Here is a 55,975-nt window from a genome sequence, read left to right as displayed (position 1 = left end):
ATCGGCACGGGTGGCGCTGGTCTTCAGTTCGGTGACAGCCGAGCCCGCATCGGGTTCGGTCATGCCGACCGAAATCAGGCCTTCGCCGGCCAGCAGCGCGGTCAGGTACTTCTGCTTTTGCAGTGCGCTGCCGTATTCAGCCAGCACCCGGATAGCGCCGAAGTTGCCCGCCTGCACCACGTCGGCGCTGCGCGGGCACACGGATGCCACGGTTTCGATGGCGATGACGGCGTCCATCAGCGAACCGCCGACGCCGCCGTCCTGTTCCGCCACGGTGATGCCCAGCAAGCCCTGCCCGGCCATGTTGCGGGCCACATCCCAGGGGTAGTCGTCGGAGTGGGCGCGTTCGACGGCGCCGTCGCGCAATTCGCGTTCGGCGAAGCGGCGCACCGCGGTCTGGAAATCCTGTTGTTCCGGAGTCAGCTTGAAGTCCATCTAGGTAGTTCCTGATGCAAGAGTGAAAAAATGGGCAAGGGTCAGGCCACGCGAACCAGGCCGTCGACGGCGACCACGCCATCGGCGCGGACAAACAAGGGGTTGATTTCGGCTTCCTCCACCTGCACGCCGGCCAGGCAAGCCAGCCTGGAAAACGCCGCGATGGTGCGGGCCAAACTTTCGCAATCGCCTTCGGGCAAGCCGCGAAAGCCCCGGACGAGCCGGGTCTGGCGGACCTCCACGATCATGCGGCGGGCTTCATCTACGGACACGGGCGCCAGGCGCAGCGCAAAGTCCGGCGACAGCTCGGCGGCGATGCCGCCTGCACCCAGCAGCACGGTGGGGCCCACCAGCGGATCGTGGCGATAGCCCAGGATCAATTCGATCAATCGGCTTTCCATGGGCTGGACCAGGATGCCGTCGATACGTGCCTGGGGCGCCTGGCGGCGCACGGCATCCAGCATCTGGCCCGCCGCAAGCGCCAGCGCCTGCCCATCCGCGATGCCGACACGGACAGCGCCCAATTCGGTCTTGTGGGCCAGATCCGGCGAGCAGACCTTGGCCACCAGCGGATACGGCACGCTGTGATGCAGCGCGTCCGGCGTCAGCAGTTGGCCGGCCGAGACCGGCACGCCCAGGCTGCGGAACAGCGCGCCCGACTCGTGTTCACTGAGCATGCCCCGTTGCGGCAGGCCGTCCGGCCACGCCACGGGCGTGCCTGCCACCGGCGGCTGGCCGGCATCGGCGAAGAACACGGAAAGCGCGTCGGCGCAGGCCTCAGGCGTGCGAAAGGCCGCGATCCCGCCCGCACGCAGCAAGGCCAGCGATTCCGGGGCCTCGGGCGCCAGGAAGACCGCAAGGGGTTTGCCGTCCGGCTTGTCCGCCTCCAACAGCGGCTTGACCGCCAGGCCGGGATGGAACTGCGCCGAGGATCCCACCACGCTCAGGACGGCATCGCACCAATCGGCGCGCAGCAGGTGTTCAAGCAACATCTTGTATTGCGCGCTGCTGGCTGCCAGTGTCAGGTCGATGACGGGCGTTTCCCGAATGTTCAGGCCGGATTGGGCGATCATCCGCACGAAATCCGCGGGCGGCGCCACGGCGGCCAGGCCGTGCAGCCCGAGGTTGTCGACCACCGTGGCAGCGCCACCGCCCGTGGTGGTGATCACCGCGACTCGGGCGGCAGCGCCCTCGGCCACGGCAGCGGCAGCACGGCTCGGCCGACGATAACGCGACGCCAGCGGCGCGATCTCGAACAAGGTCTCCAGATGCCGCACCCGCATGACCCCATGCGTGATCAAGAAGGCGTCGACTGCCGCGTCGTTGCCGGCCATGGCCCCCGTATGCGACTGCGCCAGCGCGTCGCCTTGTTCGGACCGGCCCAGTTTGTAGGCGACCACCGGCTTGCCCTGGACCCGGGCACGGGTCAGCGCCCGGGCCAGCGTCGGCGCGTCGCGCAAGGTTTCCAGGAACATCAGGATGACTTTGGTGTGCGCGTCGTCGACCAGCGCATCGACCACCTCGCCGACGGAGATATCGCTTTCGTTGCCCACCGACACCGACTTGGCGAACCCGAAGCCGCGGGCCGCGGCGCGCGACAGCAAGGACCCCATCATCGATCCGCTCTGGGACACCATGCTGATGTCGCCGGGCAACAGGGTGTCGGCCTCGAACGCGGCGTTCACGGACAGGATCCCGCCGGTGTGCAGGTCGGCCAGGCCGATGCTGTTCGGTCCCAACAGGCGCAGGCCCAGCCCGCGCGCCTGCGCCACCAGTGCGGCCTGGCGCGCCTGGCCGTCCGGCCCGGTTTCACCGAACCCGTCGGAATAGACCGTCACGACCCGCGCGCCGGCTTCGGCACAAGCCGGCAGCAGCGCCGCTACTTCAATGCCAGGAATCATCACGAAAACGTGGTCGACCGGCCCGGGCAGGCCCGCCAGCGATGGATACGCCCGTTCGCCCAGGATCTCGGCCCGGGCGGCGTTGATGGGGTAGATGGCCCCGCTATAGCCATGCTTGCGCATGAACCGCAAAGGGCGCGCGGTGTTCTTGCGCGCGTCGCCCGAGGCGCCCACCAGGGCGACCGCGCGGGGGGACAGCAATGCGTCGGCGAAGGAAGAGGAGGAAGAAAAAGAGGACATGGATGCGGTGGATGTCATGGGTTCCAAAGGGATCGGGAATCAAAGTCGGGGCATGTCGGCGGCCAGGCGCAGTGCGCGCACCGGCATCGTGTCCAGGCGCCACACGTTCTCGCGCAAGGCGCGGGCGCGCGCCCGGCCCAGGACAGGACCGGCCAGTTCGTCGAATTTGTCGGCAAGGTCCGCATCCGACAACGGCGACTCGGGGTCACCCTTGCGAAACGGGGAATGGTGTTCAAGCACCTGCCCGGCGGTGGTCGTGACCGTCAGCCGCGCGGCGCGCATGCGGGGAAAGCCCGCTGTAAACGCAGGGTCTGCCCGCAACTCCAGCCGTTGCATCAGCTGGCGTACCTGCGGGTCGCGCAGACGGTCGGGGCCGAAAGCGTCCAGTCGTACCGAACCATGGACGAGCGCGTGCGCCACCACGTACGGCAGGCTGAACTTGGCCTCGAAGGCGGTGTTGGGCGAAAAATTGCCCGTGACGTCCAGGGACGTCTGATAGGCGTCCACCCGTAGCGCCGCGACGTCGTCCGCACACAGCCCCTGCTGGCGCAACGCCAGCGCGGCGTCGATGGCGGCGAAGGTATGGCCGCAGCAGCCGTGGTTCTTCTGCGTGATCGACAGGATGTTGTAGCGTTGGCCCAGGCCGTCGACGGCCACGGCCCAGTCGGGATCTTCTGCCAAGGCCGCCCCGAAGCCGACCTTGCCTTCCAGGATGTCCGGTACGCCGGTAATGCCGTGCGCCGCGCCCTGCCCGGCCCGCACGCCGACTTCGGCGGCATGGCCGGCGTGCAGCGCCTTGCTCATCGCGTCGGACCGGAAGGCCTGCTGCAGGCCGCTGGCCAACGTGCCGGCGGTGGCCAGCGCATGCAGCATCGCCTGCACGTCGCCCGGGGCGCACAAGGCCGCTGCGGCGGCGGCGCTGCCGAAGCAGCCCACGGTGCCGGTGGTATGGAAGTAGCGGTAATGCGACGGTTGCACGGCAGCGCCGATGCGGGTCGATATCTCGTAACCCACCACGATGGCGTTCAGCAAGGCCTGGCCGCTGGCGTCGCCCTCCTCGGCCAGCGCCAGGGCGGCGGCGATGGTCGGGCAGCCGGGGTGATAGATCGCGTCGCGGAAGATGTCGTCGAATTCCACGGCGTGCGACACGCTGCCGTTGATCCACGCCGCCGTGGCCGCAAAGGCGGTGGTGGCGCAGCCCGGCAAGCTGGAAGCGCCAGAACCCAATTCGGCGCCGTGCGCGCCCAGCAGTTGCAGGCAAGGCGCCGTGCGCGTGCCGGGATACAGCGCCGACAACCAATCCAGGAACGCGCGCTTGGCGTGGTGGATGACCTCGTCCGGCAACCTGGCCAGCGTGTCCTGCGCGCCATACGCGGCGATCGTGTCCAGCAGCATGCTTGTCTCTCCTCTTGTTATTGCAGCGCGGCAACCGCGTCGCTGATATCTGCCGTCCACTCTAGGCGGCCTGCCCCCGGCCAGGATTGATAAAAAGGAAAACGAGCGTTCTTGTTCCAGGGGGGACGGATTTAGAGATAGTTGCTTTGCCAATTTTTCATACCAGCCGGCGGGGGCCTTCCGTAAGCTGCATGGCAATAGCAAGAAAAACAGTCGCCATACCAAGGAGGAAGTAATGAGTGAGACAAAGACCCCGCTGGGTTTCATCGGCCTGGGCGTGATGGGCGAACCCATGTGCGCCAATCTCGTCCGCAAATCCGGGCACCCGGTTTATGTGGCCGATATCAGTCCCGAGCCGGTGGCCCGCATCGGCGCATTGGGCGGCCACGCCTGCGCGTCGATCATCGAAGTGGCGCAGACCGCCGAAATCGTGTTCCTGTCGCTACCCAGCATCGTGCAGGTGGAACAGGTGTGCACCGGACCGGGCGGTCTGGTGGAGGCCGCCGGGCGCGTCCGCATCGTGGTCGACATGAGCACCAGCGACGTCGGCCGCACCCGCCGCCTGGCCGAGGTGTTGCGCGGCCACGGCATCCTGCTGATCGACGCGCCGGTGGCGCGCATGCGCGAAGCCGCCCGGCTGGGCACGCTGATGATCACGGTAGGCGCCACCCGCGAGGACTACGAGACGGTCCTGCCCTACCTGTCGTGCATGGGCACGGACGTGCTGCTGTGCGGCGGCGTCGGCAATGGGCAGGTCGTGAAGATCATGAACAACATGGTCGTGTTCATGACGGTGCATGCGCTGGCGGAAGCCATCACGATCGGCCGTAGCGCGGGCGTTGACGGCACGCTGCTGCTGGATGCACTCAGCAAGGGCTCGGCCGACAGCTTCGTACTGCGCAATCCGGGCCAGAAGGCGCTCGCCGCGGAATCGTTCCCGGAAAAGACCTTTCCCACCGAGTACGCGATCAAGGACATCCTGCTGGCGCTTGAACTGGCGAACCAGGGCGATGTCGACGCCCGCGCCGCCAAGTTGACGCACGACCTGCTGGAGCGCACGCGCGCCGCAGGCTACGTCAAGGAATACTACCCGGTGATGGTCAAGCTGATCGAACGCGGCTACGCCTGAACCCTGTCTTCCTGCCGGCGGCGCCTGATGCGCCGCACCTTTCCCTATTCGAGACAACCATGACCTCCATGCTCTCCAGGTGGGCGCTGCCCGTGCTCGCCGCCGCGTTCGGCTTCAATGCCGCCGCCGCGGATTACCCCGTCAAACCGATCACGCTGGTGATCGGATTCACCGCCGGCGGCCCGACCGACGCCGTCGGACGCTATCTGGCCCGCGGACTGGAAACCGAACTCGGCCAGACCATCGTGGTGGAAAACCGCCCGGGCGCCAACGGCGTCGTGGCGGTGCAAGCCGTCAAGCGCGCCGCCGCCGACGGCTACACGCTGATGCTCGGCAGCAGCGGCACGCTGTCCATCGAACCCGTCTACAAACAGAAGGTCGACTATCAGGTGCTCAAGGACTTCCAGCCCGTCGGGCTGGTGGCCAGCTACCCGTATCTGCTCGTCGTGCCGGCCGATTCGCCGTTCAAGACCGTACAGGAGCTGATCGCCGGCGCGCGGGTCAAGCCCGGCGCATTGACCTTCGCGTCCGCCGGCAGCGGCGCCGTCAACCACCTGGCCGGCGAATGGTTCAAGAGCACCTCCAAGGTGGACATCACCCACATTCCCTACAAGGGCGACTCGGCGGCCATCGCCGACCTGGTGGCCGGCCGGGTGGACATGGCGTTCCTGAGCGCGATCGCCGCCATGCCGCAGGTGCAGGCCGGCAAGATGCGGGCGCTGGGGATCGCAGCCGCCCAGCCCTCGTCCGTGGCGCCGGGCGTGCCGACGGTGGCGGAATCGGCCGGCATCCCCGGGTTCACCGCCGAGCCGTGGAACGGCGTGCTGGCGCCCGCCGGGGTGCCGCCCGCCGTGACGCAACGCCTGAACGCCGCGATCAACAAGGTGATGGGCACCGAAGCCGCGCGCGACGCGCTGTTGAAACTGGGCCAATACCCCATGACCGGTAGCCCCGAAGACTTCGCGCGGCACATCAGCACGCAAACCGACCGCTGGGCGCAAGTCATGCAGACCAGCCACATCGCAAGGGCGGACTAAATGCACTATCCCGAACTGAACCTGCTGATCGGCGGCCGCGCCGTGCCCGCCGGCAACCGCCCGGGCCTGGAAGTGATCGACCCCGCCACTTTGGCCGTGCTGGGGCGCGTGCCGGTTGCGGCGCCGGACGACATCGACGAGGCGCTGGAAGCCGCCCGCCGCAGCTTTCCCGGCTGGCGCGATACGCCGGCGCTGGAACGGGCGGCCATCCTGCGCCGCGCCGCCAGCCTGATGCGCGAACGCACGCCGCTGCTGGCGTGGCTGATCACCCGGGAACTGGGCAAGCCGCTGGCCGAATCCGAGAAGGAAGTGGCGACCGCGGCTGAAATGTTCGAATGGGCCGCTGAAGAGGCCCGGCGCACCTATGGCCGCCTGATCCCAGGGCGTGTTGGCGGCATCCGCCAGATGGCGGTCCCGGAGCCGGTTGGCCCGGTCGCCGCCTTCTCGGGCTGGAATGCGCCGGCCATCACGCCGTCGCGCAAGATCGCGGGCGCGTTGGCGGCCGGCTGCTCCATCGTGATCAAGCCGTCCGAGGAAACGCCTGCGATCGCGCTGGAAATCGGCCGCGCGCTGGCTGATGCCGGCCTGCCCGCCGGCGTGTTGAACATGCTGTTCGGCGACCCCGGCGAAATCTCCAAACGCCTGATCGCCTCGCCCGTGATCCGCATGGTGACTTTCACCGGGTCCACGTCCATCGGTCGCGAACTGGCGGTGATGGCCGCCGCCGGCCTGAAGCGCGCCACGCTGGAGCTGGGCGGACACGCGCCGGTGCTGGTATTCGACGATGCCGACCCGGAAGCCGCCGCCGATGCCCTGCTGGCCGCCAAGTTGCGCAATGCCGGCCAGATCTGCACGTCGCCCACCCGCATGTTCGTGCAGCAAGGCGTCTATGAACGGTTTGTGCAGCGTCTTGCCGAGCGTGCCCGGGGCTGGCGCGTCGGCAACGGGCTGGAAGCCGGCGTGCAAATGGGGCCTTTGGCGAACCCCCGGCGCCTGGCCGCCATGGAAACCATGGTGGCCGACGCGGTCAGGCACGGCGCGCAGCTTGCCGCCGGCGGCACGCGCCTGGACCTGCCCGGCTGGTTCTGGGCGCCGACCGTGCTGCGCGACGTCGGCCCCGACTGCCTGGCCGCCAACACCGAGCCCTTCGGCCCATTGGCGCTGGTGCAGCCCTTTCGTGAGACGGACGAAGCGCTGGCGCTGGCCAACCGCCTGCCGTTCGGCCTGGCCTCGTATGTGTTCACGCGCGACGCCGCGACGGCGCGGCTGGCATCCGAACGCATCGAAAGCGGCGTCGTCTGCATCAACCACTGCCAGGCATCCCTACCCGAGACCCCCTTCGGCGGCTTCAAGGACAGCGGGCTGGGCAAGGAAGGCGGCGTCGAAGGCCTGCAGGAATTCATGCAGATCAAGTACGTCAGCCAACTGTAGCCGCCCCATCCAAAGGAGAAGACCATGAGTAAGAAGATCACCACCGTGCTCGTCCTGGCTGCGGGCGCCGGGCTGGCGCAAGCGCCCACGCACGCCCAGGTGCCGGCAGGCATTTCGGACGGCGTCGTGCGCATCGGCGTGCTGACGGACATGTCGGGCGCCTATTCTGGCAACGTCGGGCCGGGTTCGGTGCTGGCCACCAAACTGGCCATCGAAGACTTCGGCGGCCAGGTGCTGGGCAAGCCGATCGAGATGCTGTCGGCCGATCACCTGAACAAGACCGACGTGGCCGCCGGCCGGGCCCGGGAATGGATGGACCGCGAAAAGGTCGACGTGGTGACCGAACTGGGCAACAGCGCGGTCGCGCTGGCCGTGATGAACATCGCCCGCGAAAAAGGCCGCATGACGATGGTGACCGGTGCGGGCGCCACCCGCATCACGGGCGAAGACTGCTCGCCCAACAACGTCCAGTGGGTCTATGACACCTATGCGCTGGCCAAGGTGGGCACGCTGCCGCTGGTCGAAGCCGGCGCAAAGAAATGGTATTTCGTCACGGCCGACTACGCGTTCGGCCATTCGCTGGAAAGCGACGGTATGCGTTTCGTAAAGGAAGGCGGCGGCACGGTGGCCGGCTCGGTTCGCTACCCCTTCCCGGGGACGGACTTCGCGTCCTTCCTGCTGTCGGCCCAAGCCAGCAAGGCGGATGCGGTGGGCTTCGCCAGCGCGGGCGCCGACTTGCAGAACGAGATCAAGCAGGCCCGCGAATTTGGCCTGGCCGACCGCCAGAAGCTGGTCGCCATGCTGATGAGCATCACGGACGTGCACGGCGTGGGCCTGGAAGCCGCCCAGGGCATGACGTTCGCCGAAACCTTCTACTGGAACATGGACGACGAGACGCGCGCCTTCGCGCAGCGCTTCTTCAAAGCCGCCAACAAGATGCCCACTGCCTTGCAGGCCGGCCAGTATTCCGCCGTGCTGAACTACCTGCGAGCCGTGGAGAAATCGGGTACGGACAATGTGGACACCGTGATGAAGACGCTGCGCAGCATGCCGATCCATGACGCGTTTGCGCGCAACGCCCGGCTGCGCGAAGACGGCAAGCTGATCCACGACACCTATGTGGTCGAGGTGAAGGCGCCCAAGGAATCCCAGGCTGCGTGGGACTACTACAAGATCGTCAAGACGGTGCCGGGCGACCAGGCTTTCATGCCCTTGGCCGAAAGCCAATGCAAGCTGGTCAAGCAATGACCACGGCGCCCGCAGACGGCGCCGCGCTGCCGGTCTACGAGGCGTATGCCATCCGCTACGCCAGCGTGACCCGGCGCGCGGTCGACAACTTCCTGTCTCGCGCCGATGTGCACGACGGGCCCATGCCGCTGGATTTCTATTGCTGGCTGCTGCGCGGCCCGGCCGGCAATGTGCTGGTAGACACCGGTTTCAGCGCATGCTCGGCGCGCGCCCGCGACCGGGCCTTCACGCTGCATCCCGAGGCCGCGCTGGCCCGGCTGGGCCTGGCGCCGGCCGACATCGACCACGTGATCCTGACGCACCTGCACTATGACCACGCCGGCAACGTCGAGGCCTATCCCCGAGCGCAGGTCCATCTGCAAGACACCGAAATGCAGTACGCCACGGGCCGCTACATGTGCTTTGCGGCCATGCGGCATTTCTTTTCGGTGGACGACGTGCAGTCGGTCGTGCGCCAGGTCTATGCGGGGCACGTCCGCTTCCACGACGGCGACGCCGAGCTTGCGCCCGGGCTGGAACTGCATCACATCGGCGGCCATACCCAGGGTTTGCAGGTGGTGCGGGTGCACACCGCGCGCGGCTGGATCGTGCTGGCTTCCGACGCCTTGCACTATGCCCGCAACTTCACCGACGACAACCCGTTTCCCGCTATCTTTCACCTGGGCGACATGCTGGAAGGCTATCGGCGTATTCGCGCGCTGGTGCAATCCGACGCGCATATCGTGCCGGGCCACGATCCCGCCGTCGCTCGGCAATACCCACCCGCCGATGGCGAAGCAGGCATCTACCGGCTGGATACGCCCCCTTTGTGACAAGGAAAACCCGATGCAAGAAGACGACTTCATCCTGAACCGGCTGGCCGACGCCGTGAACGGTCAAGAGCGACTGGTATGGCGGGGCCGCCATCTGAACACGGTGTTCCTGCTGGAGCGCGGCGGGGACGCCTACCTGATCACGGTGGCGGCGGGCCGGATCCAGTCCGTACGGAAAGGCCCCTTCGTGATGCCGCGCTGGCAGTTCGCCTTGCGCGCCTCGGCCGAAGACTGGGCGCAATTCTGGCGTCCCCTGCCCCCGCCAGGCTTCCACGATCTGATGGCGCTGGTGAAGTTCCGGCGCCTGCGTGCCGAAGGCGACCTGTATCCCCTGATGTCCAACCTGCTGTATTTCAAGGACGTGCTGGCCTGCCCGCGCGCCGAAGGAGCGTCCTCGTGAATTCGCAAACCGCCGTCTTCGAACCCATCATCGGGCGCTACCTGCATTTGACGCTAGGCGGCCGTACGCACCGCGTCTATGTCGAGGAAGCCGGCACCGGCATCCCGCTGCTGTGCCTGCACACTGCGGGCGCCGATACCCGGCAGTACCGGGCCGTGATGAACGACCCGAGGATCCTGGCGTCCTTCCGGGTGATCGCGTTCGACCTGCCCTGGCACGGCAAATCGTCACCGCCCGAAGGCTGGCAGCAGGAAACCTACCGACTCACTTCCGAGGATTACGCGCAAGCGATCATCGCGGTTGCCGACGCGCTGGCGCTCGACCGGCCGCTGGTGATGGGGTGCTCCATCGGCGGACGCATCGTGCTGCATCTTGCGCTGGAACACGCGCACCGCTTCGGCGGCGCCATCGGGCTGCAGTCGGGCGCCCACGTGGACCCCTACTATGACCTGGAATGGCTGAACCGGCCCGACGTGCACGGCGGCGAAGTCTGCGCCGGCATCGTGTCCGGCCTGGTGGGCCCCGGCAGCCCCGACAATCACCGATGGGAAACGCTGTGGCACTACATGCAGAGCGGCCCAGGCGTGTTCAAGGGCGATCTGCATTTCTATACGGCCGATGGCGATATCCGGGACCGCGTGGCCCGGATCGATACGCGTCGTTGCCCCTTGTGGCTGCTGACCGGCGAATACGACTATTCGTGCACGCCGCAAGACACCGAGTTCCTGGCCGGACGAATCGCCGGATCGCATTGGCAGATCATGGAAGGCATGGGCCACTTTCCCATGAGCGAAGATCCCGACCGCTTCCTTGCCTATCTGCGGCCGGTGCTGGCCCAGGCGGCCGAAGCGCGCCTGACCGGCTAGACGTCTCGACACGCCGGCGCCGTTACTGCGCCGGCGTGTCGGGTGCCGTCAGCGCCTTCAGCAATTCTTCCACCGGGCGCGCCAGTTGCGCCGTGTCGCGCACGCAGACATAGAACTGGCGTTCCGCCCAGTCATCCCGCAGCCGCAGCAGCACCAGGCCCATCGACGCCAGATAGTGGCGCGCGATGCCTTCCGGCACTACGCCGATGCCCAGGCCTTCGCGGATCATCCGGCACCGCGTCTCAAAGTTGGACACCTGCAGCTTGACGTTGGGCGGCCGCGACAGCGTCTGCCCCGCATACGCCAGGAACTGGTCCAGCGAATGCCGGGGAAAGTAGCCCAGCAGGTCATAGTCCAGCGCGTCTTCCAGGAACAGTTCCGTCCGGTCCGCCAGCGGATGGCCGACCGGCACGACCAGCCCCACGCGATCCCGGCGGAACGGGAACGACGCGACGCCGGGCACGGGATGATCGGCGTGGTAGATGCCGATATCCACCGACGCCTCGGCGACCAGACGCGGAATGTCGTAGCTGTGGCCTTCCAGCAGGTCCACGCTGACGTCGCTGCGGCCCGCCAGGAACCTGCCCATCACGCCGGGCAGGAATTGCAGGATGGTCGACGGGTTGCTGGCCAGCCGGATCTTGGCCTGCCCATTGACGGAGTAGCCGTTGATGGCCTGCTCAGTCAGTTGCACGCTGCGCAGGATGGCTTTCGCGCGCTGGTAGAGCAAGGCGCCGGCAGGCGTGGGCTCGACCCCGCGGCCATGGCGATGTAATAGCGTGCGGTCCAGGTGGCGCTCCAACTCCGCCACCCGTTTACTGGCGGCGGACGTCACCAGGTTTTCCCGTTCGGCCGCTTTCGACAGGCTCTTTTCTTCGACGGCCGCGACGAAGATCTCCAGGGCAGGAATATCCAGCTTTTTCATACCGGCAATATACCGTGCCGCCATGCCGTCAACGTCGCTTCCACCTGTGTGATTTCCGCGTGGCTCATTCCGGCGCGGTCATAGAAGCCGGCACGTTCGGCCACCACCTCCCGCACGCGGTCCAGGATCGACTGCGCCACGGCTTCGGAGCGCAGGCCAAAGCGGCGGTATTCGGTCAGGCAATTCTCGAACGTGCTGTCGCGCCCCGCCGCGCCGATGTGCAGGTAATGCTTCGCCGACCCTTCCTGCGTGACCACATCGAACAAGGGCGACAGCCGATACGTGCCAGCGCCCTCGTCCTTCACGAAGCCCACGTTCTTCAGATGGTCGTCGGTGTTGTGCACGGCGACGTTCAGGATCATGCGGGCATACAGTTCCTTCAGGTCTTGCACCGGGTTCGACGAGACGCGGCGCACCACATCCGCCAGGCGCGCGTACGAATACGTGGCCTTGCCGCGCGCGCCGTCCAGTTCGCGCTTGCCGATTTGCGCCGACGGGCTGATCAGCGACGCGCCGCTCAGGAAATGGCGGCGGGCCACCACGGGTTCGCCGCCGCGCTCGGCCGCAAGCCGCTCCCGGTCGAAGCGGCGGGTCAGCAGCACGGCGCCCAGATGGGTTTGCGTCAAATGGATTTCGGGCACGGTCAGCCCGATCGCCCGGGCCATCTCCAGATTGGCGAACTCGACGCGTTGCCGGTCATAGGAATCGCCTTGGCGCGGAAACTTGGCGATCCACATCTCGCCTTGCTCGTCGCGCACGATGGTCTTGGGGCGCGCCCCGCCGATATCCCACGAACTGCCCAGGATGTCGCGGTACAGGCCTTTCGGCTTCACGCCCTGGTCGATGTCCGTCAGCAAATCCGCCAACGATTCCAACTGGCTGATCTCGGGCAAGCGATAGGTCTTGCGCATATTGGGCGTGAGCCGGCGCGCGCTGAAGAACAGCGCCCCCACGCCCATGCCGCGCCCGCGCAGCAGGACTTCGTCTTCGGTGACTCGGGCGCCCGCCTTGTCCACGCGCATCACGTTGCGGCCCCAGGCATCCGGCGCGGCGTCGAAGATCGCCCCCAGCGTTTCATAGCGGCTTTCCGTGCGGAAGGTCGTCTTGGCGTCGATCAGGGGCAGATTCAAAGGGTTCAGCGCGAAGGCGCGCGGGTCGTTCACATACGACTGCACATAAGTGAACTCGGCAAAAAAGTGATTCTCGTCCGAGTCGTCCAGCGTCAGCACGCCGGCCAGGACCGCTTCGCCGCGGATGTCCACGTAGACAAACAGCTGGCTTTCAACGGATTTGTGTTTGCGGGCGCGCGCCATGCCGAGCCTTGACCCTAGAGTTTGGTGGGGTCGATGCGGTGCGCGGGCGTTGCTGCGCCACCCCGGCTGGGCCGCCGCAACGCGTCCAACCGCTTGCCCACCCCGTCCTGATCGGGATCGGCAAGCGTGAACAGCTGGTCGCCAAACCCGTATTGCAGCAGCGCTTCCACTGCCAGCGCCAGGGATACCCCACCGTCGCCGCGTTCCAGACGGGCGATAGTCGCCCGGGACACGCCCAGGCGGCTGGCCAGCGCGCTTTCCGATTCGGCGCGACGCAGGCGCGCCGTGCGCAGGTTTGCGCCTAGCCGGGCGAGTGCATCGGCCGCATCGAAGCTGGGTTCGATCTTCTTTTTCATGCTTTGATAATAGTGCGGAAACCGCCCTATTGCATGATTAATGAGGCACAGGGTGTTTCAGTTATGACTCATTAATGAGTCATAACTACACTATTTGACTCATTAATAGCTCAAACTCTGAGGAACCCCTCACACCACCACGGCCTGATCCAGCCGCAAAGCGCCGCGGCCCGTGTCCAGCGTTACTCGTGCGCCCAACGGCAGCGTCAGGTTCGGGTCGCCGTGCCCGCTGGGCCAACCGGCCAGCACCGGAATCCCACGCGACCGGAACTGGTCCAGGATCAGTGGATACAGCAGGCCCTGCGCCTGCGCGTCATCCATCTGCACACCCAGGCGGGTGAAATTGCCCACCAGCAGGCCCTTCACGCCATCGAACTTGCCGGCGGCCGCCAACTGGCCCAGCAGCCGGTCGACGCGCGGCACGGCTTCATTGACGTCTTCGATGAACAGGATGGCGTCGCGCGTGTCGATCTCGTTGCGCGTACCGGTCAGCGCGGCGATTAGCGCCAGGTTGCCGCCGATCAGCCGCCCGCTGGCCACGCCCGGCACCAGTTCGGTGGCCAAGGCGTCCTGCGGGGGCGCGATCCATGCGCCGTTGCCCATCTGGCCGGTGACCATCGCCAGCAGGCTGGATTCCGTAGGTTCGCGTTTGCCGGCCAGCAAGTCCTGGCCCAGCATCGGCCCGTGGAACGTCACAAAACCGGCATGACGCTGCAAGGCCAGATGCAGCGCGGTGATGTCGCTGTAGCCGATGAACGGCTTGGCATGCTTGCGCAGCAGCGCGTAATCAAGCTGGTCCAGCAAGCGCCACGACCCGAACCCGCCTTGCAGGCACCACACCGCCCCCACGTCCGAGGCGGCAAACGCGTTGTGCAAATCGGCCAGCCGGTCGGCATCGCTGCCGGCCAGATATTCATAGGGCGTGTCCAGCCGGGTGCGGCTGGCTGGCATGACTTGGGCGATGAAGCCGCGAGCCTCCAGCCATTCTGCCGCCTCGTCGCTGGCGCCAGGCGCCGCGGAGGCCGGCGCCACGATGGCGACCCGTGCGCCGGGACGCAAGGCGGGAACCGGGGCGGCGCCCTTGCCGTGCGCGGCCGGGGGCGTGCTGGCCGCTGTAGCCTGACCGGGGCCCGATGCCCTGCCCGCAGGCGCACGGCTCGCGCAGCCGCTCAGCGCCAGTGCCGTCAGGCACAGCGCGCCGGTCTGCTTCAGGAAGCCGCGGCGGCCCGGATGCTGATGCTGCGGGGGCTCTCCACGCAGGTTCATGGTCTTCGTCGGGGGCATCAATGCGTCGTCAAAACCGTTCATAGTCCAGCCGGTAGCGCCATTGGCCTACGGCCAATCCCGCCATCGGCAAGCGGCCGATGCGGATACGGCGCAAGGCCTGCAGCTGCAAGCCCGCGGTATCGCAAACGTATTCGATGAAACCCGGCAACGGCGTCTTCAACGCAAAGCGCAGATGGGTTTCGTTCTGCCAGCTGACCTTCATGGGGGTGGCCGCCCGCCCTTCGTACGCCAGGCCACGTTGCAGTCGGGCCAGGTCGCCCTCGCTGAGCTGGCCGCTGACCTGCGCTACGTATTCCTGCTCGACGAGCTTGCCCTCTTCCACCAGCTTGCGCGATATCGCGTATTCCTGCGTGTAGACGACCAAGCCGCTGGCCGCGCGTTCCAGCGGCGTGACGAGCTTCAGGCCGTTGAACATGCGCTTCAGATAGCGTTGGCCGGAACGGTCGCCCGGCATCAGGTTCTTGGGCACGATCAGGTCCAGCGCCGAACCCGCTTCGTTGTCGGCGTACATGCCCTCAGGCTTGTGCACCAGCACGGTCACGGGCCGCATGTCTTCCAGCTTCGCGCCAGGCAAAAGGCTGACCGTCTGGCCGGGGGCGACGCGGAATCCGGGTTCTTCCACCGGCTTGCCGTCCACCGCAACCCAACCGCCTTCTATGTAGCGTTCGGCATCGCCGCGGGAGCAGGACTGTTCCGTGGCCAAGCGCTTGGCCAGTCTTACGCTTTCGCTCATCGCGCTACCGCCTTGCATGCGGACGGGGCCGGGGTGGAAAGGGATTCGGGCGTGCTGTCAGCCAGCACAAACGGGTGCATCGTCATTAAGTATTGCCGGGGTGGTGCAAAAAAAGCGGGCGAAGCGCCCGCAGCGTCAGGCAGATGTTACGCCTTTTCGGCAGGCGCTCCGGGCAGCGCGGCGCCCGTTGCTTCCGGAATCTCCAGGGGCTCGACGGGCGGCGGCACCTCTTCGATCCAGGCATTCACCAGCGTCGAGGTCACCGCCAGGATTACCGGCCCGATGAACAGGCCGACGATGCCGAAGGCGAACATGCCGCCCAGCACGCCGGACAGGATCAGCAGCAAAGACAGGTTCACGCCGCGCTTGATCAGCATCGGCCGCAACAGGTTGTCCAGCATGGCCACCAGCACCGCCCAGACCAGCAACAGGATGGCAGCCACTTTCATATCGTTCTGGAACAGCCAGATCACGCCGCCCAGCATCGGCAAGAACGGCCCCAGCTGCGCCAGGCACAGCATCACCATCAAGGCCGTCAGGATACCGGCGGCCGGCACGCCCGCGATCCACAACCCGACGCCACCCAGCACGGACTGCACCACGGCCGTCACCACGATACCCAGCGCCACCGCGCGAACGGCGGCGCCCGCCAGACGCACGGCCGCCACGCCGCGCGGGCCGGCCAACCGGTTCGCAAAGCGCTTGACGAAGTCCGACGCCATCTCGCCCTGGCTATACAGGATCCCCGCGATGACGATAGTGATCAGCATGTGCATGACGAACACGCCGACGATCGCCGCGTGGCTAAGCAGCCAATGCGCCGCGATGGTCAGATAGGGTTCCAGCCGGGCCAGCAGCCCGCCCGCGCCGGCGTCTGACAGCGTCTGCCATTCCTGCGCGATGCGCGGGCCCGCCAGCGGAATGGCGCTTACCCATCCCGGCGGCGCCAGCAGTGCGTACTCGGGCAGGCTTTTTACGGCCGCTGTGATCGCCCCGCCATGCTCGGCCAAGGTGGAAATCACCTGGTAGAGCGGTAGCACGATCACGAACAGCAGGATCAGCAGCATCATCGCCGTCGCCGCCCAGCGGCGGCCGCCGAAACGTTGCTGGATGGCCAGCAGCACCGGCCACGTCGCCACCACGATCGTGGTGGCCCAGATCAGCCCGGGCAGGAACGGACGCAGGATGTAAAGGCTGCCCACCATCAAGGCTGACAGGATCACGATAACAAGCAGGACTCGGGCAAGATCGACTGTAGGACGTGTATTCACCCGCTGCTCCTGGCAAGGCCGGACGCCTTGCGCGATGACGCATCGCGGCCCATGGGCGGCTGCCCGGGGATGCGCGTAGATGCGATTGTGTGGAATTTATCCGAAATCCGCGTGCACTTGTATCTTGCTGTGATGCCTGCTGGGCACGACGCTTGCTCCGCTGGCCGATGCCGCCGGATTCGGATGGCGATGGCGCCGGGCTCTCCGGTTGCCACCTTTCGGACGGCGTCTATCTCTTAAGGAGGTATGCCATGAAGCTCTTGACCACAGCGGGCGTCTTGCTGGCCCTTGCGCTAGCCGGCTGCACCGCGCCCAGTTCATATAGCTCCAGCTCGCCGCGCGCAAGCACCGCCACGAAGGACCAGGCCAACTACCACGCGGACAACTTCGGGGAACCGGACAACACGCCTTTCCAGGGCGTCTACCCCGGGCGTTGAGCCTGTAGTGTGCAGTGGCCACACGTTGCCGGCGCGTCGCCGGCCGGCAACCCTTTCGCCTATCCTGCTCGCGAATCTTCCGGCGAAGCCTCAGCGCCGGGCCTCTCTGATGCCACCGCAGCCGCTTTCTCACTGGCCAGCACCATCAGGTGGCGGGTCAATTCAGCCAGTTGCCCGTCCTTCTGACTCAGTTGCGTCAGCAGCGACGCCGATTGCGCATCCGCGGCATCCAGGCGCGACGCCAACGCCGCCTCGCGCTGACGCGCCGCGGCCAGCGCATCGCTTCCCGCACGGTCCGCGGCAAGCAGCCGTTGCTGCGCGACTGCGATCTCGCCGCGCAACGCCTGAGCGCCCTGCTCGGCCGCACGCTTGCCCTCTTGCGCCTCGGTCAATGCCGTCTGCAATTGGGCAGCTTGCCGTTGGCTGGCGATCAAGGCCTCGTCCAGTCGTACTTGAAGTTTCTTGACCGCGCTGCGTTCGCCGTCCAGTTCGTTCAGCCAACGCCGCTCGTGCGCGGCATGGCGCGTCTCGGTCGCCTCCAGCGCCTGCGCGTGCAGACTGCGCATCGTCTCGGCCTCCGTCAGCAGCGTTTGCACGGCGCTGCGCGCGTCTTCCAATTGCTGCTGGCTCTGTTTGAGCTGGTCGTCGCGCTGGCGCAACTGCTGCTCTGCCGCCCGCAAGCGGTCTTCCGTCGCCGCCAGCTGCGCCGTGGCCACCCTCAAGCCTTCTTGCAGGTCCTGTTCGCGATTGGCCAGTTGGATCTCGCGTTGCTGCAATTGTTCGGCATCTGCGGCCAGCCGTTCCCCTTCTTCCGCCAGTTCCGCCCACCGCCGTCGGTAGGTCTCAGCCTGCTCGGCGCGGGCTTCGGCCAGCGCGGCTTCCCAGAAGTGCGCGGCCGCCTGGGCGATCGGGTCCGGGATGGCCGGCGCGGCGGCAAAGGCGCCCGGGTCCTTGATACGCGCGCCCAAGGCCCGAAACCACGTTTCCAGGTGCGGACTGACCGTGTTGGGCGACCCGCGGCCGATCTTCTGACGCACTCGCTCGATGGTGGGCCGCGCGCCTTCCAGCAACAACGCGTCCGCGGCGGTCCAGACGTCGGTTTCGGTGATTCCTGTGGCCATGTTCCGCTTACTCCGTGATTTGCCGCCGAGTAGATGTTTAATTAGTCACGATAATGGAACCTTATCGTGATCTATTTGATTTTTCTGTAAGATATCGTACAGCATACATATAATTTACGTAATACATAAGAAAAGCTGCGCACAAAAGCCCCAGAAACCAGGACATCGACGCCTAACGCGTCGTCAGACCCACGGGCGCTTGACCTTGACCCGATGGAAGGCAGGAAGCTGCGGGTTCATCTCTACGGACAGGAGCTCATATGAACGACCGCACCCACACCCCGCATGCGTACGCAACCCCGCCCCGGGCCACGGATCCGGGGAACGAGCCCCGATGGGAAATTGAAGACGTCACCGCGCGCGCCGACGTCTCTGAACGCCTGGTGCGCCATTGCGAAGCGCGAGGCCTGCTTGCCGGCGCGGCGCGCGCGGGAGCATCCCGGCGCCGCTACACGCACGACGACATTTCGGTGCTGCGTTTCGTCAGGCGCACGCACGTACTGGGCTTCGGCATGAACGAGACCGCCCAACTGCTGTCGTTGTGGCGAGGCGGCCAGCCACCGGCGCCGGCCCACATCCTCCACCGCCTGGTCCAGGCGCATCCAGACCAGCAACAACCTTCCTGCCCGATACTGGAGGCATTGATGCAGGCTGGCCGTCAGCAACGCTCAAGCCCTGGTCCTTTGCCCTAAAATGAACGCGCCGATGACACGACCCACGCCCCTCCCCCGATGCAGCTGACCCTGCTTGCCTCGCTGCCTTTGCTGGACCCGCATGCGCTGGACACCCAGGCCGATGCCGCGGTCCGCGGCCTGATGCGGGAGGGCAGCTCGGCCAACACCGCGGCCAGCTATCGCGCCGCCATCCGGTACTGGACCGCCTGGTTCGAGCTGCGCTACGGCCAACGCTTCACCCTGCCCTTGCCCGAGGCGGCCGTCATCCAGTTCGTGGTGGACCACGCCCAACGCTCGACCGACCACGGACTGAAATGGGAGTTGCCGCTGGCGCTGGACCAGGAGCTGGTGCGCCTGAAGGCAAAAGGAAAATTGGGTGCGCCCAGCCTGAATACCTTGCTGCAACGCTTGTCCGTGCTCTCCAAGGCGCACGAACTGCTCGGCCACCCCAACCCTTGCCGTGCGGCCCCGGTCCGGGAATTGCTGGCCAAGACCCGCCGCGCCTACGCCCGACGCGGCATGACGCCGGCCAAAAAAGAGGCGCTGACCCGCGAACCCTTGCAGGCCATGCTGGCCACGTGCGACGACACGCTGCGCGGGGTGCGCGACCGGGCCCTGCTGCTGTTCGCGTGGGCAAGCGGCGGTCGGCGCCGTTCGGAAGTGGTGCGCGCAACCGTCGAGAACACGGTGCGTACCAGCGAAGGCTTCCTCTATACCTTGGCGCATTCCAAGACCAATCAATCGGGCGCACAGCGTGCGGACGACCAGAAGCCCATTGTGGGTTCCGCCGCGCAGGCGTTGGACGCATGGCTTGCCGCCAGCGGCATCCGCCAGGGGCCGATCTTTCGCCGCGTGCGCCGAGGCGATGTCATCGGCGAACCCCTGGCCGCCGCCGCCGTGCGGGACATCGTGCAGGAGCGCTGCAAGCTGGCAGGCCTGGAAGGCGACTTCTCGGCGCACAGCCTGCGCTCGGGCTTTGTCACCGAGGCCGGCCGACGCAACGTGCCGCTGGGCGACACAATGGCCATGACCGGCCACGCCAGCGTTGCCACCGTCATGGGCTATTTCCGCGCGGGCGCCGCGGCACGGTCGCCCGCCGCGCGCTTGCTGGACGAGCCGGACGCCGGCGAACTATAGATCGCTGCCTCGGCTGCCGTAATACTTGGCGTGGCGACGCCGCATGATCCTTGTCATGTTTACAATCAGCGGTGCTTGCCCGTGGCGCCGCCTGCCGGCATTGCGCCCCACCCTTACACCAGCGGCCCGGCGCCGCGCCTGCCCTGGCCCCTAGTCCGCCCAGATCCCAATGCGAATCAACTTACGCGGGCTAGTCCTTGCCCTCACCGTATTCAGCGCCCTTGCCGCCACGGCCAATGCCCTCTACGCCAGCTATCGCGTGCAACGCGACCAGCTCATCATCAATACGTTGGAGTCGAACCGCGTGTACGCGGCCAAACTGGCCGAAAGCGCGGGCAACTTCCTGAAGGCGGCACAACAGCAGCTGGCGTACAGCGCCCGCCACCTGGCGGCGCAGGTCGATGCGCCAGACATTCTTGCGGCGGAAGTCACGCGCGTGCAGGAGCAGACCGACAGCTTCAATTCCGTGGGCATCGTCAGCCAAGACGGCGTCATCCTGGCCACCACGCAGAATTTCCGGAATTTCCTGGGCACCCGCGTCGACAGCCCGGGCAGCCGCGCCGCCCTGCAAGCCCGCCAGCCGGTCATCAGCAAGCCCTATGTGTCGATGGCCGGCAACATGCTCATCAACCTGTCGCATCCCATCTATTCCAACGATGGCCGCTACCAGGGCTATATCGCCGGCACGATTTATCTGCGCAACGAAAGCGCGCTGCAGCAGTTGCTGGGCAAGCACCACTATGAGGATGGCTCGTATCTGTTCGTGGTGGATAGCGACGGCCAATTGATCTATCACGTCGACGCCGCCCGCGTGGGCGAAAACGTCATCCGCAACCCGGTGGTGGCAGCCGTCACCCAAGGCCACGCGGGCGCGCAGCGCGTCGTCAACACCAAAGGCGTGGATATGCTGGCCGGTTATGCGGCCGAACCGATCAGCGGCTGGGGTGTCATCGCGCAGCGGCCCGCCGCGGTTACGCTGCAGCCCATACACGGCCTGATCTGGGCGCTGATCGGCTATGCCGCGCCCTTGGCGGTGGCGTTCCTGCTGGCCATCTGGTGGTGCGCCCGGCTGATTTCGCGGCCCTTGTCGGAACTGGCCACCAACGTCGAACATCAGGACGTGGCGGTGGCGATGCAGCGCGTGCAGTCGATCAAGGCCTGGTACTTCGAAGCCGAACGACTAAAGCGCGCGGTGATCTGGAGCTTTACCGCCTTGCAGGAGAAGATCGGCAAGCTGAACCTGGCCAGCATCACCGACCCGTTGACGGGCTTGCGCAACCGGCGCGGCACGCAGGATGCGGTCGAGCACTTGCAGGCCTCGGGTACGCCGTTCGCGGTGGTGGCGCTGGACATCGACCACTTCAAGCGCGTGAACGACACCTACGGCCACACGGCGGGTGATGAGGTGATTCGCGGCATGGCCCAGCTGATGCGCGACTGTTCGCGGCCATCTGACATCCTATGCCGCAACGGCGGCGAGGAATTCCTGATCCTGCTGCCCAACGTCGGCATCAAGGAGGCCGGCCACGTTGCCGAACGGTTGCGCACGCACCTTGCCGAGCGCCAATTGCACGGCGTGAACGGCATTACGGTTTCGGCCGGCGTCGCGCAGTGGCCGACTTGCGGGCCGGATGTGGGGAAGGTGTTCCAGGCTGCGGACGAAGCGCTGTATGCCGCCAAGCAGCAAGGCCGCAACCGCGTTGTGGTCCACGCGACGTGACGGTGCCCTGCGGAAAACGGCACAATTTTGCGATAGTCGTGCAATGCTTTGTATTTGCGTGAAATACTATTTCTTCGCTTGATCGATTTACGCGTGCCCGGACCAAAGCCCACCCTCGCGCAGGGGTAATTACAGTATTCTGCGCTGCTACGGCTTTATGTTTCCCTGGTCCATCAGCATGCTGCGCCGCGCGTTCGCTCCGAAGTCCCTGGAACGGTATTTTTTGCTACTGGCTGTGGGCGTGTTGTTGCTGGTCTCTCTCCTGACCGGCACCGTGCTATTGCAGAACTGGAAGACCTATTCGTCTTCGTCGGAAGCCCGGGACGCGTTCGGCGTGATCCGTGCCACCGTGAAGGTCATGGAACTTGCCTCGGCCGAACGCGGCCCGATGAACGCGGCGCTGGGCGCCGACCTTCCCGTACCCGCATCCACTCTGGCCGCATTGCGCGCGGCCCGCGGCAAGACGGACGCCCAGATTGACCAGCTGCTGGCGCTGTACGCTGCGCCGCTCGATCCTGAAAAAATCGGCGCGCGCGCCGAGATCCAGCGCATCCGCCACGCGCTGTCGCTGGCTCGGATCCAGGCCGACCTCGTGATCACCACGCCGCGCGACCAGTTGACCGGCGACGCCGTCTGGGCGGTCGTCAGCGGCATGGTCCAGCTAATTCCACAATGGCAGGCCAGCATGGGCCGAAAGGTCGGTGTCGCCATGCGCAACGAGGTGGACGCGCCCAGCGTGCTTTCCCTGGCGTTGCTGGCCAGCGAACTGCGGGAACAGGCGGGTTTGCTGGGGTCGATCTTCACGCCCGCGCTGGCCAGGCATCGGACCTTGACCGAGGCGGAACAATTCCGCATCGAGCGCGTGCGAGGCCGCATTGATGAGCTCTGGACCCTGATCAACTCGCGCATCGCGACGCGGCCCGAGCTGACGGCCTCGCCGATCTACGCACAATTGCAGCAGCGCTACTTCGGCGAAGGCCTCCAGTACCTGGAACAGGTGCGGCAGAATGCCACCGTCCCGTCCCAAGGACTCCAGGTCTCTACCGGGGATCTCGCCGCAACCTACGTGCCGTTGATGGGTTCCATCGTGCAGTTCCGCGACGCCCTGCTGGACACCATCGAACAAAGCATCGAAACGCATCGGACAGACGCCTCGCGGCTGCTGCTGGTGACGCTGGCCGCCACGGCCTTGCTGGTGGCGGCGCTGGCCCTGGCGCTGGTGCAGTTCCGGCGGCGAGTGATCCGCCCCTTCGGCCTGGCCACGCGCATTATCAGCGCCATCGCCAATGGCACGCCGCCGGCGCCGATCCCCGTCGGCGCATACCAGGGCGAGGTCGATGAGGTTTTCAGCGCCTTGCGGGTATTGAAAGAGAACTCCGCCATCAAAAAGCGGCTAGAGGCCGAGCGCGACAGGCTGATCATCGACCTGGCCAATCTGGCTGAAACCGACTACCTGACCGGCCTGTTGAACCGGCGCGCCTTCGAGACGCGCTTTGAGATCACCCGCGCCCAATGGCAGGAAGAAGGCCCGGTGCTGGCATTCATCCTGTTCGACATCGACAATTTCAAGAACATCAACGACACCCACGGACACGCCAGCGGAGATATTGCGCTGAAGTCGGTGGCCGCGCTGTGCCGCAAGATATGGCGGCAATCAGATACGGTGGCGCGCGTGGGGGGTGAAGAGTTCGCGGTGCTCTGCCATACCGGCACCGCCGCTGAGGCCGTCGAACTGGCTGAACGCATGCGGCGCGCCATGTCGGCCGAGTCCGTCACGGCCGAAGACGGCGCCGTGTTCACGCTGACGGCCAGTTTCGGCGTCGCGTGCGCGCAGTGGGAACACGCCGCGGACGCCGGCAAGCTGTTCCACGTGGCCGACGAACTGCTTTATCAAGCCAAGCTGAATGGCCGCAACCAGGTGCTGCACCGCCTGCTGGCGTGATCCGCGCTACGCAAGCATGGGCCAGAATGTTGGCGCCAGCCGCAACCACATCTCGGTGCTCATCGCGTCCGGTCTGCGCTTGGGCAAGCCGGTACAGCGCTTGAGCGTGTCTCCCCGGCACGCGAACACGATGCTATTCGCGCAGGCCCCGTCGCTGACCTCGATCACCGACCCGGCAAAGCGTTGTTTGATGCGGCCGACATAGGTGCCGTAATGGGGATGCGAGGCGTGGAAGTTGCACACCATCATTCCACCAGGCGCCAATGCGTTCAAGCAAGCCGCGTAGAACCCATCCGTCGTCAATTGGGCCGGCAGGCCGTTGACGTCGTAGCCGTCGACCAGTACCGCGTCATATTCATCCTGATACTCGCCAATCAATTTGGCGCCATCGCCCTCCCGGACGGAAAATCGATAGTCGTCCTGCGGCACCTGGAAGGAATCCCGCAGCGCGATGACGTGCGGATTGATCTCGAACACGTCGATGCGGGTGGACGGCAGATGCCGGTAGCAGAACTTGGCCAGCGACCCTCCTCCCAGGCCGATCATGGCAATACGCTGCGGCGCCGGCTCGAACAGCAGGAATCCCATCATGATGCGCGTGTATTCCAGGTTGAGCGCTGACGGATCCTTGGTCCACATGCGGCTTTGCACTTCAGCATGCGAGAACATCAGCGACCGCGTGGTCGCCGTGGCATAGATGAAGGGCCTAACCGGTTGAGGGTTCGACGTGTTTTCAGGCATTCCTAATACTCGCTATCTGCAGAACGTGACAGCCCGACGCACACGCCGCGCTTGACCGCGCATCGCGCGCCAGCACTTTGCGCGCAGGCGACGCGCCGCCTGCACGCAAAGTGCAAGCGGCGCGCGCGGCAAATACGGGATAAATCGTCGGGCAAACGGACAAGCTCGAACGGCGCACAAAAAGTGCACAAAAAAGTGCACAAAAAGCACACACAAGGCGCGCCGTTCGGAGCCGGTCGATCAGGATTGAATCAGCCCGCGAATGCGGGCCGAATGACGAGAGTCAGGGGAGAAGATCAGGCGGACAGACGGGGTTTATCGGAGTCTTCCGAGGCATCGGTGTCTGCGGGAGCCGCGTCGATTTCCGATTCCGTATGCGCGTCAGGGGCCTTCCAGTTCAAGGGCGGAACCTCGAAGCGCCACTTTTTACCAACGAGTTGATGCGACATGAACGTTCTCCTGTGCAAGGCGCCAGGCTTCCCCCGCGTGAGCAAGTACCTGCCAAATTCAAGCGTGCCAGGAATGCCGTGTCGGGACGCGGGGGAGGCATTCGGAAATAGGCAGCGCCGGGGTTCGCTTCTTTGCTGTGGTTCTGTGCTGCTTCGGTGTGGATGTGCTGCTTTTGTCGTTGCAGCCACAGCAGTGTTGTTATTGTTTGTGCGAATTAAAAGATATTAGCATAATTTTGACAGAAAAAGCAAGCAGATCATGCCACGAAGCCTGGTTATGGTGTATGCGAATAATTCGATTGACGCCGGAGAATGATCGTTCTACCATTCGTGCACCGTAGTGTAGAACGATCATTCTCCCAAAGCGCTTTCATGACATCGACGACAACCGGCATCCTCCCCGATACGCTAGGCCACACGCAGGAGCGATTGCTGCGCGCCACCGAAAGCCTTATCTATCAAGGCGGCATCCATGCCACCGGGATGGATCTGATCGTGAAGACATCCGGGGTGGCGCGCAAAAGCCTGTACAAGCACTACCCCACCAAGGACGCGCTGGTGGCGGCGGCCTTGCAAGCGCGCGATGAACGCTGGATGCAGTGGTTCATTACGGCCACGACGCAAGCGGCCACGCCCCGCGCGCGTCTGCTGTCCATCTTCGATGCCTTGCGCGAATGGTTTGCGTCGGAAGGGTTTCGTGGTTGCGCGTTCATTAACGCCGCCGGTGAAATCGGCGACCCTGCGAATCCCATCCGCGAGGTATCCCGCCTGCACAAGGCGCGGCTGCTGGCCCATGTGCTGACGCTGGCGCAAGCCGCAGCGCTGCCCGACCCGGACGAAACGGCGCGCCAGCTGTTGGTGCTGATCGATGGCGCCATCGCCGTCGCACTGGTGACGGGCGACCTGTCGATTACCGACAGCGCCGAACGCGCTGCCGCGGCGCTGCTGCCCGCAAGCACCTGAACCCTTCCCCCCCACGCAAGAGGCCCATCCCATGACATCGACCCCTGAAGTCCGCCCGCCGCTTCCCCCCTTCACGCACCAAAGCGCCATGCAGAAGGTCCGGCTGGCCGAAGACGGCTGGAACAGCCGCGACCCCGACAAGGTGGCGCTGGCCTACAGTCTGGACACGCATTGGCGCAATCGCGCCGAATTCGTGAAGAACCGCGATGAAGCCCGCGCCTTCCTGGCGCGCAAGTGGGCCAAAGAGCTGGACTACCGATTGATCAAGGAATTGTGGGCCTATACGGGCAATCGCATCGCGGTCCGCTATGCCTATGAATGGCACGACGATTCAGGCAATTGGTTTCGGTCCTACGGCAACGAGAACTGGGAATTCGGCGAAGACGGCCTGATGGTGAACCGTTACGCCTGCATCAACGACCTGCCCATCAAGGAAGCCGACCGCAAGTTCCGGTGGCCGCTCGGCCGCCGCCCGGACGATCATCCCGGATTGTCTGAACTCGGCTTGTAATCCGCTTGCGATCCTGACGTGCGCCGCCGCCTATTCGTAGGCCTTCAACAACTTGCCGAGCAGGCGGCTCAACTGCTCCTGCTCGGAGGCGCTTAGCGGCGACAACACTTCCGCCTGGTTGCGCAGATGCGCCACCACGGCTTCGTCGATCAGCTTCAGCCCCGGTTGCGTCAACATCACCAAGGTCGCCCGCCCGTCGTCCGGGTTGGGCGTGCGCACCACCAGACCGGCCTTCTCCAGCCGGTCGATGCGGTTGGTCATGCTGCCGGACGAAATCATGGCGTCTTCGTAGAGCGCCGTAGGCGTCAAGGCATAAGGCTTGCCGCTGCGGCGCAGTGTCGCCAGCACATCGAACTCCCCCGGCTGCAGGCCGAACTGCGCAAATAGCGGATTGATCCGGTCGCGCGTGATCACCAGCGCGCATTCGCCCAAGCGGCCCAGCACGCGCATGGTCGACACATCCAGCTCGGGACGTTCGCGGTTCCACTGCTCTACCGCCCGGCTTGCTCTATCCACGGTCACTCCCTCCATTTATCTTGACGTGAAGATAAAATACAAATATCTTGATGCCAAGATAGTTTACCGGAACACGCCGCATGCGGCTGCCTGTTCCGGGTTTGGAGCAACCGTGTCTTTCCCCCGTCTCAACGTCTGGCGCATCGCCACCATCATCCTCGTCGGCCTGAACCTGCGTCCCGTCCTGGCTTCCGTTCCCCCATTGCTGGACTGGATGCAAGCCGCCACCCGCATGTCCGACACCGTCGCCGGCCTGCTGACCGCCCTGCCCGTGTTCGTGATGGGCCTGGGCGCCTTGAGCGTGGCGCCGCTGCGCCGCCTGGTCGGCGAACAACTCGGCGTCGCCCTGGGCCTGGTGCTCGTCACCGCCGCGACCGCGGGCCGCTGGTGGGCCGGGCACACCAGCCTGATGCTGGCCAGCGGCGTCGTTGCCGGCCTGGGCATTGCCGTCACGCAAGCCTTGCTGCCCATCTACATCAAGACCCGTTTCGCGGCGGGCAGCAGCGCGATCATGGGCATCTATTCAACGGCGATCATGGGCGGCGCCGCCGTGGCCAGCGTGGCCTCGCCGGTGCTCGCGCAACGCGCCGGCTGGCTGCAGGCGTTGGCGGTCTGGGCCGTGCCCGCCGCCATCGCGCTGGCCGTCTGGTTGCTGGTGAACCGGGCATCGCCGAACCCGCCAGCCGCCCAGGGCGCGGCCAGTCCCATCCGCACGCCGCGCCCGCGCGTCTGGTTGCTGGCGATGTTCTTCGGCCTGGGCACGGGCGCCTACACGCTGGTGCTGGCATGGCTGCCGCCCTACTACACCGCGCTGGGCTGGACCCCGGTGTCGGCGGGCCAGTTGCTGGGCGCCGTGACCGCGGCGGAAATCGCCGCAGGCCTCTTGGTGTCGCTATGCATCGGCCGCTTGCCTGACCGCCGGCCGGCGCTGTTCGTGGCGATCGGCGCGCTGTTCCTGGGTTTGATCGGCCTGATCGCGGCGCCCGCCGCCCTGGCTTGGCCCGCGGCCGTGTTGGCGGGGCTGGGCATCGGCGCGCTCTTCCCCTTATCGCTGATCGTCGCCATGGATCATGCAACAACGCCGGCGGAAGCCGGCCGGCTGGCCTCGTTCGTGCAAGGCGTGGGCTACTTGATCGCTGCGCTCTTTCCATTCGCCGCCGGCCTCATCCGCCAACACCTGGCCGACCTGACGCCTGCGTGGATCCTCATGACGTTGATCTGCCTCGTGCTCTTCGGCATGGCGATTCGCTTCCGTCCGCCATCCGCGGCACGCGGATCTTAGGGATTTCCCGCGATTTTCCGCATAAATATCGCCCTCGGCCCGATTCTCCGCTTGCCTGAAAGGTGAACGGAAGTTTGGATTTTTAGACTCCCGCATTCATTGCAATGTCAGCTTTTTTTCAGACGTCAGTCAGACAAAAGCACAACAACGGGAGGACTAGACCAAATGCAATCGAAACGCAGCGCCGTCCGGCGCGAGGCGTGGGCCGCCGGCACGATGATCGTGCTGGGCCTGGGCGCTATCGCTCAGGCATCCACATATACGCTAGGCAGCCTTGCGCGCATGGGGCCGGGCATGTTCCCGGCGATCCTGGGCGCCTTGCTGGTGATGCTGGGATTGATCATCGCCAAGATGGCCGCATCCCCTGCCACGGCCGAAGAAGACGCCGAAGAGGTTCCGCCGCCCGAATGGCGCGGCTGGGGCTGCATCATTGGCGGCTTGCTGGCCTTCATCCTGGTCGGCAAGTTCGGCGGCCTGGTTCCTGCCACCTTCGTCCTGGTGTTCATTTCCGCAATGGGCGACCGTCAGCACACGTGGCGCAGCGCTGCCCTGCTTGCCGTGGGCGTGACGATCCTGGGCGTGGCCGTGTTCTCGTGGGCGCTGCAGTTGCAGTTTCCGTTGTTCCGCTGGGGCTGATCGATGGAAATCTTCAATAATCTGATGCACGGGTTTTCGGTCGCGTTCGCGCTGGACAACCTGATGTGGGCCGTGTTCGGCGTGTTCATGGGCAACCTGATCGGCGTGCTGCCGGGCATGGGCGTGCTGGCCGCCATTTCCATCCTGCTGCCGTTGACGTACACCATGACGCCGACCGCGGCGCTGGTGATGCTGTCCGGCATCTACTACGGCTCGCAGTATGGCGGCGGCATCACCTCCATCATGCTGAACCTGCCGGGTACCGCGTCGCACGCCGTGGCCTGCCTGGACGGCAATCCGCTGGCGCGCAACGGCAAGGCCGGGTCCGCGCTGTTCATGCTGATGTTCTCGTCGTTCTGCGGCGCGTCGGTCGGCATCCTGGCGATGATCCTGTTTTCGCCGATGCTGGTGGACGTGGCCTTCAAGTTCGGCCCCGCCGAGTATTTCTCCATGATGATGCTGGGCCTGCTGGCCGGCGCCACGTTGGCGAAGGGATCGGCGATCAAAGGCGTGGCGATGGTGGTCGTGGGGCTGCTGCTGGGCGTGGTCGGCACCGACGTCAACACCGGCACGATGCGCTTTCACTTCGGCATCCTGGAGCTCTCCGACGGTTTGCAGATCGTGGCGCTGGCCATGGGCCTGTTCGGCGTGGCGGACTTCCTGAAGAACATCAACCGCATCGGCGGCGACAGCAAGATTACCACCGGCAAGATCAGCATGAAGTCGATGCGGCCCGAAGCCGGCGACATCAAGCAGTCGCGGGGCGCACTGGTGCGCGGCACGGCCATCGGCGCGGCGTTCGGCATCCTGCCGGGCACGGGTCCGACCATCGCATCGTTCATCTCTTACGCGGTGGAAAAGAAGGTGGCACGCGAGCCGCGCCGCTTCGGACGCGGCGCCATTGAAGGGATCGCGGGTCCGGAGGCGGCTACCAGCGCGTCGACGCAGACGAGCTTCATCCCGACGATGAGCCTGGGCATCCCCGGCGATCCGGTGATGGCCTTGATGCTGGGCGCGCTGATCATCCATGGCATCCAGCCGGGTCCGCAGATGATGATCGAACACGCCGACATGTTCTGGGGGCTGATCGCCAGCTTCTGGGTCGGCAACGTGTTGCTGTTGCTGCTGAACCTGCCGTTGATCGGCATGTGGGTGCGTTTGCTGACCGTGCCGTTCCGCTACCTGTTCCCTGCCGCGCTGTTCTTTGTTTGCGTGGGGGTCTACAGCACGAACAACAACCTGTTCGACGTAGGCATGGTGACGGTGTTCGGCGCAGCGGGTTATGCGTTGATCCGGTTGCGGTTTGAACCCGCGCCCTTGCTGCTGGGCTTCGTGCTGGGGCCGATGGTGGAAGAGAACTTCCGCCGCGCCCTGCTGCTGTCGCGCGGTGAACTGTCGATCTTCGTGACGCGCCCGATCAGCCTGGGCTTCATCCTGGCGTGCGTCGCGCTGATCGCGTTGCTGATCGTGTCGGCGGTGCGCCAACGCAACAAGGGACGCGCGGCGTTGCAGGAATCGAAATCCGCCGCGTAGCCGTCAGGCGTCCGGAGGCGCTGCCAGCGGGCCGGCGGTATGACCGTCGATATGGCCTAGCGGGCGCCCCGGATCCAGGCGGTCGCGCACACGCTGCTTGAGCACCTTGGCTTCGGGGAATCCGCCATCGCTTTTGCGGTCCCAGATCAGATCGCCGTTATAGGTAATCTGGAAGATGCCGCCGGTGCCGGGCTGCAGGACCACTTCACCCAGGTCGGTCGAAAACGTGGACAGGAGTTCTTGCGCCATCCAACCGGCGCGCAGCAGCCACTGGCACTGCGTGCAGTACAGGATGACGATACGGGGACGAAAGGCGGGCGTGTTCATGGCAATTATTCTACTGTGCCCGCCTTGCGGGGTCCCGGCTTCGGCCGGGCCGCGCATTCATGGATAATGTCGGGTTTTCCCGGGCGTGCAATGCGCCCAGAGCCTGCCATGAAGTCTGCTGCATCTTCCCGAAGCCAACGCTGGCTGATCGGTCTCCTGATGGGACTGGTCACGCTCACGCCGATGGGCATCGACATCTACCTGCCTTCCCTGCCCGCCATGGCCGATGGTTTCGGCCAGCCGGTCAGCGCGCTGCAAGCCAGCATCACCCTGTTCATCTTTGCCGTCGGGGTGGGCCAGATGCTGATCGGCCCCTTGGCCGACCGCTATGGCCGCCGGCCAGTGGCCCTGGGTGGCGCGCTGGCCTATCTGGCCGGTTCCGCGTTGGGCGCGGCGGCCACGTCGCTAGAGGTGTTCTATGCGGCCCGCATCATCCAGGGCCTGGGTGCGTGCTCGGCGTCGCTGGTGGCGTTTGCCGCCGTGCGTGACCGCTTCAGCCCGGCTGTGGGCGCACGCGTCTATAGCTACCTGAACGGGGCGCTGTGTTCCGTGCCCGCGCTGGCGCCCATGCTGGGCGGTGTTCTGGCCGTGCATGCCGGCTGGCGCAGCACTTTCGTGTTCATGGTGGCGTTCGCGCTGGCGCTGGCCGTGCTGCTGGCCAAGCGTTTCGAGGAGACCCGCGCGGCGCCCACGCAGCCCCGCGGCGCGCTCTACAGCCTGCGCCGCTACCTGCCTATCGTGGCCAGCGGCCGGTTCCTGTACTTCGCGATGTTCGGCATGGCGGGCATGGCGATGATCCTCGTGTTCGTCTCCGCGGCGCCGGTGGTGCTGGTGCAGCAGCTGGGATATACCGAGCTGGGCTTTTCCGCCTGGTTCGGCGGCAACGCCGCGATCAACATCGCGGCCTTCTTCCTGGCCCCGACTTTCATCGCGCGCTATGGCCGCCACACCATGGTGCGGGTCGGCATGGCGGCGCTGCTGCTGGCCTCGGCCATGCATGCCGCGGCCTGGGCCTGGATGCCGTTGTCGGCGTGGATCTTCATGCTGCCCGTCGCCGTCCTGACGGTGGGCTTTTCGCTGGCGCTGGGATCGGGCCTGAGCCTGGCGCTTGAGCCTTTCGCCGAACGCGCCGGCACGGCCGCGGCGGTGTACGGCCTGTTCCAGATGAGCGGCTCGGCCGTCATCGCGACGTTGCTGCTGGACAGCGGCATGGCGCCGCAGGCCGCCATGGCCTTGATCGGCGCCGTGATCGTCGTACCGCTGCTGTATCTGTCGCCAGGCATGGCCCGCCGCCTGGCGGCGTGAATCCGCCAAGCGGTGCGCTTGGCGGTATCCTGTCTTCCATATTCCACCTGGAGACCTGGAGACAACATGGCACTGGATACTTCGGCAGAACAGCCCCTGCTTGAACGCACCGCGGAAAACGGCGTGGTGACGCTGCGCATGAACCGGCCCTCGCAGTTCAACGCCTTGTCCGAAGGACTGTTGGGCGCGCTGCAGCAGGAGATCGATGCGCTGGAGCGCGATGCCGACGTGCGTTGCGTGGTGCTGGAATCCGCGGGCCGCGCGTTCTGCGCCGGCCACGACCTGCGCGAAATGCGCAGCCAACCGTCGTTGGACTATTACCGGGCGCTGTTCCGCAAATGCGGCAGCGTCATGCAAGGTCTGCAGGCCTTGCCCGTGCCCGTCATCGCCAAGGTCCAGGGCATCGCCACCGCCGCGGGCTGCCAACTGGTCGCCAGTTGCGATCTGGCGGTAGCCGCCGACAATGCGCGGTTCGCCGTGTCGGGCATCAACGTCGGCCTGTTCTGCGCAACGCCCGCCGTGGCGCTCAGCCGCAACGTGTCGGCCAAGCGCGCCTTCGAAATGCTGGTGACCGCCCGCTTCATCGACGCGGCGCAGGCCGTGGACTGGGGCTTGATCAACGACGCCGTGCCCGAGGCCGAATTGGATGCGCGGGTGCGCGCCCTGGCGGGCGACATCCTGGCGAAAAGCCCGACGGCCATCCGCTATGGCAAACGCATGTTCTACAAGCAAAGGCAGATGGCGCTGGCCGACGCGTACGACTATGCCGGCGACGTGATGGCGCGCAACATGATGGAGGCCGACGCGTGCGAAGGCATCGACGCGTTCCTGCAGAAGCGGCCGCCCCGCTGGCAGTCCTAGCCGAGCCAGGCCAAGGCCCAGCCGCCCGCGGCGGCGGCCAGCACCACCCAGACGGGCGACCAGCGCGCATAGACCAGCAGCGCGAACAGCAATAGCGCCAGGGCAAAATCCGCCTTATTCAGGATCGCGCTGGTCCAGACCGGGTCATAAAGGGCGGCCAGCAGAATGCCCACCACGGCGGCATTCACGCCTGCGGCCATATTGCGCACGCCGGGCCGCCGGCGCAGGCTTTCCCAGAACGGCAAGGCACCGGCTACCAACAACGCACCCGGCAGGAAGATGACGGCCAAAAATGCCAGCCCGCCGAGCCAGCCCGATAAGGGGCCCGACGACATCGCCCCCAGGAAGGCGGCGAATGCGAACACCGGGCCGGGCATGGCTTGCGCGGCCCCATAGCCCGCCAGGAAGTCGGCGTTGGACACCATGCCGCTGGATACCGAGGTGGCCTCCAGCAACGGCAGCACGACGTGGCCGCCGCCGAACACCAGCGCGCCCGCCCGGTAGAAACCGGCTACTTGGGCCGCCAACGGGGAATCGGACACCGCCGCCCACGCGGGCAACCCCGCCAGCAACACGACAAACAGCGCCAGTGCGATATAGCCTGCGCGGCGCGACGCGCCTTGGGTGCGATTGGCCAGGATGGGCCGGGGCGGCACTTGCAGCATGGCGCCACCCACGACGGCGCCCAGCAGGACCGCGCCCACCTGCCCCCATGCGGTGGGCAGCGCGGCCGTGATCAGGGCGGCCGTCACCGCCAATCCGGCCCGCGGGCGGTCCGGGCAAAGCGTGCGGCCCATGCCCCACACAGCCTGCGCGATGATCGCCACGGCCGCCACCTTCAAGCCGTGTATCGCACCCGACTGCGACAGCCAGCCGAAATGCGCCAGCCCCAGGGCGAATCCGATCAACGCCAGCGCGGTGGGCAGCGTGAATGCCAGCCAGGCGGCAGCCATGCCGGGCCAACCCGCGCGCCGCAGGCCGATCGCCATGCCGACCTGGCTGCTTGCCGGCCCGGGCAGGAATTGGCATAGCGCCACCAGATCCGAATAGGCGTAATCGTCCAGCCAGCGGCGCTTGTCGACGAATTCGGTGCGGAAATAAGCCAGATGCGCGACCGGGCCGCCAAACGAGGTCAGTCCCAGGCGCAGGAAAACCAGGAACACTTCCAGACAGGAGCTTCGCCCGAGGTCCACGCGCTCGTGCGTGGCGGGCCTGCTGGCGACGTGCTCGTCGTGGGGGGGCGGGTGCGGCATGGTGCAGGGGCGATCGATGACAGGCGGGGCGCCGGATCTCCGCCCCTTCTTCATGCTTATAGCCGGGGCGCGCGCCAGTTTCAATCGGGTCTGACGGCCGGATCCCGGCTGCCGCAACCATGGGCCCGAATCAAATCACTGCACGAATCTTCACAATTGACACACAAATCTCGACGAATTCAATTTCTGCACCCCGCTAGCATGCGCGATTACCCAGCTGTCTCCGCATGATTCCCGCCTTCCTTCCCCATGCCCGCTTCGCGCCACGCACTTGCCCGCGGCGCTCCAGGAAAGGCCACTGATGCTTAAGTTCGCGCTGCGCATCGTCATCATTGCCACGATCGGCTACGGCGTGGCGACCCAGTTGGTGAACCTGAGCTTCGGGTATCTTTTGGACTCGCTTAGCGCCGACCTGTCGTACCGCGCCGTGCGCGGCCAGATCTACGCGCTGCACAAGGAGCTGGACCCTGTCGCCCCGGAAGCTCGCGCGGCCTATATCCTGGATGAGCTGCTGCCGCACTATGGGCTGACCCTGACGCTGCTGCCCGACAGCCGCGTTACCCTCACGCCGGATGAGCAACAGCAGCTGGACCGTACCGGTCTCATCATGCGGGACGACTACAACACCTACCTGACCCGCTTGCCCGGCGAACCCGTGCAGTGGCTGGATGTACGCCTGCCGCTGGAACCCGCGATGGAACGGTGGATCACCTGGTCCGCCTGGGCGGCGCTGAGCCTGGTGCTGGCCGTGATCCTGCTGCTGGGGTGGGCCCTGCCCATCTGGCGCGACCTGGACGCGCTGCGCAAGGCGACGTTGCGGATGGGCCAAGGTGATATGAGCGTGCGGGTGCGGCTGTCCCGTATCTCGGGCATCCGCCACGTGGGCGAAAGCTTCAACCATATGGCCGAGCGCATCGCCGCGCTGATCGACAACCAGCGCAGCCTGACCAACGCCGTCTCGCATGAACTGCGCACGCCGCTGGCCCGGCTGTCGTTCGAAGTGGACATGCTGGGCCATGACCAATACCTGCCCCGCCGCGGGCAGATCCTGCAAGACATGCGCACCGACATCTCGGAACTGGAAGCGATGGTGGCCGAGCTGCTCGTCTACGCACGGCTGGAACGCCCCGCGGACGACGCAGTCCGGCTGGAGACCGTGGATGTGTGCGATTGGCTGGGCGAAGCGCTGGCGCTGGTCGCCCATCAGGCCGATGCCCGGGGCATCCAGTGCCACGTGCGCCCCGGCTATCCGGCGCACGTCGAACTGCATCCGCGCTACATGAGCCGCGCCTTGCTGAACCTGGTGCAGAACGCCGTGCGCTACGCGAGCCAGCGCGTCGAGATCGAACTGAAAGCAACGGCGGCCGGCTACGAACTGCTGGTGGACGACGACGGCGGCGGCATCGCCGAGGCGGACCGGGAACGCGTATTCGAACCCTTCATCCGGCTTGACGAAAGCCGGGACCGCGGCACCGGCGGCGCCGGGCTGGGGCTGGCCATCGTCAAACGCGTGGCGGCGAACCACGGCGGCACGATTGAAATCCAGGACAGCCCGCTGGGCGGCGCCCGCTTCGCGCTGCGCTAGCCTCGCGCGGCATCCAGCACGTGCTCGGATGGCCTATAAAAAAACACCATTTATGGCACTTTTTGCCTGGTCCAGGCTGACGCATGATGTGTTTTCGTGATCCCCCATTCGAAAACAGCGCTTCAGAAAGGTAGGCAAATGAGTCAACGATTGAATTACTTCCAGGTGTCGGCGGAACTGTCCAAGAAGTACATGGACTTCAGCGCGGCGATGAAAAAGGTGCCGGTGGTCGAGGAATTCGGCGACCTGATCGACATCCGGGCCTCGCAGATCAATGGCTGCGGCTTCTGCCTGGACATGCACGTCAAGCAGGCCAAGCTGCGTGGCGAACGTGAATTGCGCCTGCACCACGTTGCCATCTGGCGCGAATCCACCCTTTTCTCGGCGCGCGAACGCGCCGCGCTGGCCTGGACCGAAGCGCTGACCACCCTGCCCGCGCACGGCGTGCCGAACGACGTGTACGAACAGGCGCGCGAGCACTTCTCGGAAGCCGAAATCTCGGACCTGACGTTCCGCGTCGTAGCCATCAATGGCTGGAACCGCCTGAACGTGGCCTTCCGGACCGTACCGGGTTCCGCCGATGCCGCGTTCGGTCTGGACAAAGCCGGACTGAACTAAGGCCTACATCAACGCCTTGATCCGCAGGCCCAATTCAAGGGCTTGCGTCTCGGACGCGATGTTCGTGAAGCTGAGCAACAGGCCCGATTGCGGGTCCGGCAGGGTCGACCAGCGCGACAAGGGATGCGCATACATGCCCTGCTCCAGCATCCGCGCGGCCAAGGGCACATCCGTCAACTGCCCTTGCATGCGCGCGACCAGATGCATGCCGCCCGGTTGCGGTTCGATATGCATGCGGTCCCCCAGCGCGGCGGTCAATCCCGCCGCCGTGGCATTGCGCCGTTCGCTGTACAGCCGCCGCATGCGCTGGATGTGCCGGCCGAAATGCCCTTCGGCAATGAAGGCCGTCAGGATGGATTGCGTCAACCCCGGCGCGGTGCCCGACAGCAGCCGGCAGATGCGGTCGAAAGCCCCCACCTGCGCGGGCGGCACGACCAGATACGCCAGGCGCATCCCTGGAAACAGCACCTTGCTGAATGACCCGGCATACAGCACGCGGCCCTGTGCATCCAGGCTCTTCAATGCGGGCAAGGGCCGGCTGACATAGCGGTATTCGCCGTCGTAGTCATCTTCCACGATCCAGGCCTGTTGCCGTTCGGCCCATTCCAGCAGGGCTTGCCGCCGCGGCAGCGACAGCGACATCGACAGCGGGCTTTGATGCGCTGGCGTGACCACGGCCGCCTTCGCGTCCAGGCACCGCGCAACGCCCTCGCCAACCATCAATCCGTCCTGGTCCACCGGAATGGGCACCGCCTGCAGGCGCGCCTGCGCCAGCAACGCGCGGGTGGGCGGATACCCGGGGTCTTCCACCCACACGCGGTCGCCCGGCGCCAGCAGCGCCTGCATGACCAGCTGCATCGTATGGTTGTAGCCCGAGGTGATGAACACCTGGGACGGCTGGCAATGGATGCCGCGCGCCACTTGCAGATAGGCGGCCACGGCGGTGCGCAGTCCCATCAGCCCGTTGGACGGCGGGTAGGACAACTCGGGTGCTTGCAGGCTGCGCAATTGCCGGGCGCCCAGCCGGGCCCACAGCTTGCGAGGAAACTCGTCCAGCGCCGGCACGCCCATCTGGAACGGCAGGATGACGGACGGACGATGCCAGCCGTGCTCATCGTCGGGGGTTTCGGGCGGCGGCGCCACGGCGGCCGGTGGCGCCTGGGGCTGAAGATCCGGGGTGACGATCGTGCCTGCCTGCCCCCGAGTCTGGATGTAGCCTTCGGCCACCAGCAACGAATACGCCACTTCGATCGTGCCGCGCGCCACGCCCATTTCCTTGGCCAGGGCACGGGCCGACGGGATGCGGTCGCCGGGCGCAAGCGTGCCTTGCGTGATCGCGCCGCGGAACCGTTCGTACACCTGGCGGTAGAGCGGATCCGCGCTGTTGGGAACCAGCGGCGGCAATCCGTCCTTGGGGCGTCGGTCAATCATGGCATAGTCCAAAGTTCAATTTATGGCCCTTCAAATTATGTCATGGTCTTTCTACGATGATGCCTTGTCCTCCCTGAACCCCGCGTGAAATCCCCATGACAGACTCTGCTCTACAACACATCGATACCGACGAAGCACTGCGCGCCTGCCTGCCCCTGATGCGCGAACTGCGGCCACATCTTTCCGATGCCGACGACTTCGTTGCTCGCATCACCCGCATGCGCGGCGACAGCTACCGGCTGCTGGCGGCGGTGGATGGCGGCCAGGTCGTGGCGTTGGCGGGTTACCGCTATCAAGAGAACCTGATCTACGGCCGCTTCATGTACGTAGATGACCTGGTCGTGGACAGCACGCGGCGCGGCGGCCGCTGGGGCGCCCGCTTGCTGCAGGCGCTGGACGGCATGGCCCGCGACGCGGGTTGCGCCAAGTTCGTACTGGATACGGGCTTGTCCAACGCGCTGGCCCAGCGCTTCTACTTCCGCCAAGGCCTGTTGACCAGCGCCATCCGTTTCAGCAAGCTTCTGGACACCCCTGCCGCATGAGCATTCTTCACATCACCTGCAGCCCGCGCGGCCGCAGCGCCGAAAGCCACCGCCTGTCGCAACGCATCATCGACCGCCTGATCGCCGCCGCCGGACCCGAAGCGCCCGCAGTCGTGGAAGTTGACGCCACCGCCCTGCCCCCTGTGGACCAGGACTATGCCGCGGCGCTAAGTGCGCCTGCGGACCCGGCAGACGACGTGCTGGGACGCGGCGCGCTGCGGCAGTCGGCGCAATTGATCCAGGCTCTGCAGGCCGCGACGCATATCGTCATCGCCACGCCGATGCACAATTTCACCGTGCCGTCGTCGTTGAAGGTCTGGATCGACCATGTGGTGCGCGTGCGCAGCACCTTCCGCATCACGGCCGAGGGCAAAATCGGCAACCTGCCCGACCGGCCGGTATATGTGGCCATTTCCTCCGGCGGCGAATTCTCAGGCGGCGCGGCCCGCCAGCCCGATTTCCTGACGCCCTATCTGAAGCACGTGCTGGGCACCATCGGCCTGCACAGCGTGTCGTTCTTTTCAGTGGAAGGCACCGCGCGCGGCGAGGCTGCACTGCAAGCCGCAAGAGCCCGCGCCGAAGCCGCCATTGCCGCGCATCCGTTCTTGGTGGGATAAGCGGCAGCGCCTGGTAATTCCTGCTCCGTGCAGGCTTACCGGGCCGTTGGGACACATCCGGCGTTACGGTGAAAACTAATCCGCCGTCGGCCGGATTATTTAAGCGTGTCGCATTGACACTGCGGAAATCGGCGCACTACGCTAGGCCGCAAAAGCCCGCGCCATCAGGCGAACGGCGTATTCCCCACCATCGCATCAAGACGCTGGAGACGCAATGACCCTGTATCGGGCAGTGATTCCCGCCATCATGCTGATCGCATTGTTCAGCGCGTTGCCCTCCCCCGCCCATGCCGCGTGCAGCGACAAGAAAATACTGGCGATGTCGGACGAAGGAAAATCGGTGAAAGCCATCGCCAAGGCGTGCAACATGCCGGCGGCAAAAGTGCGGGCGGTCGTCGACAGCGACGATGGCAACGAAGATACCACGGCGTCTGCTGCGGCGCCCGCGCCCCTCATCAAGAAGTTGCCGTCGGGCGCGGGATTGGCCAGTTGCGACTGCCAGGGCACCGTGCCGTATGGTGACAAGGCGCCGGAACTGCGGTGCCAGAGCGGCGTGTCGATCGCCACCCCATGCGCGGGCTATTGCCCGCCGCGCGGCGTGGCGCCGTGGCGGCGCGTTTGCAGTTGACTCTTACTGCGCCGACCCCATGAACCACCGGTAGTACGCGTTGTCGCCGTCGTTGCGGGCCAGGCGGTTGATTTCCCTGCCCCAGGTTTCGCGGTCGCCGGCGTAGGCCGCCAGCGCAGCACGATAGAAGGTATCCAGCCGCGCGCGCTCCAGTTCGATATCGGCCTGGAGGTCTGCCGTGGCCCCCGGCAGCGGCGGCGCCGTACGCTCGGCGAGCAAGGCCGGCAGGACGCGGTTCAACTCGCGCGGCCGGACCCAGGTCGCGTATTCGATGCCGGGTCGGTCGTCGGTGACGGCGGGTGTATCACCGGCGAACCGAGCCAGCCCGTCGCGGTCGGTCACCCACGTGGCCAGCAAAGCCGCCGCGGACGGCACACCCACGGATTTCAGCGCTGCCGCCGTGTTGGGCTGGTCAAATCGCGCCTGGATGCGCGCCGCGTCCAGCTCCAGCGGCTGCATGGACCCGACCAGCAGCATTTCATGCAGTTCACTGGTCCACAAGGAAGCATGGGGAAAGACCTGGATGAAGCTGGCGACGAGCGCCCGCGTGTCGTCCACGTTCTGTGTGGGCAGCGGCAGCCACTGCGCCACGATGCCCTGCGGCGCCAAGCGGCGGGCAGCCAGTTGATAGAAGTCGCGCGAATACAGGTTGACGACGCCCGTTGCGGACGGCGGCGGCGGCTCCAGCGTGATCAGGTCCCATTGTTCAGCGCTGGCCTGCAGCGCGCGGCGCCCGTCGCGCAGCCGCTTGTCCAGGCCGGGATCGGATGCGGCCTGGAAGGTGCCCTGAAAGCGCGGCGCAGCGCGCAGCACGGCGGGCAGCAATTCGGCCACGGCACGCTTGTCCAGGCCCGGGTACTGGGATAACGCACCCGCCGTGATACCGGTGCCGTAGCCCACCACCAGGGCCGACTTGGGCTCGCCGTTATGAACGATCAGCGGCAGCAGCGCCTGCAAACGCATGTAGCGCAACGACGGCATGGCATCGCCCGAGTTCGACACGCCCTGGATGTACAGCCGGTGAAAGCGCGCGCCCTTGCTGGCCTGTTCCACCACCGCGACCGTGCCGCCATGGCTTTCTTCATAGAACACCAGCCCCGCGCCGCTCGCGCCCGGCAGCAGGCGCGCGAACTGGTCCGTGGGCAACAAGACCGCCACCGCCAAGGTCGCCATGCCGATCAGGCCGGTCGCTACGCCTGCCGTAGCGGGGCCGGACGAACGGCCACGCCACGCGGCGACCGCCCCGACCAGGGCGGCCATCGCCGCCAGCACGCCCAGGGTGCGCACCAGCCCCAGGGCCGGCAACAACAGGAAACCCGTCAACACCGTGCCGACGATGCCGCCCAGCGTGTTGCACGCCAGCACGGCGCCGGCTTCGCGGCCCACCCGCTGATCGCCCACGGCAATACGCAGCACGGCGGGAAACGCGGCGCCCAGCAGCAATGTGGGCGCCAGCACGAAGCTGGCCGCCGCTACCGCGAAGCGGGCGCACATGCCCGCAAACCCGCTGCCGGTCCATTGATAGACGACCGCTTCGGCGTAGGTCTGCGCGACCACCAGCCATTTGCCCAGCACCGCGACTTCCAGCACAGCGAGAAGGCCCGCGCCTGCAATCAGGCCGCCGAACACGGGCCAGGGGTTGCGCACGCGATGGCTGAACCGCGCATACAGCGCGGCGCCCAACGCCAGCCCGGCCAGGTACGTGGCCAGCACGATGGCGAACGCGAACGCCCGCGTGCTCATGAAAGGCACGATCATCTGCGACCAGACCACTTCGTAGCCCAACGCGATGCCGCCAGCAACGGCGTACAGCGCCACGGCCAGCCGGGCCTCGCCGGACAAGGGGGCCGACTGCGTCGACAGCTGAGGCGGCGCCACGGCGCCACCCGCCTTGCGATCCAGCAGCCACGCGCCCAGCGCGGCCAGCAGGTTCAGCGAGGCGGCCGCCAGCGCAGCGCCCTGCACGCCAAAGCGGGGAATCAGGAAAAAAGCGGGCAGCAAGGCGCCCAGGATCGCGCCGCAGGTGTTGACCGCGTATAGCGTGCCCCCGCGGCGGCTGGCCCCGGCGTCCTGGCGATGGACCGCGCGTAGCAGGACGGGCAAGGTGCCGCCCATCAGAAAAGAAGGCACGGCCAGCAACAGGCCGATGATGAGCCACGCGGCCACGCCACTGACCGATTCCACCGCGACGAACGGCGCGGCGCTATGCGCCAGCACCCACGTCACGGCCAGGCAGGACACCGCCACCGCGGCCTCCAGCAAGGCATAAAAGCGGACGGGCCGGGCAAGGCGGTCGGCCAGCCGGCCCAGGAACCAGCCGCCCAGCGCCAGCCCCAGGAAAAAAGCGCTGACCGCGCCGGCGATGGCGCTGACTTCAACGCCGACCACCAAGGACAATTGCTTGATCCACAACACCTGGAACACCAGCGCAGCCGCTCCGGACAAGAACAGCAGCGCCGCCGGGCGAACCGTGGTCAATGTCCCTGCGCCGCCTTGCTGCCGATGCGTATCCAGCCCTTCCATTGCCGCCGTCCCCATGCCCATGCCGCGGTTCCTCTAGCGTATCGCCGGGCGGCGCACCGCGCGCCGCCCGGATGGTAGAGGCGCCTATCCGGCGCCCACTGCCCTTACTTCGCCTTCTGCTTCTCCATCGCCTCGAAGTGGGCCTCGATGGCCTTGTCGACCTGCTTTTGCACCTGGTCGACGCTGAAGCTCGCCGGACGCTGGCTGGGCGGGTACTTCACGAAGGTTTCCAGGAACACGGTCGCCTTCATTGTGGCGATACCGGTCAGATAGGCATTCTTGACCAGCCAATCGTTGTACTGATCGGACATGTCGGCCCGTTCATAGGGGTCCATCCGCAGGTTGAAGATCTTCGGCAGCCGCAGGCAGACAAACGGATCCTGCCAGACGTTCAGGTTCCCGGGCGCCCGTTGTTCGCAGAACACGGCCTTCCAATCCCCCCACCGCATGCCGACCAGCACACCGTCGTCATTGAAGTAGAAGAATTCGTCGCGGGAGCTCTTGTCCTGCTTGCCGGTCAGATACGGCAGCTGGTTGTAGCCGTCCAGATGGACCTTGAACTTGGTGCCGCCGTCTTGCGGCGCCCAACCGTCCAGCAGGCGATCCTTGACCGAGGTGTCGCCCGCTGCGGCAAGCAGCGTGGGGAACCAGTCCATGCCCGACACGATGCCGCGCTTGACCTGGCCCGCCGGGATCTGCCCCGGCCAACGCACCATGGCCGGCACGCGGAACGCGCCTTCCCAGTTGGAGTCCTTTTCGCTCCGGAACGGCGTGTTGGCGGCGTCCGGCCAGCTGAACGCGTTGGGGCCGTTGTCGGTCGTGTAGACCACGATGGTGTTGTCCGCAATACCCAGATCGTCCAGCTTTTTCAACAACTTGCCCACGTCCTGATCATGCTCCCACATGCCGTCGGCGTAGTCGTTGCCCGGCATCCCGCTCTTGCCCCGGTGCTCGGGCCGGATGTGCGTGAAGACGTGCATGCGCGTGGTGTTCATCCACACGAAGAACGGCTTGTCGGCCTTGCCATGCTTGTCGATGTAGTCGATGGCGGCGCCCACCGTTTCATCGTCGATGGTTTCCATGCGCTTGGCATTCAGGGCGCCAGTATCCTGCACCTTGCCGTCGGCCGTGGCCTTGATGACGCCGCGCGGCGAAAAGTTCTTCACGAACGGATCGTTGGGATCCTTGGGCCAGTACGGACGGTCCGGTTCCTCTTCCGCGTTCAGGTGATAGAGGTTGCCGAAGAACTCGTCGAAACCGTGCTGCGTCGGCAGGTATTCGTCCTTGTCGCCCAGGTGGTTCTTGCCGAACTGGGCGGTGGTGTAGCCCTGGGCCTTCAGTGCCTGGGCGATGGTGATATCGCCCTTCTGCAGGCCGACTGGCGCGCCGGGTGCGCCCACTTTCGACAACCCGGTGCGCAGCGGGGACTGCCCGGTGATAAAGGACGACCGGCCCGCCGTGCAGCTGTTCTCGGCGTAGTAGTCCGTGAACATGATGCCTTCCTTGGCAATGCGGTCGATGTTCGGCGTTTCGTAGCCGACCACGCCATGCGCGTACGCGCTGATATTGGCCTGGCCGATATCGTCGCCGAAGATCACAAGGATGTTCGGCTTCTTGCCCGACGTATCCGCCTGCCCCGATTTGGCCGGCGGGGCCTGGGTCGGCGGCTGGGCTTGCGCATGCGCGCTGCCCAGGGCCGCCAGGCCCGTCACGGCGAAAAGCGCCGCGCTCAACAGTTTTCTTGCGTTCATCGCTTCCTCTCCTTGTCCTGTAGGACAACAACCCGACGTAAACGAATCACTGCGTAGTTCTCACTGCCTCTCAGTTTGGTATTTCAAATGCGTATATCCGCTTCCACTCCTTTTCCATATCCACAATCACCCAACCCTTGTTTGTCGCTTCGTCCAAGGCCTTGTCCAGCTTGCCGATCTTGGATTCGCGGTCATAAGCCCATTCGCGCTTGGCATCCGTGTGGTGCACCAGGCCGGCGAAGCGCTTGCCCGAGCCTGCGGCCGTCCACTGCAGCATCTCCAGGTCGCCGTCCGAATTGCCGAAGGCGAAGATCGGCTGACGGCCGATGAATTTGTTGATGGACACCGGCTTGCCCGGGCCGTCGTCGTTGTAGTCAAGCTTGGGCGTGCGCATCAGCACCGGCTTGCCGTCGCGCATCTGGAATTCCGTGACGAAGGTGGTGCCGATCACCTGTTCGGGCGGAATGCCGTAGACGTCTTGCGCCCAGGCGCGCATGAATTCCACTTCGCCGCCCGACACGATGTAGGTCTTGAAGCCGTTGCCGCGCAGATAGTCCAGCAGCTCGCGCATCGGCGCGTAGATCAGGCTGGTATAGGGCTGCTTGAAGCGCGGATGGCGCGCGGTCTTGACCCATTGCTTGACCTCTTCCGAGAATTCCTGAGTCGTCATGTTGGTATGGGTCACGCCCACGATCTTGAGCAGGCCTTCGGTGCCAGCGGCGGCCAGCGCCTGATGGTCGCCTTCGATCGCCGCCTTAAACGGCTGCTCCTGCGCCCATTCCGGGTGTTTGGGCGCCATGACCTTCACCTGGTCCAACGCGAAGATCAATTGGAAGTACAGCGGCTGCTCGCTCCAAAGCGTGCCGTCGTTGTCGAACACCGCGATGCGATCCACGGGCGCCACATAGTCCTGGCCCCCCTCTTTCGTGACCGCCGCCACGAAATCCAGGATGGCCTGCCGCGACGGGCCGTCGTTCCAGGACGGCAAGGGCGTCTGGGCGTAGGCCAGACCGGTCAAGAACCATAGCGCCAGCACGGCCAAGCCGCGTTGCAGGGTGCGGAGGGACAAGGTCATGAAGGGTCTCCCGGGTGGTGATCGGGCATGCGGGGGTTCAGCGGCAGCAGGCGGTAAGGATCGGCGCGCCGTCCCGCCGCACGAAAGCCTCGGCGCCAGCCGGGCAGCGCGCGGCGCAATGTCTGCAGTCCTCGGGCGGCATCCGGCGCGCGGCCATAGCAGTCACGCAACGCGTCGGCGCCCGCCGTGCGCAGCTCGGCCGGCAAGTCCGCCGTTGCGCCGGAAACCGTGGTGCGGTGCCGGCTGACGCGCAACCAGCGATACAGCGCATCCAGCCGTCCTGCGGGACGGGCCAGTTCTCGGCGTGCGGCCACGGCGGCGCAGGCCTCGGAGGCCTGCCAGCGGCGTCGTATCGCCTGAATCGTGGCGCGCAGCCAGCGCCCTGCCCGGCGGCACCATGGCATCCCCAGCCACCAGGCAAGTCCCGCAGCGGCTGCCGCAGCCGCCAGCGCAAGCCAGCCTCCCGGAATCCACACTTGAACCTGCCGGCCAAGGTCACGCAGATCCTGCTGTACCGAGAACGGCGCTTGATAGGCAGCGCCAGCATGGGCGTCAAAAGGCTGCGCCGGCAACACGGCGCGCTCTTCGCGCTTGGTGGTCACGTTCCACCAGTGCACCTCCACCTCGGGCAATGCAAACGCGCCTGCGCGCTCGACCACGTAATCGATCCGGTCCACCCGCTGGCCGCCCAGGAAGCCCCCGCGGCTGTCCGACAATGGGCTCAGCTCGGGCTCGGACGAATAGGCTTTCAGGCCTGGCACCGGCGCGCTGTCGGGCGGGGGAATCAGCATGGCTTGCGCGCCTTGGGCCTGCACGGTGATCGTGCGGCGGATGTGGTCGCCCACGGCCGGGGGCTGCGCCGAAAACTGGACCTGCTGGCTCACCTGTACCGAGGACGCGGCCAGGCCATGGCCCGACGCCTCCATGCCAGGCGGCGTGGCCGCCTGCACGGTCAGTGCCTGCGTGCTGGTGGACAGCGGCGCGCTTGCCTGGCCGACCTGGGCGCGGATCGTCAGCGGCGGCATGCGCAAGGCGCCCGCCGCCGTGGGGCTGACCTGGTACGAGAAACGCAGCCCGCTGTAGGCGACCCCGCCCACGTTGTCGCGGATCAGCGTGGCGTCGCCCGTGGGGCCGGTCACCATCGCGCCCGGTATGTTCAGGGATGACAACTCGGGCGGTTGCGTGAACCAAGTCGACGTCAGCACGTCGACTTGCAGCGTGGCGGTAGCGCCGACCGTCAAGGGTTCCTGGCCCGTGAAGCTGGCGGTGGCCCGCAACTGGGGCGCGGGATCTGCGGATTGCGCGTGCGCAGTGCCCGCCGCCAGCGACAGCAGCACCGACAGCAGCACCGACAGCAGCAACAACGCGCCCCGCAGGAAGGCCCACGCATTCATGGACGCCCTCCCGCTGCCGGTATGCCCGCTGCCGGTACGCCCGTCGCGTTCCGCGCATCCTCGATCGCGAACTTCTGCTTCAGGAAGCCGGCCGGAGACAGGCTCAAGTTGCGCAGCCAGACGTCGTCGGACGATGCCCGGGCCACCTCCACCGACATCATCTTCCCGTCGCCCTTCTTGTTGTCGTAGGCCACGTCGTCGGGCTTGTCGGCGTCGTCGTCCTGCTGCTCGGCCTGAATCGCCGCTTGCAGCCGGGCCACCAATTCCCGGTTCGCGCGGGCCTCCGGGAAGTCTGCCCGCAGACGCAGGGCCTGGTCATACGCGGCCAACGCCGCATCGTAGCTACGCAGGCGGGCCTGCGTATTGCCCAGATAGAAGCTTGCCTCGGGGGTGTTCAACCGGGCGAAGGCCTCGAGCGCCGTCGGGTAGTCGCCCGCGTCATAGGCTGCGCGCCCCTTCCAGTACGGATCCTGGAACTTGGACGCGGCCTTGGCATAGTCATGATGCTCGTACGCCCATCGGCCCTGCTGGTCCGGCGTGAAGAACGCATCGGCCACGGGGCCCGCGCGCGTATCCGGGGTGTAGACGCCCGCGCCGAAGGCCAGCAACAGGCCCGCCATCCAGTTGACGTTCCAACCGCGCCGCAGGCCCAGCAGCGCCAGTACCGCCAGCGGCCAGCACAACCAATAGCCCGCATCCTTCCAATGCACAGGCTGCCCCTGATCCTGCACTTCCTGGAAATGGCGTTGCGCGTGCAGTTCGACCCAGTCCAGATCATCGTCGTTCAACGTCAGGCTGCCCAGCGGCGCACGGGCCGCCTGGGCCAGCTGCTTCAACCCGTCGGCGTCGAAGACGCCCAATAAGGGTCTGCCCTGCGCGTCGACACGGGCTTGGCCCCGGGCGTCTTTCAGCACGCCGCCGTTCGTCGTGCCCGCCGCCCACACCAGCACCTGAAAATCCGCAGCCTTGGCCACTTGCGCCACTTGGGGCAGTTGGCGGGCATCCGCGCCGTCCGTCACCAGCAGCACCGTCCCGCCGGCCTGATCCGCCTTCAGCACCTGCCCCGCAAGCCCCAACGCGCCCGCCGCATCCTTGCCCGGCACGGAGATCAGGGCGGTCGAGAGCGACTGGATGAACAGATCCACCAGCGCCGGATCGTCGGTCGGCGGCAGAACCAGATGCGCTGATCCGGCATAGGCAATCAAGCCGGTCTTGGCGCCCGCGCGCCGCACCAGCAGGTCATGCAATTTGTGCTTGACCGCTTCTAACCGACTGGGTGGCACGTCCGTCGCATCCATCGAGGGCGACAGGTCCACCGCCACGATCAGCGGGGCCTGATTGTCCAGGAACGGCGGGCGATCATGCTGCCAGGTCGGACCGGCGGCGGCGATGCCGGCCAGCATCAACAAGGCCGCCACGGCGTGGATCGGGCGCGGCCCGCGGCTACCCGGCGCGTCCACGATCAAGTGCGGCAACAACGCAGGCGAAATGGTGCTGCGCCAACCCAGCCGGCCGCCCTCTGCGCGCCGCAGCCACAGCAGAAGCATCGCCGCGGGCAGCGCCAACAGCCACCAGGGCCTTAGAAAATGGAAGGCGCTCAGGTCGATCTCCATGCGCCCTCCTTCCGATCGGGTTCGGGGCTGGGGTCCGATTTGCCTGCGTGCGCCGCCCAGCGCCCGCGCAACGCCGCCAGCAGATGCCACGCCGCCAGCGCCAGCACGGCCAGGCCCAGCGGAATCCAGAAGAAGTCCTGCCGGGGCTGATGCCGCAGTTCGCGGACTTCGTGCGGCGTGATCTGGTCCAGCGTGGCGTACACCTGTTGCAACGACGCCTGGTCCTGCGCCTGGAAGAAGCGTCCACCCGTCGCCTGCGCGATGCGGCGCAAGGCATCGAAGTCGACCTTTTCTTCGCCTTCGGCCTTGGGATCGCCGATGCCGATGGTATGGACGACGATATGGCGGCCGGCTGCCATCGCCGCCGCCCGGTCGGGAGGAACGGCGCTGCCGGTGTCGTTGCCGTCAGTCAGCAGGATCAGCACCTTGTCGCGCTCGGCGGCATGTTCCAGCTGCTTGATCGCCACGCCGATGGCATCACCAATGGCCGTGTTCGGCCCCGCCATGCCCGTGGCTATCTGGTCCAGCAGCAGGGTCAAGGTCGCGTGATCCTGCGTCAAGGGCGCCTGCGGATAGGCCGCCGTGCCGAACACGATGAGGCCCAGCCGGTCGTCCTTGCGGCGGGCGATGAAATCCGCCACCACGGCCTTGACCGCCGTCAGCCGATCGACCCGTTTGCCCGACGGGTCCACGAAGTCCTGCGTCTCCATGGACTGCGAAATGTCCAGCGCCAGCATCAGGTCGCGCACGGGCTCGCGGTGCTCCAGCGGCGGCTCAACCCGTTCCGGCCGAGCCAGCGCCACCACGATCAGCGCCCAGACCAATGCGTTCAACGCCAATTGCCAGCGGTCGCGCCGCACGCCGGGCCGTTGCGGCGACTGGCCCACGCTACGCGCCACCGACTCGAAGAACGGGATGCGCAGTGCGCCGCGCCGCTGCACATAGGCCGGCAGATACCGCCATGCCAGCCAGCCCAGCGGCAAGAGCGCCAGCAGCCACGGATATTCAAGCCGCCACATGATGCCGCTCCATCCACTGCCGGCTTGCGGCGAACAGCGCTTGCAACCGCGCCGCGGGAATCGCCCGCACCGTGTCGGGAGGCCCATACGCCAGCGCGCGTAGCAAGGGTTCCGTGTCCGGCGCGAATGCGCCGCCATTGCCTGACATGAAGGCCAGCCAGTCCGGCCCGGCCAGCGCCGCCACCCGCGACTGCTCGGCATCCGGCACGGACGACAATCCGACGCGTTTGAGCAAGACGGGCAATGCGCGCGCCGCCAAGGGATCGGCTTGCGCGGCCTGCCGCAATTGTTCCAGTTGGCGCAGGCCTTCGCGGCGGTACTGGTTGCGCTGATGCTTGCGGATGCCCCACCAAGCCAGCCCCAACACCACCAGCAGCGCCAGGCCGAGTACCGCGAACCACCCCCAGGTCTGGGGCCAGTAGCTCACGGGCGGGGGCAGCGGCAACTGCCGCAACTGGTCGATGGATGGCAAGGCGTCGGCGTTCATGCGCGCCTCCTTGCCGGGCCGCCGGATTCGCGTCCCAGTTCGCGGCGCAGTTGCGTCAAGGTGTCGTTGGCCGTATCGATGGACAGCAGCGGGACATGGCTGCGGCGCAACAGCTCGGCCACGGCGCGCAAGCGCCCCGTAAAAAAGTCGGACAGCGGCTGATGCACCTGCTGGCGGTCCGCCGCCAGTTCCACCTGCAACGCGCCCTGCGTGACCACCAGCCGCCCGCGCAAAGGCATGTCCACGGCCAAGGGGTCATACACCAGCGTGGCGATCACATCATTGTGTGCAGCAAGCGTACGCAGCAGCCGCAGCGTCTTGTCGTCGGCACCCGCAAAGTCGCTGATCAGGCAGATCAGGTTGTCATGCGGCGCCAGCGCCAGTGTGTTTTCCAGGGCCTGGTTCAACCGGCCCGTCGCATCCACGTCGGGCGCATCGGCGCGCAGGGATTCGTTGCGCCGCACGATGGCGGCGAACAAGGCCTGGATGCGTTCGCGGCTGCGCAAGGGGCGCACCGGATCGATGCCATCATCGCTGAACACCAGGCCGCCCACCCGGTCGCCCGCCTGGAATGCCATCCACGCCGACACGGCCGCCAGCCGTGCCGCCACCACCGATTTGAAGCTGCGAACCGAACCGAAGTGCATGCCCATGCGCTGGTCCACCAGCACCATCACCGGCCGGTCACGCTCTTCGCTATAAGTGCGCACATAGGGCTTGCCCAGCCGCTGCGAGGCGCGCCAGTCCAGCTGCCTCAGGTCATCACCCGGCAGATAGCGGCGCAACTCCTCGAAATCCAGGCCGCGTCCACGCAGGCGCGAGCCGTGCTGGCCCGCCAGGATGCTGTTGATCGGTTGCCGGCTGGAAAAACGCAGGCCTCGGGCCGCCGCTTCCAACGCCATCAAGTCCGGAATGCGGACATGGACGTCGGGATTGGGCGCGACGGCTGGCATGGGGGGCTCACACGGGAACCGCAACCACATCAAGCAGTTTGCCGATCACCTGATCGGCGCCGACCCCGTCCGCCACCGCGTCATAGGACAGGTGCAAGCGGTGGCGTAGCACCGGCTTGGCGGCGCTGCGCACATCATCGGGCGAGGCGTAGTCCCGTCCGTCCAGCCAGGCGTGGGCGCGCGCCACCTTGTCCAGCGCTATGGCCCCGCGAGGGCTGGCGCCCACCTGGATCCACCGCGCCAGGTCGGGGTCGTAGCCCGCCGGATGACGGGTCGCGTTGACGAGGTCGACCAGATACTGGTCCAGTGCCTCGGACACGTGCACATGCCTGATCTCGGCGCGGCAGGCGAACAGCGCGTCTTGCGGCAGCCGCAGGGCCGCAGCCGGCGCATCCTGCCGGGACTCGCCGCGCAACAGCGACAGCATGCGGATTTCGCTGGCGGCGTCGGGGTAGTCCAGCACGATCTTCATGATGAAGCGGTCCATCTGCGCCTCAGGCAAGGGATACGTGCCCTCTTGCTCGATGGGGTTCTGGGTCGCCAGCACCATGAACAGCTCTGGCATCCGGTGCGTATTGCCCGCCACGGTGATCTGCCGTTCTTCCATGGCCTCAAGCAACGCGGACTGCACCTTGGCGGGCGCACGGTTGATTTCATCGGCCAGGATCAGGTTGCCGAACAGCGGCCCCTGCTGGAACTGAATCTGGTTGCGGCCCTGCGCGTCCTGCTGCAGCACTTCAGCCCCGGTAATGTCCGAGGGCAGCAGGTCGGGCGTGAACTGGATGCGGCTCATGTCGGCCGCCAGGTGGGCGGCCAGCGCCTTGACCGTACGCGTCTTGGCCAGTCCGGGCAGGCTTTCCAGCAGCACGTGGCCATCGGCCAGCAGCCCCAGCAGCACCTCGCGTATGACGGCGTCCTGCCCCAGGACGGATTGCGCCATGGCGCGTTCCAGATCCAGGATGCTGTCGCGATTGACGGTCGGCATTCAATCTCCCGTTCAGAGGATGGGGGGGGCGTCAGCGGCTGGCGACGCCGTTCTTGCCTGTCTGCGCCAGCTTCCATTGCTGGGTCGTCATCACCGTGCGGAATCCCAGGTGCGACATGCCGTTCATCGGATCCGTGCCGCGGCGCGCGCTGGTGCGGTAGCTGATGCAGTAGGTGTCGCTGCACAGGAACGACCCGCCGCGCGTGACGCGCTTGGGCGCGCCGGCCGGCACGATGCCGTCGTCCGGGTCGAAGCTGTTCGCCGGCCCGGCGGGATCCACCGGAGGCTGGCGGTATTGGGCCTGGATCTTGAACGCGTCGGCGCGGTACCAGTCCGACGTCCATTGCCAGACATTGCCCGCCATGTCGTACAGCCCGTAGCCGTTGGGAGAAAAGCTGCCCACCGGCATCGTGCCCACCTGCACCTTCTCGTCCTTCACGACGGGGAAAGGTTGCTGTTGCTGCGTGTCCCAGATATTGGCCATGGACTTGCCTTGCGGCAGCAGTTCATTGCCCCAGGTATACGTGGCCTGCTCCAGGCCGCCTCGCGCGGCCATTTCCCATTCGGTTTCGGTGGGCAGGCGCTTGCCTGCCCATTTGGCATAGGCCATGGCGTCTTCATACGACACCTGCACCACCGGATGGTCGTCCTTGCCGGCGATCGAGCTGCCCGGGCCTTGCGGATGCCGCCAGTTGGCGCCTGCCACATACCGCCACCAGCGCGAGTAATCGCGCAGCGACACTTCGGCCTCGGTGCCCACGAACACCATCGCGCCGGGCACCAGCAGGCTGTCGTCCGGACGCGGCGTGCCGGGCGGCAACTGCACCTTCAGGTCTTCCCATCTGGGTTTTTGTTCGGCGGTGGTGACATAACCCGTGGCTTCGACGAAGCGGCGAAACTGCGCGTTGGTCACGTCGTTCACGTCCATCCAGAAGCCGCTGACCGACACCTTGTGCGCAGGCATTTCATTGGGCTGCGCCAGCTTGTGGCTGCTGCCCATCAGGAATTCGCGCGCAGGCACCCATGCCATGCCCGGCGGCCCGCTCTTGCCATCGCCCAGCACGACTTTGACGGGTTCAGGCTGGCCGTTGTCGCCCAGCACCAGATAGGTGGTGCTGGCCGCCACGCCAAGCGCCACTCCCCCCAGCAGCAAGGCGCTGACCCAACGGAGTTTCTGCTTCTCTTGCTTGGCCATATCAATCACCCGAAATCAGAAAGACGGAAACCGCTGCCCGCGGCACGGGGCAGCCCTCTTGATCGATGCCAGACTCAGAACACCAGCGTGGCGGTCCCCATGACCGTGCTGGTGCTGTCAAGCCGGTTGGTGCTGCTGATCGTGGGTACCCAGCGCAGGCTCAGCGACAGTGAGCGCTTGTCCGCCAGTTTCGTGTCATAGGTCACGATCGGACCCAGCGCCCAGTCGCGCCCCTTGAAGCCGTTGAGCCGGTCGGCCGTCGGGCCTTTGTCGCTACCCAGTTGCTGCTGGGTGCCCAGGATCAGGCCCGCGCTGACGCCATTGCTGAACGTCTTGCGCCCCATCACGTCCAAACTGAAGACGGGTGCGTTGCGGTAGTCCGTGGCGCTGTTGCGGGTATAGAACTGCACTCCGGCCACCGTATCCAGCTGGAAGCCCGACTCCGGAAAGATCTTGGTGTAGGCCACCTGCGGAATGAAGGTCCAGTTGTTCAGGCTGGGGTTGGCCATGTCACTGGCGTTGTACTTGCCCGTGGGCGCCCAGATGTTCAGGCTGAGCGCCATGTGCGAGGTTTCAGAGAAGTGGTAGCCGGCAATGATGGGCGAGAAATACAGGTCGAACAGGTTCGACGCCGTATCGCTTTGCCCCACCGTCCGGCCGCCCGGCCCCGTCAGCTTCGAATCCACCTTGGTCCAGACATAGGGCAAGGTGAAACTCGACGCAAAATTCCAGCGCCCGGGCCCCGTGTCCCAGGTTTTCAGGACGGTGGCCAGCGTGAACGCCACCTTGCCGTCCAGACCCAGCGAGGTACGCCCCCCTACCGGCACCTCACGGCTTCCACCGATCTTGCCGTCCAGATAGATTTGGGCGAAATTCACTGCCCAGATTGGTTCGGGCGAAACGATACCCGCATTCGGCAGCACGTTGGTGCCCGTGACTTGGCGCCCCAAAGCGCCTTCGGTTGCCATGGACACCGCCGGCGCGGCCAGCGCGGCCAACGTGATCCATGGCGTAATTGCATTGCGCCAGGCAGTCCGGCGCGGGCATTTCGACATCATTGCTTCCCCTTCCCCTTAAGCCTCAAGGCGCCAGCTCGGCCTTGGGCAGCTTCCACGTACCGTCCAGAATGGCGGGTTTCGGGCCATAGAACCGCGCCACGATGTTGAACCGTCCTTCCGGGGCCGGCAGCCAATTCGATTCCTTGTCCTTGCCCGGGTTGGCATGCTGCACGTACAGCGTCAGCGAACCGTCCTGGCCGCGCTTGAGTCCACGGGTGCGGTCGCCGATCGCATAACGCTTGATCGGGTTGTCGACCAGGTGGCGGCCCGGCAGGTCGTACATGGTCATCGACCAGAAAAACTCGACAGGCGGCAATTGCCCCGGCTCGAACCGGATCACATAGGACTTGCTTCCCTCCAAGGGGTGCCCTTGCGCATCTTCCTCGTATCCCAGGTACACGGCCTCTTCGGACGAATTGCCGTAGATGCCCATGGCGGCGGCCACGGCCCGCTTCGTATAGTCGTTGCCCAGCGCTGCCCGTGATCCGAACAAACCGATGGACGAGCGCGTCTGCTTCTCGGCTTGCAGCAGCGCCGCCTTGCCGTCAGCCACGCCCTGCTCGATCGCGGTGCGCGTCGTCGAATCCAGCTTGGCGGCATCGAAGGGCTTGCCCGGCCCGATGCCGATCAGGGCGAAACGCTGCATCATGTCCTGCTCGGCCGCCGGCTGCGGTTGCGTGAACGCCAGCAGCTGGTTCAGATAGGCGATGAATTCCACCGAGGTCGCGCGCTGCTCGTCCCAAGGCAACCAGTCCACATCAGCAGGGGCGGCGGCGGGCGGCGGATGCCGCAGGAATTCACTCAGCGGACGCAATCGGTACCTGGCCTGCAAGGCCTGCACATTCTTCACATCCGACGGGCCGTTCAGGCTGGTGCGGCCCAGGATGCCGATGAAGTCCGTCTCGGACTGCATCACCTTGGTGATGCCCTTGGGTTTGCCCCCGTCCCAGCGCGGCCCGGCGATCAGGTAATTGCCGGAGCCAAACCCGGTGGCGCGTACGCCCGCGTAGGCGAAGTTGTAGGTATACAGGTCCACCATCTGGAAGACGTTGTAGCGATCTTTCGGGGTGGCGGGCAGGCTCAGCACCCACGGTTCCGTGCGCAAGTCCAGCCAGGCCCACGAGTACGGGGTGTCGTTGTTCGGCGTGACGATTTCACGGTTTTCCGGCGTGTACGGTTGCGAGTAGTGGCGGAACTTGCCGAAGCCGCCCACGTACTCTTTGCCGCCGGGGTGGATTGCCTGGCCGTACATCGTCTTGTAGTTGTAGAGCATCGGGTAGGCGTACAGGTACGCCTCTTTGGCCGTGCTGCGCAGCGCCTCGTCCTGGATGGGCGCGCGCTGAGTGGCGCACCCCGCCAAGGCCGCCAGGCCGGCGATCGCCAGCGCGCTACGAATACAGGCCCTCACCTTTTGCATTCCGTGCTCCTGGAATTCAAAGAAACCCGTGCCGCAATCAATGCCCGAACGTAATGTTCACCCCGGCGAATACGGTGAACTGGGGCAGGCCTTCGCCCTTGTGCGCCACCGTCCATTGCGGTTCGGCGAAAACGTTCACGATGTTCTTACCCATGCGCCAGGCCTTGCCGGCGCCCAGTCCGATGGGGATGTAGTAGTTGTTCTTCTGCAAGTCGAACGTCCACGTCGCCGTCGACCGCACATACCAGCCTTGCGGCAAATTGCGGATCAGGAAAGGTTGGAACGTGGCCGAATGCACGGTGTCGCGGTTGTTCTGCCCGGCAAACGAATGTTGCCATTCGACCAGCGCGCCCATCAGGCCTTCCTTGCTGCTGCTGACGACCGTGCCGGCCAGGCCGCCGGACCATTTTCCGGACCCCGTTTCGGTACTGGTCGCGGTAGGCATGGTCAGCATCGGGCCGATGCCGACGTCAAGCGCGCCTTGGCTCAACAGGAAAATGTCGAAAACATTGACGTCGCCCAACCCCGTCTTGTAGCTGCCGTCGGCTTGCGGTCGGGTGCTGATGGGCGCGGTGAAACGAAGTATCTGCGGCACGCCCACCCAGTCGCCCGGTGCGATGGGAATCGTCGGCCGGACCAGAAAGTCATTCGTGTGCGCGTTGGTGCCGAATAATTTTGGCGTGTAGTAATTCTGAAAATTCAAGGACGCCGCGAGGTTCAATGGATTATTGCTTTTATTCGCGTCGTCAGCAGATTGCGCATAAGCGCCGGCGCAAAAACCCAGCGGTGCGCTGATCAGCAATCTTGCTGCGATTCCCCTGCTTACCTTGCCTCGTGCCGTAGACCTCGTACTGCCCATGCTTCGCGCTCCATTAAGAACAACAAAATGCAAAGACA

53 protein-coding genes (1 of these 53 only partly in view) are annotated in these 55,975 nt (G+C 66.0%); 24 read left to right on the top strand and 29 right to left on the bottom strand.

From position 1 onward, the window contains the following. The 3 genes in view from CEY09_RS02720 to CEY09_RS02710 are tightly spaced (at most 41 nt apart) and all read right to left on the bottom strand, a layout consistent with a single transcriptional unit that may run on beyond the window. A protein-coding gene (locus CEY09_RS02720; protein ID WP_088587435.1) for an acyl-CoA dehydrogenase family protein crosses the window boundary here: on the bottom strand, positions 1-435 show its 5' end (the start). It extends 717 nt beyond the left edge of the window; the window shows 435 of its 1,152 coding nt (coding positions 1-435); its start codon is at positions 433-435; the stop codon falls past the left edge of the window. Between the two features lie 41 nt (positions 436-476). Then, positions 477-2,594 carry an acetate--CoA ligase family protein gene (locus tag CEY09_RS02715; RefSeq protein WP_234818207.1) on the bottom strand — a complete coding sequence of 706 codons (2,118 nt, stop codon included), beginning with the start codon at positions 2,592-2,594 and terminating at the stop codon, positions 477-479. Positions 2,595-2,615: 21 nt separating this feature from the next. Continuing rightward, the gene (locus CEY09_RS02710) at positions 2,616-3,971 is read right to left on the bottom strand and encodes an MmgE/PrpD family protein (protein WP_088587434.1); all 1,356 of its coding nucleotides are present in this window, start codon (positions 3,969-3,971) and stop codon (positions 2,616-2,618) included. 235 nt (positions 3,972-4,206) lie between these two features. Here CEY09_RS02710 and CEY09_RS02705 point away from each other — a divergent pair, with 235 nt between their 5' ends. Genes CEY09_RS02705 through CEY09_RS02675 form a run of 7 tightly spaced genes read left to right on the top strand, consistent with a single transcriptional unit; the run spans position 4,207 to position 10,894 of the window. After that, positions 4,207-5,100, top strand: a complete 894-nt coding sequence (locus CEY09_RS02705; RefSeq protein ID WP_088587433.1) for an NAD(P)-dependent oxidoreductase — start codon at positions 4,207-4,209, stop codon at positions 5,098-5,100. 59 nt (positions 5,101-5,159) lie between these two features. Beyond that, positions 5,160-6,137 carry a Bug family tripartite tricarboxylate transporter substrate binding protein gene (locus CEY09_RS02700; protein WP_088587432.1) on the top strand — a complete coding sequence of 326 codons (978 nt, stop codon included), beginning with the start codon at positions 5,160-5,162 and terminating at the stop codon, positions 6,135-6,137. After that, positions 6,138-7,568 (top strand): NAD-dependent succinate-semialdehyde dehydrogenase, encoded by a 1,431-nt coding sequence (locus CEY09_RS02695; RefSeq protein ID WP_088587431.1) that lies wholly within the window; start codon positions 6,138-6,140, stop codon positions 7,566-7,568. Between the two features lie 24 nt (positions 7,569-7,592). After that, a complete protein-coding gene (locus CEY09_RS02690; RefSeq protein WP_088587430.1) occupies positions 7,593-8,816 on the top strand; it encodes an ABC transporter substrate-binding protein in 1,224 nt (407 codons plus the stop codon). Then, positions 8,813-9,628 (top strand): N-acyl homoserine lactonase family protein, encoded by an 816-nt coding sequence (locus CEY09_RS02685; protein ID WP_088587429.1) that lies wholly within the window; start codon positions 8,813-8,815, stop codon positions 9,626-9,628. Before CEY09_RS02690 ends, CEY09_RS02685 begins: the two co-directional genes overlap by 4 nt. A gap of 13 nt (positions 9,629-9,641) precedes the next feature. Then, complete coding sequence (locus CEY09_RS02680; protein WP_088587428.1) at positions 9,642-10,028, top strand: hypothetical protein; 387 nt, start codon at positions 9,642-9,644, stop codon at positions 10,026-10,028. Further along, positions 10,025-10,894 (top strand): alpha/beta fold hydrolase, encoded by an 870-nt coding sequence (locus tag CEY09_RS02675; protein ID WP_088587427.1) that lies wholly within the window; start codon positions 10,025-10,027, stop codon positions 10,892-10,894. The genes CEY09_RS02680 and CEY09_RS02675 overlap by 4 nt, the downstream gene beginning before the upstream one ends. A 22-nt stretch (positions 10,895-10,916) precedes the next feature. Here the strand turns inward: CEY09_RS02675 and CEY09_RS02670 are convergent, their stop codons facing one another. The 6 genes from CEY09_RS02670 to ydiK all read right to left on the bottom strand — a co-directional run bounded on the left by CEY09_RS02670 (position 10,917) and on the right by ydiK (position 16,779). Further along, positions 10,917-11,819 carry a LysR family transcriptional regulator gene (locus CEY09_RS02670; RefSeq protein ID WP_088587426.1) on the bottom strand — a complete coding sequence of 301 codons (903 nt, stop codon included), beginning with the start codon at positions 11,817-11,819 and terminating at the stop codon, positions 10,917-10,919. Next, a complete protein-coding gene (locus tag CEY09_RS02665) occupies positions 11,816-13,132 on the bottom strand; it encodes a type II toxin-antitoxin system HipA family toxin (protein ID WP_088587425.1) in 1,317 nt (438 codons plus the stop codon). The genes CEY09_RS02670 and CEY09_RS02665 overlap by 4 nt, the downstream gene beginning before the upstream one ends. Before the next feature lie 14 nt (positions 13,133-13,146). Further along, positions 13,147-13,488, bottom strand: coding sequence for a helix-turn-helix transcriptional regulator (locus CEY09_RS02660; protein ID WP_088587424.1), 342 nt, complete (start codon positions 13,486-13,488; stop codon positions 13,147-13,149). A 129-nt stretch (positions 13,489-13,617) separates the two neighbouring features. Continuing rightward, complete coding sequence (locus CEY09_RS02655) at positions 13,618-14,754, bottom strand: S66 peptidase family protein (protein ID WP_234818218.1); 1,137 nt, start codon at positions 14,752-14,754, stop codon at positions 13,618-13,620. A gap of 28 nt (positions 14,755-14,782) precedes the next feature. Further along, positions 14,783-15,508, bottom strand: coding sequence for an RNA pseudouridine synthase (locus tag CEY09_RS02650; protein ID WP_088587422.1), 726 nt, complete (start codon positions 15,506-15,508; stop codon positions 14,783-14,785). Positions 15,509-15,654: 146 nt separating this feature from the next. After that, a complete protein-coding gene (ydiK, locus tag CEY09_RS02645; RefSeq protein WP_088587421.1) occupies positions 15,655-16,779 on the bottom strand; it encodes an AI-2E family transporter YdiK in 1,125 nt (374 codons plus the stop codon). Positions 16,780-17,030: 251 nt separating this feature from the next. Here ydiK and CEY09_RS02640 point away from each other — a divergent pair, with 251 nt between their 5' ends. Further along, the gene (locus CEY09_RS02640; protein ID WP_006222070.1) at positions 17,031-17,216 is read left to right on the top strand and encodes a hypothetical protein; all 186 of its coding nucleotides are present in this window, start codon (positions 17,031-17,033) and stop codon (positions 17,214-17,216) included. A 59-nt stretch (positions 17,217-17,275) separates the two neighbouring features. On the opposite strand, the gene CEY09_RS02635 is transcribed toward CEY09_RS02640, so the two are convergent. Next, on the bottom strand, positions 17,276-18,337 hold the full coding sequence (locus CEY09_RS02635; protein WP_088587420.1) for a DNA-binding protein: 1,062 nt from the start codon (positions 18,335-18,337) through the stop codon (positions 17,276-17,278). A 260-nt stretch (positions 18,338-18,597) separates the two neighbouring features. Between CEY09_RS02635 and CEY09_RS02630 the strand changes: the two genes are divergently transcribed. The 4 genes from CEY09_RS02630 to CEY09_RS02615 all read left to right on the top strand — a co-directional run bounded on the left by CEY09_RS02630 (position 18,598) and on the right by CEY09_RS02615 (position 23,810). Then, positions 18,598-19,029, top strand: a complete 432-nt coding sequence (locus CEY09_RS02630) for a MerR family transcriptional regulator (protein ID WP_088587419.1) — start codon at positions 18,598-18,600, stop codon at positions 19,027-19,029. A gap of 39 nt (positions 19,030-19,068) precedes the next feature. Further along, on the top strand, positions 19,069-20,148 hold the full coding sequence (locus CEY09_RS02625; RefSeq protein ID WP_088587418.1) for a site-specific integrase: 1,080 nt from the start codon (positions 19,069-19,071) through the stop codon (positions 20,146-20,148). Between the two features lie 169 nt (positions 20,149-20,317). Continuing rightward, positions 20,318-21,868, top strand: a complete 1,551-nt coding sequence (locus tag CEY09_RS02620) for a sensor domain-containing diguanylate cyclase (protein ID WP_088587417.1) — start codon at positions 20,318-20,320, stop codon at positions 21,866-21,868. 157 nt (positions 21,869-22,025) lie between these two features. Next, positions 22,026-23,810: a GGDEF domain-containing protein gene (locus tag CEY09_RS02615; RefSeq protein WP_088587416.1), complete on the top strand. Its 1,785-nt coding sequence runs from the start codon at positions 22,026-22,028 to the stop codon at positions 23,808-23,810. A 6-nt stretch (positions 23,811-23,816) separates the two neighbouring features. On the opposite strand, the gene CEY09_RS02610 is transcribed toward CEY09_RS02615, so the two are convergent. Both CEY09_RS02610 and CEY09_RS32255 read right to left on the bottom strand, forming a co-directional pair. Beyond that, positions 23,817-24,551, bottom strand: coding sequence for a spermine/spermidine synthase domain-containing protein (locus CEY09_RS02610; protein WP_088587415.1), 735 nt, complete (start codon positions 24,549-24,551; stop codon positions 23,817-23,819). Between the two features lie 296 nt (positions 24,552-24,847). Further along, positions 24,848-25,000, bottom strand: a complete 153-nt coding sequence (locus CEY09_RS32255; protein WP_006222077.1) for a hypothetical protein — start codon at positions 24,998-25,000, stop codon at positions 24,848-24,850. A gap of 372 nt (positions 25,001-25,372) precedes the next feature. On the opposite strand from CEY09_RS32255, the gene CEY09_RS02605 reads away from it, so the two are divergent. Together CEY09_RS02605 and CEY09_RS02600 are read left to right on the top strand one after the other, a co-directional pair. Continuing rightward, positions 25,373-25,963, top strand: a complete 591-nt coding sequence (locus tag CEY09_RS02605) for a TetR/AcrR family transcriptional regulator (protein WP_088587414.1) — start codon at positions 25,373-25,375, stop codon at positions 25,961-25,963. Positions 25,964-25,994: 31 nt separating this feature from the next. After that, positions 25,995-26,474, top strand: coding sequence for a nuclear transport factor 2 family protein (locus CEY09_RS02600; protein WP_088587413.1), 480 nt, complete (start codon positions 25,995-25,997; stop codon positions 26,472-26,474). 30 nt (positions 26,475-26,504) lie between these two features. Here CEY09_RS02600 and CEY09_RS02595 read toward each other — a convergent pair whose 3' ends face one another. Next, positions 26,505-26,990 carry a MarR family winged helix-turn-helix transcriptional regulator gene (locus CEY09_RS02595; protein WP_035212172.1) on the bottom strand — a complete coding sequence of 162 codons (486 nt, stop codon included), beginning with the start codon at positions 26,988-26,990 and terminating at the stop codon, positions 26,505-26,507. A gap of 112 nt (positions 26,991-27,102) precedes the next feature. Here CEY09_RS02595 and CEY09_RS02590 point away from each other — a divergent pair, with 112 nt between their 5' ends. From CEY09_RS02590 to CEY09_RS02580, 3 genes are all read left to right on the top strand, one after another. Continuing rightward, the gene (locus CEY09_RS02590; RefSeq protein WP_088587412.1) at positions 27,103-28,272 is read left to right on the top strand and encodes an MFS transporter; all 1,170 of its coding nucleotides are present in this window, start codon (positions 27,103-27,105) and stop codon (positions 28,270-28,272) included. A 165-nt stretch (positions 28,273-28,437) separates the two neighbouring features. Continuing rightward, the gene (locus tag CEY09_RS02585) at positions 28,438-28,908 is read left to right on the top strand and encodes a tripartite tricarboxylate transporter TctB family protein (RefSeq protein WP_006222082.1); all 471 of its coding nucleotides are present in this window, start codon (positions 28,438-28,440) and stop codon (positions 28,906-28,908) included. Positions 28,909-28,911: 3 nt separating this feature from the next. Next, positions 28,912-30,441 (top strand): tripartite tricarboxylate transporter permease, encoded by a 1,530-nt coding sequence (locus tag CEY09_RS02580; RefSeq protein ID WP_006222083.1) that lies wholly within the window; start codon positions 28,912-28,914, stop codon positions 30,439-30,441. 3 nt (positions 30,442-30,444) lie between these two features. Here CEY09_RS02580 and CEY09_RS02575 read toward each other — a convergent pair whose 3' ends face one another. Next, positions 30,445-30,768 (bottom strand): Rdx family protein, encoded by a 324-nt coding sequence (locus CEY09_RS02575; RefSeq protein ID WP_006222084.1) that lies wholly within the window; start codon positions 30,766-30,768, stop codon positions 30,445-30,447. 108 nt (positions 30,769-30,876) lie between these two features. Between CEY09_RS02575 and CEY09_RS02570 the strand changes: the two genes are divergently transcribed. Then, positions 30,877-32,073, top strand: a complete 1,197-nt coding sequence (locus tag CEY09_RS02570; protein ID WP_088587411.1) for a multidrug effflux MFS transporter — start codon at positions 30,877-30,879, stop codon at positions 32,071-32,073. Between the two features lie 72 nt (positions 32,074-32,145). After that, positions 32,146-32,934 carry an enoyl-CoA hydratase gene (locus CEY09_RS02565; RefSeq protein WP_377785515.1) on the top strand — a complete coding sequence of 263 codons (789 nt, stop codon included), beginning with the start codon at positions 32,146-32,148 and terminating at the stop codon, positions 32,932-32,934. Here CEY09_RS02565 and chrA read toward each other — a convergent pair. Next, a complete protein-coding gene (gene chrA, locus CEY09_RS02560; RefSeq protein WP_088587599.1) occupies positions 32,931-34,187 on the bottom strand; it encodes a chromate efflux transporter in 1,257 nt (418 codons plus the stop codon). The genes CEY09_RS02565 and chrA overlap by 4 nt on opposite strands. Before the next feature lie 301 nt (positions 34,188-34,488). Here chrA and CEY09_RS02555 point away from each other — a divergent pair, with 301 nt between their 5' ends. Beyond that, complete coding sequence (locus CEY09_RS02555; protein ID WP_088587409.1) at positions 34,489-35,772, top strand: ATP-binding protein; 1,284 nt, start codon at positions 34,489-34,491, stop codon at positions 35,770-35,772. A 138-nt stretch (positions 35,773-35,910) separates the two neighbouring features. Next, a complete protein-coding gene (locus CEY09_RS02550; protein ID WP_006222089.1) occupies positions 35,911-36,390 on the top strand; it encodes a carboxymuconolactone decarboxylase family protein in 480 nt (159 codons plus the stop codon). Between the two features lie 3 nt (positions 36,391-36,393). Here the strand turns inward: CEY09_RS02550 and pdxR are convergent, their stop codons facing one another. Next, positions 36,394-37,821 (bottom strand): MocR-like pyridoxine biosynthesis transcription factor PdxR, encoded by a 1,428-nt coding sequence (gene pdxR, locus CEY09_RS02545; RefSeq protein ID WP_167389997.1) that lies wholly within the window; start codon positions 37,819-37,821, stop codon positions 36,394-36,396. Positions 37,822-37,916: 95 nt separating this feature from the next. Between pdxR and CEY09_RS02540 the strand changes: the two genes are divergently transcribed. From CEY09_RS02540 to CEY09_RS02530, 3 genes are all read left to right on the top strand, one after another. Beyond that, positions 37,917-38,363, top strand: coding sequence for a GNAT family N-acetyltransferase (locus tag CEY09_RS02540; RefSeq protein WP_088587407.1), 447 nt, complete (start codon positions 37,917-37,919; stop codon positions 38,361-38,363). After that, entirely contained in the window at positions 38,360-38,980 is a 621-nt protein-coding gene (locus CEY09_RS02535; protein ID WP_088587406.1) for an FMN-dependent NADH-azoreductase, read from the top strand. Before CEY09_RS02540 ends, CEY09_RS02535 begins: the two co-directional genes overlap by 4 nt. Positions 38,981-39,194: 214 nt before the next feature. After that, entirely contained in the window at positions 39,195-39,608 is a 414-nt protein-coding gene (locus CEY09_RS02530) for a hypothetical protein (RefSeq protein WP_088587405.1), read from the top strand. 3 nt (positions 39,609-39,611) lie between these two features. On the opposite strand, the gene CEY09_RS02525 is transcribed toward CEY09_RS02530, so the two are convergent. The 13 genes from CEY09_RS02525 to CEY09_RS02465 form a co-directional block, all read right to left on the bottom strand. After that, positions 39,612-42,152, bottom strand: a complete 2,541-nt coding sequence (locus CEY09_RS02525) for a fused MFS/spermidine synthase (protein WP_088587404.1) — start codon at positions 42,150-42,152, stop codon at positions 39,612-39,614. An 83-nt stretch (positions 42,153-42,235) separates the two neighbouring features. Next, on the bottom strand, positions 42,236-43,882 hold the full coding sequence (locus CEY09_RS02520; RefSeq protein WP_088587403.1) for an arylsulfatase: 1,647 nt from the start codon (positions 43,880-43,882) through the stop codon (positions 42,236-42,238). Positions 43,883-43,952: 70 nt separating this feature from the next. Continuing rightward, entirely contained in the window at positions 43,953-44,957 is a 1,005-nt protein-coding gene (locus CEY09_RS02515) for an HAD family hydrolase (RefSeq protein ID WP_088587402.1), read from the bottom strand. Then, a complete protein-coding gene (locus CEY09_RS02510) occupies positions 44,954-46,351 on the bottom strand; it encodes a BatD family protein (RefSeq protein WP_088587401.1) in 1,398 nt (465 codons plus the stop codon). The genes CEY09_RS02515 and CEY09_RS02510 overlap by 4 nt, the downstream gene beginning before the upstream one ends. Beyond that, positions 46,348-47,964, bottom strand: a complete 1,617-nt coding sequence (locus CEY09_RS02505) for a VWA domain-containing protein (protein WP_088587400.1) — start codon at positions 47,962-47,964, stop codon at positions 46,348-46,350. Before CEY09_RS02505 ends, CEY09_RS02510 begins: the two co-directional genes overlap by 4 nt. After that, positions 47,949-48,983, bottom strand: a complete 1,035-nt coding sequence (locus CEY09_RS02500) for a vWA domain-containing protein (RefSeq protein WP_088587399.1) — start codon at positions 48,981-48,983, stop codon at positions 47,949-47,951. The genes CEY09_RS02505 and CEY09_RS02500 overlap by 16 nt, the downstream gene beginning before the upstream one ends. Further along, positions 48,970-49,470: a DUF4381 domain-containing protein gene (locus CEY09_RS02495; RefSeq protein WP_088587398.1), complete on the bottom strand. Its 501-nt coding sequence runs from the start codon at positions 49,468-49,470 to the stop codon at positions 48,970-48,972. Before CEY09_RS02495 ends, CEY09_RS02500 begins: the two co-directional genes overlap by 14 nt. Beyond that, positions 49,467-50,423 (bottom strand): DUF58 domain-containing protein, encoded by a 957-nt coding sequence (locus CEY09_RS02490; protein ID WP_088587397.1) that lies wholly within the window; start codon positions 50,421-50,423, stop codon positions 49,467-49,469. Before CEY09_RS02490 ends, CEY09_RS02495 begins: the two co-directional genes overlap by 4 nt. A 7-nt stretch (positions 50,424-50,430) precedes the next feature. Continuing rightward, entirely contained in the window at positions 50,431-51,408 is a 978-nt protein-coding gene (locus CEY09_RS02485) for an AAA family ATPase (RefSeq protein ID WP_088587396.1), read from the bottom strand. A gap of 31 nt (positions 51,409-51,439) precedes the next feature. Further along, positions 51,440-52,603: a formylglycine-generating enzyme family protein gene (locus CEY09_RS02480; protein ID WP_088587395.1), complete on the bottom strand. Its 1,164-nt coding sequence runs from the start codon at positions 52,601-52,603 to the stop codon at positions 51,440-51,442. Between the two features lie 74 nt (positions 52,604-52,677). Further along, positions 52,678-53,658: a SphA family protein gene (locus CEY09_RS02475; protein WP_052017795.1), complete on the bottom strand. Its 981-nt coding sequence runs from the start codon at positions 53,656-53,658 to the stop codon at positions 52,678-52,680. Between the two features lie 25 nt (positions 53,659-53,683). Then, positions 53,684-55,078 carry a DUF1254 domain-containing protein gene (locus CEY09_RS02470; RefSeq protein ID WP_088587394.1) on the bottom strand — a complete coding sequence of 465 codons (1,395 nt, stop codon included), beginning with the start codon at positions 55,076-55,078 and terminating at the stop codon, positions 53,684-53,686. A 37-nt stretch (positions 55,079-55,115) separates the two neighbouring features. Then, positions 55,116-55,781: a hypothetical protein gene (locus CEY09_RS02465; protein ID WP_234818206.1), complete on the bottom strand. Its 666-nt coding sequence runs from the start codon at positions 55,779-55,781 to the stop codon at positions 55,116-55,118. Positions 55,782-55,975: the final 194 nt, after the last annotated feature.

This window comes from Achromobacter marplatensis, assembly GCF_002209535.1.
GTDB classification, from domain to species: domain Bacteria; phylum Pseudomonadota; class Gammaproteobacteria; order Burkholderiales; family Burkholderiaceae_B; genus Achromobacter; species Achromobacter marplatensis.
The sequence above is the reverse complement of the archived record's forward strand: the minus strand, read 5'-3'. Positions and strand labels throughout refer to the sequence as shown.

What these genes read in the sequence shown, in the direction of transcription:
- CEY09_RS02495 (WP_088587398.1), bottom strand. Translation starts at nt 49,470, where the DNA reads ATGAACGCCGACGCCTTGCCATCCATCGACCAGTTGCGGCAGTTGCCG.
- CEY09_RS02655 (WP_234818218.1), bottom strand. Translation starts at nt 14,754, where the DNA reads ATGAACCTGCGTGGAGAGCCCCCGCAGCATCAGCATCCGGGCCGCCGC.
- CEY09_RS02600 (WP_088587413.1), top strand. Translation starts at nt 25,995, where the DNA reads ATGACATCGACCCCTGAAGTCCGCCCGCCGCTTCCCCCCTTCACGCAC.
- CEY09_RS02475 (WP_052017795.1), bottom strand. Translation starts at nt 53,658, where the DNA reads ATGTCGAAATGCCCGCGCCGGACTGCCTGGCGCAATGCAATTACGCCA.
- CEY09_RS02515 (WP_088587402.1), bottom strand. Translation starts at nt 44,957, where the DNA reads ATGACCTTGTCCCTCCGCACCCTGCAACGCGGCTTGGCCGTGCTGGCG.
- CEY09_RS02695 (WP_088587431.1), top strand. Translation starts at nt 6,138, where the DNA reads ATGCACTATCCCGAACTGAACCTGCTGATCGGCGGCCGCGCCGTGCCC.
- CEY09_RS02555 (WP_088587409.1), top strand. Translation starts at nt 34,489, where the DNA reads ATGCTTAAGTTCGCGCTGCGCATCGTCATCATTGCCACGATCGGCTAC.
- CEY09_RS02570 (WP_088587411.1), top strand. Translation starts at nt 30,877, where the DNA reads ATGAAGTCTGCTGCATCTTCCCGAAGCCAACGCTGGCTGATCGGTCTC.
- CEY09_RS02700 (WP_088587432.1), top strand. Translation starts at nt 5,160, where the DNA reads ATGACCTCCATGCTCTCCAGGTGGGCGCTGCCCGTGCTCGCCGCCGCG.
- CEY09_RS02710 (WP_088587434.1), bottom strand. Translation starts at nt 3,971, where the DNA reads ATGCTGCTGGACACGATCGCCGCGTATGGCGCGCAGGACACGCTGGCC.
- CEY09_RS02470 (WP_088587394.1), bottom strand. Translation starts at nt 55,078, where the DNA reads ATGCAAAAGGTGAGGGCCTGTATTCGTAGCGCGCTGGCGATCGCCGGC.
- CEY09_RS02670 (WP_088587426.1), bottom strand. Translation starts at nt 11,819, where the DNA reads ATGAAAAAGCTGGATATTCCTGCCCTGGAGATCTTCGTCGCGGCCGTC.
- CEY09_RS02550 (WP_006222089.1), top strand. Translation starts at nt 35,911, where the DNA reads ATGAGTCAACGATTGAATTACTTCCAGGTGTCGGCGGAACTGTCCAAG.
- CEY09_RS02485 (WP_088587396.1), bottom strand. Translation starts at nt 51,408, where the DNA reads ATGCCGACCGTCAATCGCGACAGCATCCTGGATCTGGAACGCGCCATG.
- CEY09_RS02615 (WP_088587416.1), top strand. Translation starts at nt 22,026, where the DNA reads ATGTTTCCCTGGTCCATCAGCATGCTGCGCCGCGCGTTCGCTCCGAAG.
- CEY09_RS02575 (WP_006222084.1), bottom strand. Translation starts at nt 30,768, where the DNA reads ATGAACACGCCCGCCTTTCGTCCCCGTATCGTCATCCTGTACTGCACG.
- CEY09_RS02520 (WP_088587403.1), bottom strand. Translation starts at nt 43,882, where the DNA reads ATGAACGCAAGAAAACTGTTGAGCGCGGCGCTTTTCGCCGTGACGGGC.
- CEY09_RS02715 (WP_234818207.1), bottom strand. Translation starts at nt 2,594, where the DNA reads ATGACATCCACCGCATCCATGTCCTCTTTTTCTTCCTCCTCTTCCTTC.
- CEY09_RS02625 (WP_088587418.1), top strand. Translation starts at nt 19,069, where the DNA reads ATGCAGCTGACCCTGCTTGCCTCGCTGCCTTTGCTGGACCCGCATGCG.
- CEY09_RS02620 (WP_088587417.1), top strand. Translation starts at nt 20,318, where the DNA reads ATGCGAATCAACTTACGCGGGCTAGTCCTTGCCCTCACCGTATTCAGC.
- CEY09_RS02660 (WP_088587424.1), bottom strand. Translation starts at nt 13,488, where the DNA reads ATGAAAAAGAAGATCGAACCCAGCTTCGATGCGGCCGATGCACTCGCC.
- CEY09_RS02665 (WP_088587425.1), bottom strand. Translation starts at nt 13,132, where the DNA reads ATGGCGCGCGCCCGCAAACACAAATCCGTTGAAAGCCAGCTGTTTGTC.
- CEY09_RS02685 (WP_088587429.1), top strand. Translation starts at nt 8,813, where the DNA reads ATGACCACGGCGCCCGCAGACGGCGCCGCGCTGCCGGTCTACGAGGCG.
- CEY09_RS02635 (WP_088587420.1), bottom strand. Translation starts at nt 18,337, where the DNA reads ATGGCCACAGGAATCACCGAAACCGACGTCTGGACCGCCGCGGACGCG.
- pdxR (WP_167389997.1), bottom strand. Translation starts at nt 37,821, where the DNA reads ATGATTGACCGACGCCCCAAGGACGGATTGCCGCCGCTGGTTCCCAAC.
- CEY09_RS02535 (WP_088587406.1), top strand. Translation starts at nt 38,360, where the DNA reads ATGAGCATTCTTCACATCACCTGCAGCCCGCGCGGCCGCAGCGCCGAA.
- CEY09_RS02650 (WP_088587422.1), bottom strand. Translation starts at nt 15,508, where the DNA reads ATGAGCGAAAGCGTAAGACTGGCCAAGCGCTTGGCCACGGAACAGTCC.
- CEY09_RS02525 (WP_088587404.1), bottom strand. Translation starts at nt 42,152, where the DNA reads ATGGGCATGGGGACGGCGGCAATGGAAGGGCTGGATACGCATCGGCAG.
- CEY09_RS02490 (WP_088587397.1), bottom strand. Translation starts at nt 50,423, where the DNA reads ATGCCAGCCGTCGCGCCCAATCCCGACGTCCATGTCCGCATTCCGGAC.
- CEY09_RS02585 (WP_006222082.1), top strand. Translation starts at nt 28,438, where the DNA reads ATGCAATCGAAACGCAGCGCCGTCCGGCGCGAGGCGTGGGCCGCCGGC.
- CEY09_RS02630 (WP_088587419.1), top strand. Translation starts at nt 18,598, where the DNA reads ATGAACGACCGCACCCACACCCCGCATGCGTACGCAACCCCGCCCCGG.
- CEY09_RS02580 (WP_006222083.1), top strand. Translation starts at nt 28,912, where the DNA reads ATGGAAATCTTCAATAATCTGATGCACGGGTTTTCGGTCGCGTTCGCG.
- CEY09_RS02605 (WP_088587414.1), top strand. Translation starts at nt 25,373, where the DNA reads ATGACATCGACGACAACCGGCATCCTCCCCGATACGCTAGGCCACACG.
- CEY09_RS02705 (WP_088587433.1), top strand. Translation starts at nt 4,207, where the DNA reads ATGAGTGAGACAAAGACCCCGCTGGGTTTCATCGGCCTGGGCGTGATG.
- CEY09_RS02610 (WP_088587415.1), bottom strand. Translation starts at nt 24,551, where the DNA reads ATGCCTGAAAACACGTCGAACCCTCAACCGGTTAGGCCCTTCATCTAT.
- CEY09_RS02690 (WP_088587430.1), top strand. Translation starts at nt 7,593, where the DNA reads ATGAGTAAGAAGATCACCACCGTGCTCGTCCTGGCTGCGGGCGCCGGG.
- CEY09_RS02480 (WP_088587395.1), bottom strand. Translation starts at nt 52,603, where the DNA reads ATGGCCAAGCAAGAGAAGCAGAAACTCCGTTGGGTCAGCGCCTTGCTG.
- CEY09_RS32255 (WP_006222077.1), bottom strand. Translation starts at nt 25,000, where the DNA reads ATGTCGCATCAACTCGTTGGTAAAAAGTGGCGCTTCGAGGTTCCGCCC.
- CEY09_RS02540 (WP_088587407.1), top strand. Translation starts at nt 37,917, where the DNA reads ATGACAGACTCTGCTCTACAACACATCGATACCGACGAAGCACTGCGC.
- CEY09_RS02510 (WP_088587401.1), bottom strand. Translation starts at nt 46,351, where the DNA reads ATGAATGCGTGGGCCTTCCTGCGGGGCGCGTTGTTGCTGCTGTCGGTG.
- CEY09_RS02500 (WP_088587399.1), bottom strand. Translation starts at nt 48,983, where the DNA reads ATGTGGCGGCTTGAATATCCGTGGCTGCTGGCGCTCTTGCCGCTGGGC.
- CEY09_RS02640 (WP_006222070.1), top strand. Translation starts at nt 17,031, where the DNA reads ATGAAGCTCTTGACCACAGCGGGCGTCTTGCTGGCCCTTGCGCTAGCC.
- CEY09_RS02530 (WP_088587405.1), top strand. Translation starts at nt 39,195, where the DNA reads ATGACCCTGTATCGGGCAGTGATTCCCGCCATCATGCTGATCGCATTG.
- chrA (WP_088587599.1), bottom strand. Translation starts at nt 34,187, where the DNA reads ATGCCGCACCCGCCCCCCCACGACGAGCACGTCGCCAGCAGGCCCGCC.
- CEY09_RS02680 (WP_088587428.1), top strand. Translation starts at nt 9,642, where the DNA reads ATGCAAGAAGACGACTTCATCCTGAACCGGCTGGCCGACGCCGTGAAC.
- CEY09_RS02505 (WP_088587400.1), bottom strand. Translation starts at nt 47,964, where the DNA reads ATGGAGATCGACCTGAGCGCCTTCCATTTTCTAAGGCCCTGGTGGCTG.